The sequence below is a fragment of the Pseudomonas sp. LS-2 genome (assembly GCF_003605735.1).
Taxonomy (GTDB): Bacteria; Pseudomonadota; Gammaproteobacteria; order Pseudomonadales; family Pseudomonadaceae; genus Aquipseudomonas.
Genome location: NZ_QXTJ01000003.1, coordinates 57,286 through 114,956, shown reverse-complemented (window position 1 = coordinate 114,956; position 57,671 = coordinate 57,286). Strand labels below are relative to the sequence as shown.

General features: G+C 59.1%; 47 protein-coding genes, 1 tRNA gene and 2 pseudogenes. 15 read left to right on the top strand and 35 right to left on the bottom strand.

What is annotated here, in order from left to right; all coding sequences use genetic code 11:
* Positions 1 to 750 precede the first annotated feature (750 nt).
* The 7 genes from D3M70_RS02445 to D3M70_RS02415 all read right to left on the bottom strand — a co-directional run bounded on the left by D3M70_RS02445 (position 751) and on the right by D3M70_RS02415 (position 9,121).
* Positions 751 to 942: a hypothetical protein gene (locus D3M70_RS02445; RefSeq protein ID WP_120124068.1), complete on the bottom strand. Its 192-nt coding sequence runs from the start codon at positions 940 to 942 to the stop codon at positions 751 to 753.
* Positions 939 to 2,072 (bottom strand): PepSY domain-containing protein, encoded by a 1,134-nt coding sequence (locus D3M70_RS02440; RefSeq protein ID WP_120124067.1) that lies wholly within the window; start codon positions 2,070 to 2,072, stop codon positions 939 to 941. The genes D3M70_RS02445 and D3M70_RS02440 overlap by 4 nt, the downstream gene beginning before the upstream one ends.
* Before the next feature lie 81 nt (positions 2,073 to 2,153).
* Positions 2,154 to 4,589, bottom strand: a complete 2,436-nt coding sequence (locus tag D3M70_RS02435; RefSeq protein ID WP_120124065.1) for a TonB-dependent siderophore receptor — start codon at positions 4,587 to 4,589, stop codon at positions 2,154 to 2,156.
* A 90-nt stretch (positions 4,590 to 4,679) separates the two neighbouring features.
* Positions 4,680 to 5,693: a FecR family protein gene (locus D3M70_RS02430; protein ID WP_120124063.1), complete on the bottom strand. Its 1,014-nt coding sequence runs from the start codon at positions 5,691 to 5,693 to the stop codon at positions 4,680 to 4,682.
* Complete coding sequence (locus D3M70_RS02425; protein ID WP_120124062.1) at positions 5,690 to 6,208, bottom strand: RNA polymerase sigma factor; 519 nt, start codon at positions 6,206 to 6,208, stop codon at positions 5,690 to 5,692. The genes D3M70_RS02430 and D3M70_RS02425 overlap by 4 nt, the downstream gene beginning before the upstream one ends.
* 248 nt (positions 6,209 to 6,456) lie before the next feature.
* Positions 6,457 to 7,176 (bottom strand): PolC-type DNA polymerase III, encoded by a 720-nt coding sequence (locus D3M70_RS02420; RefSeq protein WP_120124060.1) that lies wholly within the window; start codon positions 7,174 to 7,176, stop codon positions 6,457 to 6,459.
* A 10-nt stretch (positions 7,177 to 7,186) separates the two neighbouring features.
* The gene (locus tag D3M70_RS02415; RefSeq protein WP_120124058.1) at positions 7,187 to 9,121 is read right to left on the bottom strand and encodes a putative nucleotidyltransferase substrate binding domain-containing protein; all 1,935 of its coding nucleotides are present in this window, start codon (positions 9,119 to 9,121) and stop codon (positions 7,187 to 7,189) included.
* Between the two features lie 234 nt (positions 9,122 to 9,355).
* Between D3M70_RS02415 and D3M70_RS02410 the strand changes: the two genes are divergently transcribed.
* Positions 9,356 to 9,802: a response regulator gene (locus D3M70_RS02410; RefSeq protein WP_165869723.1), complete on the top strand. Its 447-nt coding sequence runs from the start codon at positions 9,356 to 9,358 to the stop codon at positions 9,800 to 9,802.
* 175 nt (positions 9,803 to 9,977) lie between these two features.
* Here D3M70_RS02410 and D3M70_RS02405 read toward each other — a convergent pair whose 3' ends face one another.
* Positions 9,978 to 12,155: a malate synthase G gene (locus D3M70_RS02405; protein WP_120124056.1), complete on the bottom strand. Its 2,178-nt coding sequence runs from the start codon at positions 12,153 to 12,155 to the stop codon at positions 9,978 to 9,980.
* A 476-nt stretch (positions 12,156 to 12,631) separates the two neighbouring features.
* Between D3M70_RS02405 and D3M70_RS02395 the strand changes: the two genes are divergently transcribed.
* Positions 12,632 to 13,147 carry a glycine cleavage system protein R gene (locus D3M70_RS02395; protein WP_120124053.1) on the top strand — a complete coding sequence of 172 codons (516 nt, stop codon included), beginning with the start codon at positions 12,632 to 12,634 and terminating at the stop codon, positions 13,145 to 13,147.
* Positions 13,148 to 13,361: 214 nt separating this feature from the next.
* Here D3M70_RS02395 and rarD read toward each other — a convergent pair whose 3' ends face one another.
* The 5 genes from rarD to D3M70_RS02370 form a co-directional block, all read right to left on the bottom strand.
* Positions 13,362 to 14,255 (bottom strand): EamA family transporter RarD, encoded by an 894-nt coding sequence (gene rarD, locus D3M70_RS02390; RefSeq protein ID WP_120124052.1) that lies wholly within the window; start codon positions 14,253 to 14,255, stop codon positions 13,362 to 13,364.
* A 132-nt stretch (positions 14,256 to 14,387) separates the two neighbouring features.
* Positions 14,388 to 15,362, bottom strand: a complete 975-nt coding sequence (locus D3M70_RS02385; protein ID WP_120124050.1) for a serine/threonine protein kinase — start codon at positions 15,360 to 15,362, stop codon at positions 14,388 to 14,390.
* 193 nt (positions 15,363 to 15,555) lie between these two features.
* Complete coding sequence (locus tag D3M70_RS02380; RefSeq protein ID WP_120124048.1) at positions 15,556 to 17,484, bottom strand: PhoX family phosphatase; 1,929 nt, start codon at positions 17,482 to 17,484, stop codon at positions 15,556 to 15,558.
* Positions 17,485 to 17,589: 105 nt separating this feature from the next.
* Positions 17,590 to 18,354 (bottom strand): TOBE domain-containing protein, encoded by a 765-nt coding sequence (locus tag D3M70_RS02375; RefSeq protein WP_120124047.1) that lies wholly within the window; start codon positions 18,352 to 18,354, stop codon positions 17,590 to 17,592.
* A 162-nt stretch (positions 18,355 to 18,516) separates the two neighbouring features.
* Positions 18,517 to 19,251: a ComF family protein gene (locus tag D3M70_RS02370; RefSeq protein WP_120124045.1), complete on the bottom strand. Its 735-nt coding sequence runs from the start codon at positions 19,249 to 19,251 to the stop codon at positions 18,517 to 18,519.
* 109 nt (positions 19,252 to 19,360) lie between these two features.
* On the opposite strand from D3M70_RS02370, the gene bioB reads away from it, so the two are divergent.
* The 5 genes from bioB to bioD all read left to right on the top strand — a co-directional run bounded on the left by bioB (position 19,361) and on the right by bioD (position 24,085).
* A complete protein-coding gene (gene bioB, locus D3M70_RS02365; RefSeq protein ID WP_120124043.1) occupies positions 19,361 to 20,416 on the top strand; it encodes a biotin synthase BioB in 1,056 nt (351 codons plus the stop codon).
* A gap of 144 nt (positions 20,417 to 20,560) precedes the next feature.
* Entirely contained in the window at positions 20,561 to 21,751 is a 1,191-nt protein-coding gene (gene bioF, locus D3M70_RS02360; protein WP_120124042.1) for an 8-amino-7-oxononanoate synthase, read from the top strand.
* Positions 21,744 to 22,475 (top strand): alpha/beta fold hydrolase, encoded by a 732-nt coding sequence (locus tag D3M70_RS02355; RefSeq protein ID WP_120124040.1) that lies wholly within the window; start codon positions 21,744 to 21,746, stop codon positions 22,473 to 22,475. The genes bioF and D3M70_RS02355 overlap by 8 nt, the downstream gene beginning before the upstream one ends.
* Entirely contained in the window at positions 22,468 to 23,316 is an 849-nt protein-coding gene (gene bioC / locus D3M70_RS02350; protein ID WP_120124038.1) for a malonyl-ACP O-methyltransferase BioC, read from the top strand. The genes D3M70_RS02355 and bioC overlap by 8 nt, the downstream gene beginning before the upstream one ends.
* 88 nt (positions 23,317 to 23,404) lie before the next feature.
* Complete coding sequence (gene bioD, locus D3M70_RS02345; RefSeq protein ID WP_120124420.1) at positions 23,405 to 24,085, top strand: dethiobiotin synthase; 681 nt, start codon at positions 23,405 to 23,407, stop codon at positions 24,083 to 24,085.
* A gap of 85 nt (positions 24,086 to 24,170) precedes the next feature.
* Here the strand turns inward: bioD and D3M70_RS02340 are convergent, their stop codons facing one another.
* From D3M70_RS02340 to D3M70_RS02315, 6 genes are all read right to left on the bottom strand, one after another.
* Positions 24,171 to 25,643: an aldehyde dehydrogenase family protein gene (locus D3M70_RS02340; RefSeq protein WP_120124037.1), complete on the bottom strand. Its 1,473-nt coding sequence runs from the start codon at positions 25,641 to 25,643 to the stop codon at positions 24,171 to 24,173.
* Entirely contained in the window at positions 25,636 to 26,454 is an 819-nt protein-coding gene (locus D3M70_RS02335; protein ID WP_120124035.1) for an ABC transporter permease, read from the bottom strand. The genes D3M70_RS02340 and D3M70_RS02335 overlap by 8 nt, the downstream gene beginning before the upstream one ends.
* Before the next feature lies 1 nt (position 26,455).
* Positions 26,456 to 27,388 carry an ABC transporter permease gene (locus D3M70_RS02330; RefSeq protein WP_120124033.1) on the bottom strand — a complete coding sequence of 311 codons (933 nt, stop codon included), beginning with the start codon at positions 27,386 to 27,388 and terminating at the stop codon, positions 26,456 to 26,458.
* Between the two features lie 30 nt (positions 27,389 to 27,418).
* Positions 27,419 to 28,570: a PotD/PotF family extracellular solute-binding protein gene (locus D3M70_RS02325; RefSeq protein ID WP_120124032.1), complete on the bottom strand. Its 1,152-nt coding sequence runs from the start codon at positions 28,568 to 28,570 to the stop codon at positions 27,419 to 27,421.
* 62 nt (positions 28,571 to 28,632) lie between these two features.
* Positions 28,633 to 29,769 (bottom strand): ABC transporter ATP-binding protein, encoded by a 1,137-nt coding sequence (locus D3M70_RS02320; protein ID WP_120124418.1) that lies wholly within the window; start codon positions 29,767 to 29,769, stop codon positions 28,633 to 28,635.
* 238 nt (positions 29,770 to 30,007) lie between these two features.
* On the bottom strand, positions 30,008 to 30,817 hold the full coding sequence (locus D3M70_RS02315; protein ID WP_120124030.1) for a LuxR C-terminal-related transcriptional regulator: 810 nt from the start codon (positions 30,815 to 30,817) through the stop codon (positions 30,008 to 30,010).
* Between the two features lie 307 nt (positions 30,818 to 31,124).
* On the opposite strand from D3M70_RS02315, the gene D3M70_RS02310 reads away from it, so the two are divergent.
* From D3M70_RS02310 to D3M70_RS02295, 4 genes are all read left to right on the top strand, one after another.
* Positions 31,125 to 31,421, top strand: coding sequence for a pyrroloquinoline quinone biosynthesis protein PqqE (locus D3M70_RS02310; RefSeq protein WP_120124028.1), 297 nt, complete (start codon positions 31,125 to 31,127; stop codon positions 31,419 to 31,421).
* A gap of 359 nt (positions 31,422 to 31,780) precedes the next feature.
* The gene (locus D3M70_RS02305) at positions 31,781 to 33,586 is read left to right on the top strand and encodes a phenylacyl-CoA dehydrogenase (protein ID WP_120124026.1); all 1,806 of its coding nucleotides are present in this window, start codon (positions 31,781 to 31,783) and stop codon (positions 33,584 to 33,586) included.
* Positions 33,587 to 33,751: 165 nt separating this feature from the next.
* Positions 33,752 to 35,047: a GGDEF domain-containing protein gene (locus D3M70_RS02300; RefSeq protein WP_120124024.1), complete on the top strand. Its 1,296-nt coding sequence runs from the start codon at positions 33,752 to 33,754 to the stop codon at positions 35,045 to 35,047.
* 223 nt (positions 35,048 to 35,270) lie between these two features.
* Positions 35,271 to 37,049: an acyl-CoA dehydrogenase C-terminal domain-containing protein gene (locus D3M70_RS02295; RefSeq protein WP_120124022.1), complete on the top strand. Its 1,779-nt coding sequence runs from the start codon at positions 35,271 to 35,273 to the stop codon at positions 37,047 to 37,049.
* A gap of 248 nt (positions 37,050 to 37,297) precedes the next feature.
* On the opposite strand, the gene D3M70_RS02290 is transcribed toward D3M70_RS02295, so the two are convergent.
* Positions 37,298 to 38,206, bottom strand: coding sequence for a LysR family transcriptional regulator (locus D3M70_RS02290; RefSeq protein ID WP_120124020.1), 909 nt, complete (start codon positions 38,204 to 38,206; stop codon positions 37,298 to 37,300).
* A gap of 230 nt (positions 38,207 to 38,436) precedes the next feature.
* Between D3M70_RS02290 and D3M70_RS02285 the strand changes: the two genes are divergently transcribed.
* Together D3M70_RS02285 and D3M70_RS02280 are read left to right on the top strand one after the other, a co-directional pair.
* Entirely contained in the window at positions 38,437 to 39,138 is a 702-nt protein-coding gene (locus D3M70_RS02285; protein WP_120124019.1) for an aminotransferase class III-fold pyridoxal phosphate-dependent enzyme, read from the top strand.
* 192 nt (positions 39,139 to 39,330) lie between these two features.
* Entirely contained in the window at positions 39,331 to 39,492 is a 162-nt protein-coding gene (locus D3M70_RS02280; protein ID WP_045484381.1) for a YqaE/Pmp3 family membrane protein, read from the top strand.
* Between the two features lie 104 nt (positions 39,493 to 39,596).
* On the opposite strand, the gene D3M70_RS02275 is transcribed toward D3M70_RS02280, so the two are convergent.
* From D3M70_RS02275 to D3M70_RS02225, 11 genes are all read right to left on the bottom strand, one after another.
* Positions 39,597 to 41,423 (bottom strand): S9 family peptidase, encoded by a 1,827-nt coding sequence (locus tag D3M70_RS02275; protein ID WP_120124017.1) that lies wholly within the window; start codon positions 41,421 to 41,423, stop codon positions 39,597 to 39,599.
* On the bottom strand, positions 41,389 to 42,576 hold the full coding sequence (gene pqqE / locus D3M70_RS02270) for a pyrroloquinoline quinone biosynthesis protein PqqE (RefSeq protein WP_165869722.1): 1,188 nt from the start codon (positions 42,574 to 42,576) through the stop codon (positions 41,389 to 41,391). The genes D3M70_RS02275 and pqqE overlap by 35 nt, the downstream gene beginning before the upstream one ends.
* Positions 42,548 to 42,823 (bottom strand): pyrroloquinoline quinone biosynthesis peptide chaperone PqqD, encoded by a 276-nt coding sequence (gene pqqD, locus D3M70_RS02265; protein ID WP_120124014.1) that lies wholly within the window; start codon positions 42,821 to 42,823, stop codon positions 42,548 to 42,550. Before pqqD ends, pqqE begins: the two co-directional genes overlap by 29 nt.
* Positions 42,820 to 43,575 (bottom strand): pyrroloquinoline-quinone synthase PqqC, encoded by a 756-nt coding sequence (gene pqqC / locus D3M70_RS02260; RefSeq protein ID WP_120124012.1) that lies wholly within the window; start codon positions 43,573 to 43,575, stop codon positions 42,820 to 42,822. The genes pqqD and pqqC overlap by 4 nt, the downstream gene beginning before the upstream one ends.
* A 9-nt stretch (positions 43,576 to 43,584) precedes the next feature.
* Positions 43,585 to 44,496 (bottom strand): pyrroloquinoline quinone biosynthesis protein PqqB, encoded by a 912-nt coding sequence (gene pqqB, locus D3M70_RS02255; protein ID WP_120124010.1) that lies wholly within the window; start codon positions 44,494 to 44,496, stop codon positions 43,585 to 43,587.
* Positions 44,497 to 44,593: 97 nt separating this feature from the next.
* Positions 44,594 to 44,665 carry a pyrroloquinoline quinone precursor peptide PqqA gene (gene pqqA, locus D3M70_RS02250; RefSeq protein WP_008365141.1) on the bottom strand — a complete coding sequence of 24 codons (72 nt, stop codon included), beginning with the start codon at positions 44,663 to 44,665 and terminating at the stop codon, positions 44,594 to 44,596.
* A gap of 156 nt (positions 44,666 to 44,821) precedes the next feature.
* Entirely contained in the window at positions 44,822 to 47,215 is a 2,394-nt protein-coding gene (gene pqqF / locus D3M70_RS02245) for a pyrroloquinoline quinone biosynthesis protein PqqF (RefSeq protein ID WP_120124008.1), read from the bottom strand.
* A gap of 157 nt (positions 47,216 to 47,372) precedes the next feature.
* Positions 47,373 to 48,170: a carbon-nitrogen hydrolase family protein gene (locus tag D3M70_RS02240; RefSeq protein WP_120124006.1), complete on the bottom strand. Its 798-nt coding sequence runs from the start codon at positions 48,168 to 48,170 to the stop codon at positions 47,373 to 47,375.
* 10 nt (positions 48,171 to 48,180) lie between these two features.
* A complete protein-coding gene (locus D3M70_RS02235) occupies positions 48,181 to 49,875 on the bottom strand; it encodes an NAD(P)/FAD-dependent oxidoreductase (RefSeq protein WP_120124004.1) in 1,695 nt (564 codons plus the stop codon).
* A 248-nt stretch (positions 49,876 to 50,123) separates the two neighbouring features.
* A complete protein-coding gene (locus D3M70_RS02230; RefSeq protein WP_120124003.1) occupies positions 50,124 to 50,585 on the bottom strand; it encodes an Lrp/AsnC family transcriptional regulator in 462 nt (153 codons plus the stop codon).
* A 45-nt stretch (positions 50,586 to 50,630) separates the two neighbouring features.
* On the bottom strand, positions 50,631 to 51,398 hold the full coding sequence (locus tag D3M70_RS02225; RefSeq protein ID WP_120124001.1) for a class II aldolase/adducin family protein: 768 nt from the start codon (positions 51,396 to 51,398) through the stop codon (positions 50,631 to 50,633).
* Positions 51,399 to 51,581: 183 nt separating this feature from the next.
* Here D3M70_RS02225 and ppk2 point away from each other — a divergent pair, with 183 nt between their 5' ends.
* A complete protein-coding gene (gene ppk2, locus D3M70_RS02220; RefSeq protein WP_120123998.1) occupies positions 51,582 to 52,505 on the top strand; it encodes a polyphosphate kinase 2 in 924 nt (307 codons plus the stop codon).
* Positions 52,506 to 52,526: 21 nt separating this feature from the next.
* Here ppk2 and D3M70_RS02215 read toward each other — a convergent pair whose 3' ends face one another.
* Positions 52,527 to 53,573 (bottom strand): FUSC family protein, encoded by a 1,047-nt coding sequence (locus D3M70_RS02215; RefSeq protein WP_120123997.1) that lies wholly within the window; start codon positions 53,571 to 53,573, stop codon positions 52,527 to 52,529.
* 120 nt (positions 53,574 to 53,693) lie between these two features.
* On the opposite strand from D3M70_RS02215, the gene D3M70_RS02210 reads away from it, so the two are divergent.
* Positions 53,694 to 54,386 (top strand): CatB-related O-acetyltransferase, encoded by a 693-nt coding sequence (locus D3M70_RS02210; protein WP_120123995.1) that lies wholly within the window; start codon positions 53,694 to 53,696, stop codon positions 54,384 to 54,386.
* A 177-nt stretch (positions 54,387 to 54,563) separates the two neighbouring features.
* Here D3M70_RS02210 and D3M70_RS02205 read toward each other — a convergent pair.
* The 3 genes and pseudogenes from D3M70_RS02205 to D3M70_RS32550 form a co-directional block, all read right to left on the bottom strand.
* Positions 54,564 to 54,640 (bottom strand) — tRNA-Ile (locus D3M70_RS02205).
* A 16-nt stretch (positions 54,641 to 54,656) separates the two neighbouring features.
* Positions 54,657 to 56,050, bottom strand: a pseudogene (locus tag D3M70_RS32555) (putative bifunctional diguanylate cyclase/phosphodiesterase); the annotation flags it as partial.
* A gap of 1 nt (position 56,051) precedes the next feature.
* Positions 56,052 to 57,565 (bottom strand): annotated as a pseudogene (locus tag D3M70_RS32550) (PAS domain S-box protein); the annotation flags it as partial.
* Positions 57,566 to 57,671 lie beyond the last annotated feature (106 nt).

The window sequence follows — 57,671 nt, the reverse complement described above, 5'->3', positions numbered from 1 at the left end:
TGCACGTTTTGTTGTCAATGGGAATACCCATGAATGGCGATTGTATTTCTATATGTAACTCGATTGTCACGATCGGGGCTGGGTTTTGGGTGATCGAGGGCGATTGGAGTCGTGAGGCTCGGCCGGGGAGGACGCAGGCTTGCTGGATTTGAGTATGGCTGGAAAGTCATATGATGACTTGCGTGGCGGACAGTGCTTGTCCCACGCGCGAGGGGAGCGTGGGACAAGCCAGTCAGTTGATGAGGCTGCAGTGCGATTTGCTACTTTGGCTCGTCGTCACGCCACCAGCTGTATATCACAAGGTCTACTCCCAGATAGAAAATGCCAAATAACAGTGTTTCGTAATCCAGGAAGTAAGCATCTCGCACTTCTTCCATTGCAACAGTCCACGAGATGACGTACTTGAAGTAGAAGACTATCAGCGCCAAGCCAGTCAAGCACTGATAGAGTCTTGGTACGGTGATTCGACGTACACCCCAGATTACGAAACACATAATTGCCAGGGACAGACCTGTCCCCATCAGCGACCGCCGTTCACTTTCAGGATCAAGGATGCTGACGAGCGTTGAGGACCGATGCCACCTGACACTTGGGCATCAATACTGACGATGACGTCTCCTGAATGAAAGGTCGGCAATCTGTTTTTGGTCGCCGAGGCGGATGTTGCTCCAGCGATCTTTTCCGCGATGCTCCCTAACGGTGACGCAAGTTTGTTGGATGTAAATCATGTGGCAGCGCGGGTTCGGTGAATCAAACCCGCTTGCGCACCATCAATCCCTTGATGCTAAGCCAAGCCGGAATTGCCATGCCTACCCAAGACAGAACGTCCCAGCCGTCGTCGCCCAACAATGCCGCGAACAGCCCCACGGCGGTGAGCAAGGCGATCCAGGTCGGTTTGGCGAAGGTTCTCCAGAAAGCCGGGTGTCTCTTGTGTCGGGTCATGCCGCTTCCACCGCCTGTCGAACATTCATCGTCGCTGCGGCACGACGACGGACCCACCATAGGTACACGCCGCTGCTCAGAACGATAATGGTGAGCACGTCCAGAACACCCCAGAGAATCTTCATCGGCATGCCGCCGTAATCGCCGAAGTGCAAGGGTTGTGAAAGCAGCAGCGCGTCCATGTACCACGGGCTGCTGACGATGGCGGTCACTTTCAGGCTTTCGGCATCGATCAGCACGGGGGTCAGCAAATGTGAGGTCAGATGCGTGCTGCCCTTCATGAACACCGCATAGTGATGCTCGCTCGAGAAGCGCGATCCCGGGAACGCAATGAAGGATGGCTCTGAACCCGGAACGGTTGTCTGGGCAATGTCCAGCAGATGGGTTGCGGGCGCCCGTTCGGTTAGCGGCGGGGCGTCTTTATAAGGGGCGACCATGGCTGCCAGCGAATCGTTGCGCCACTGCGCGATCACAAGGTCAGCGCAGGCATTGAGCACGCCGGTCAGCCCGACGACGAACGCCCAGGTCAGCGTCACTACGCCGATCAGGTTGTGCAGATCGAGCCAGCGCACGCGGGTCGACTTGTTCGGGCGCACGGTGGCGAAATCCAGGCGGCGCATGAAAGGCGCGTAAAGCACCACGCCGGAAATGATCGCCAACACGAACAGCAGGCCCATGAAGGCAAGCAGCAATTTTCCGGGGAGACCGGCGTACATGTCCACATGCAGGCGCAGCATGATGTTCATGAAACCGCCGTTGGCCGACGGGGTTTCCACGGCTTCGCCCGTGCGCGAATCGAGCATGAAGGTGTGCGTATCGTTAGGGTCGCCGCCTGCAGTCTTGCCCATGAAGGCATACATGCCGTTGGGTTCGTCTTCATCCCAGCCGAAGTACTGCACAACCTCGCCCGGGCGATGTGCCTCGGCGGCTCTCACCAGTTGCTGCAGATCCATGCGGGGCGTGCTGGCGGGCATCTCTTTGAGCTCCGGGGTGTCGCCCAGCAGATGTTCGATCTCGTGATGGAAGACCAGCGGCAAGCCGGTGATCGCGAGCATCAGCAAGAACAAGGTGCAGATCAGACTGCTCCACGTGTGGATGAACGACCAGCGACGGATGGTGTGGCTTTTCATGGTGCAGGTACCGAGTAAGCGAAAGCAAAAAGGGCCGCTGTGAGGGGCGGCCCTTGTTTTCAGCGCTACGAGTTTAAACGATTACCATTTGTAGTCCACGCTTGCGAGCACGCTGCGACGATCGCCGTAGTAGCAATAGAAGCCTTCGCAGGTGGAAATGTATTCCTTGTCGAAGACGTTGTTGGCGTTCACCGACACGCTCACGCCCTTGAGGGAGTTGCTCATGCGGCCCAAGTCGTAATGAACGGCAGCGTCATAGACGGTGTACGGGTTGCTGTGGCCGTAGTTCGGATTGGCCACGAAACCGTAGCTGCCGATAGCGATGTTGTCGGTTTCACCGATGTAACGCGCGCCGAAGCCAACGCCGAAGCCGTCGAGCAGCCCAGTGTGCCAAGTGTAGTCACCCCAGATCGATGCCTGGTTTTCAGGTGTCAGCGGCAGCGGACGATTCTTGTCCAACGGGTCGGTGACTTTGGTCATCTTGCTATTGGCGTAGGTGTAGGACGCCGTCACTTTCAGGTTCTCGGTGACGTTACCCACGGCTTCCAGTTCGAAGCCACGAACCTTGGCTTCACCCAGCGGACGCTGCACCCCCAATGTGTCGCTCAGGACGATGTCTCGACGGGTCAAGTCGTAGGCTGCAGCTGTGAACATGATGTCGCTGCCTGGGGGCTGGTATTTCAGACCCACTTCGTACTGCTTGCCGGTGCCGGGTTTGAACGCAACACCATTGGCGCCGCCTTGCTCGGCCTGGAATGATTCGGCGTAGGAAACGTAAGGTGTGAAGCCCGAATCAAATACATAACTCAGCGCCGCGTTACCGGTGAAGGCGCTGTCTGTGCGGTCGTCGGACTGGCTGGTGTTGTAGAACTCGGACTTGGTCTTGAGCAGATCCTGACGGCCGCCCAGGGTCAGACGCCAGTTATCCAGAGCCAGTTGGTCCTGGACGTAGATGCCGAAGTCGTCGGTCTTCTGGTTGTAGTCCTGAAAAGCGGAGTACGAGACGTTGCTGAAGTCCTGACCATAGATCGGGTTGATGATATTGCTGGTCGGAGCACTGCCGTACTGCCACTTGTAGTTGTGGTTGACGCGCTGATAGTCGGCGCCCAGCAACAAGGTGTGCTTGACCACGCCGGTGTCGAAATCGGCCTGAAAGTTGTTGTCCAGCGCGAACTGGCTGATGTCCTCGTTCACGACGTTAGCGCCGCGCTGAACAGTGCCGTCATCTGCAACGGACCCGTAAAAACCACCGGCGGTAATGCCTTGGAACGACAGATCGCTTTTGGTGTAGCGCAGGTTCTGTTTGAACTGCCAGACATCGTTCAGGCGGGTTTCAAACGCGTAACCGAGCGAGTAATAGGTCTTGTCGTAGAATTCCCAGTCCGGATCACCGAGGTTCTTGTGGTAGCGGATTTCTCCGGCAGGTGAAGGATATTTCGTGCCCTGAATCGGCAAGAACTGGCTGGTGATGCCGGTATCGTCCCGGTTGAACTGGCTGAGGAAGGTCAGCTTGGTGTCCGGGTTGATGTTCCAGGTCAGACTGGGGGCGATGTTGTAGCGCTTGTCGTCGATATGCTCGACCGACGTCCCGCTGTCACGCACCACGCCGCTGACGCGGTATTCGAAGGTATCGGCGTCATCGATCTTGCCGGTGCTATCGAAGCTGATCTGTTTGCGGTTGTAGCTGCCGACCTGGGCCTGGATTTCATGACTGGCTTCGGCTTCTGGGCGACGGCTGACCATATCCAGCAAACCGCCTGGAGGCGTCTGACCGTAAACGGAAGAGGCCGGGCCGCGAAGCAGAGCAACGCGATCCAGGTCCCAGGTTTCCATCTTCGGCATCACGTAGGCGCCCTTTGGCAGCGGCAGGCCATCGAGGAACTGGGTTGGCTCAAAGCCACGCACTTTCAGCCACTCGGCGCGGCTGTCGCTGCCGTAGCTGCTGGCGACAACGCCAGGCATGTAGCGAACGGCGTCGTCGAGGTTCTGTACTGCACGGTCCTGCATCTGCTGGCGAGTCGCAACCGAGATCGAACGCGGCGCTTCAATCAGCGCGGTGTCGGTCTTGGTTCCGGATGCGGTGCGGGTAGCAGCGTACGTCTCGGTCGGACCCCATGCACTTTCAAAACCGTCCTGACGCCCTTGAATGCTGGTCTCAGGCAACGCCATCACACCCTCTGGTGCCGCAATCAGGCTGTAGGTGCCTGCGGAGGTCTGGCTCAGCTGCAAACCGGTGCCGCGCAACGCTTGGGCCATGGCACCCGGCGCATCGAACTGGCCCTGAACCGGCGCCGACGTACGGCCAGCGGCCAGCGACGGATCCAACGACAGTGCAAGGCCAGCCTGGCTGGCGATTTGCGTCAGCGTGGTCGACAGCGGTGCTGCGGGCAGGTCGTAAGCGCGGACGCTGGATGCCTGAGAGGCCGCCATCAGTTGCGTGCTCGCCAGCGGTGCCGCGAGGGCGACAGCGGCGGCCAGCAGGCTCGGTCGCAGAAGGGTTTGAAGCGTGCGGGACATGGGCGGGCTCCTGAGTCGAAGTTGTTCTCAATGCCTATGTGCCGAACGAGATTTGAAAAGTGATAGGGGCGAATCGAAAATAATTTAGATTTACAATTTTGCAGCCTTCGCAGCTTCGCTTTTGTCAGTGGGCTTACCAGCACTGGCGACCACCGTGACCCACCAATGCGTGCGCTGTTCGATCGCAACAGGCAGCGTCGGCGTCAGTGCCTTCAGTGCAAGATCGGTATCGGTCAGCGGGAAGCTGCCGGTGATGCGCAGGTCAGCGACATCCGATGCTACGGCCAGATGGCCTTGACGATATCGGCCGAGTTCGGCGATGACATCCTTGAGTGGCGCGTTGTCTACCACCAGCATGCCGCGCATCCAGGCATCGGCGCCGGGGGCAAGAGCGATCATCGGACCGAGGCTTTGACGCTGAATCAGCATCTGTTGACCTTCGTGCAAGATCATCTCGCTGCCTGCCGCCTGTGGATGCGCCGCGACAGCCGATTGCAGGACGCTCAGCAGCGTGCCGTCATCCTGTCGCTTGACCAGAAACTTCGTACCCAGTGCCCGCATTTGCCCTTCATCGGTTTCGACAATGAAAGGACGCGGGTCCTCGTGGCTGCCGGTTTCCACGAAGATTTCACCTTCCTGAAGAATGACCCGGCGCTGCTTGGCGTCGAATCTCACATCCAGGGCGCTGTGGGTATTAAGGCGAATCAGGGTGTTGTCCGCCAGGCGAATGGTCCGCTGTTCGCCCGTGGCGGTACGTTGGTCGGCCAGCCAGTAATTCAATGACAGATAGTGATCGCCGAGAAGTATTGTCAGCCCCAGCGCCAAAGCGATACCCGCCACACCTCGACCCAGCTTGCGCACCTGTCGACTCACGCCTTCGCGCGAACGCAACAATGCCGAGCGGGCAGGGCCTGTGGTGCCGACAAAGCGTTGATCGAGCATGCCCAGCTGCATCCAGGCTCGGGCATGTTCCTCGCTGGCGGCATACCACTTGGCGAACTCTTCGCGCTCTGCCTCGCTGCCCTGACCGCAGTCCAGACACAACTGCCAGGCAATGGCAGCGTCCAGCACTTGCGAAGAAACGGGGCGGGTCGGGATGCTCATGTCGGCTCGCCGTAAAGGGCGGTGTAGCACTGACGCATTCCCTGAGCCAGGTACTGGCGTACACGAGGCACCGAAACACCGAGTTTTCCAGCGATCTCGGCGTGGCTCATGCCATCCAGACGGTTATACAGAAATGCTGCGCGCGCCTTGCTCGACAGTTTGCCGAGCAGACGGTCGATGGCCTTGAGGTCTTCCAGAATGAGTTGCTGTTCTTCGACGCAGGGCTGTTCGCCTTCGGGAATTAGCATCAGTTCGGTGAGGTAGGCCTGTTCCAATGCGGTGCGACGAAAGTAATCGAACAGCAAGCCTTTGGCTATTTGCACCAGAAACGCACGCGGTTCTCGAGGGGCGGCCAACTGATCACGCCCCAGCAGGCGGATGAAGGTGTCCTGACTCAGATCCTCGGCGCGGTGAGGGCAGGCGACATTACGCTTCAGCCACGCCAGCAGCCAGCTGCGATGGTCGCGGTAGAGCGTTCCGACAAGCTGGTGTTGAGGGCTTTGAAGTGACGACACGAGCGCACCGAAGAGAACAAAGTAACTAACGAGAATTATTCGCGATTGTGTCAGAGCGAATGAATGCTGGCAATTGGTCGTTACCAGAAGGAGCCGAACGGTTTGTGTAGGAATGGTCCTTAAACAATGTGATCTAGAGAGCCACGATTTTTTTTGGTAGCAGCACGGCTTGTCGGCGGTTTGGCCTTCGAAACTGCCTGCGCCGGCAGGCGGGACTGCCAGGTAACTGTTGCCTCGGCGAGGGCCGATCAAAACGAATGCGATTGCTGCCTGCGTCGCCACTTCGCCAGGCACTGTTCCAGACGTGCCGGGCTGTCCATATCCTGGCGCCTTGCGTGGCTGAAGAGGATCAGCGCCAGTTCCGCCGTCACCAGCGCGTCGGCGCTGGCGTGATGCCGCTCTTCGGCGTGCAGCCCGAAAAACCCGGTCCAGTCGTCAAGCCCTGCCTGACGCAGACAGGCCTGAGGAAAGAGCAAGGGCGCGATCTCCGCCACATCCAGAAATGGATGTTGCAGGCGGTAACCCAGGCTTTCCTTCAATGCGCGCCCGATCATGTGTTGATCGAAGGGAGCATGGAACGCCAACAACGGTGAGCTTCCCACAAACTCCATGAAGTCCAGCAGCGCATCGACGGGCTCGCTTCCCGCCGCAATCGCGCTTGGCCCCAGCCCATGAATCAACACACTGGGGCTGAGCTTGTGATCGGGACGCAGCAATGTGCGCTCGAACTGCTGGCCGAGATCGATGGCGCCGTCTTCGATGACCACCGCGCCAATGGACAGTACCTCGTCGCGGTTCATGTTCAGGCCGCTGGTTTCCAGATCCAGGACCACCCAGCGCTGTCGACGCAACGGCTTTTCATCGAAGACAGACGGATTGGGTAGCCCGTCCAGGCGCCGCAACTGCTCGGGTGTCAGGTCCGGCACCTTGTTGCGCCGCGGGGGTTTGAGCCATTGAAACAGGTTCATGTTCTGTCGCTTAAAGTTGATAACGCACGGTGAGGCTCGTTTGCAGGCGCTGCGCCTGGCGGAACGATTCGCGCAGGATTCTGCGATCCAGATGGTTGAGTACATCGGGATCGATGCGGTTGGAATAGGGCAGATTCTGTCGACTCTGCTGCTGATGCTGTTGCATGCGTGTCTGCTGGATGAAGTGATATGCCTCTTCATAGGCTGCGCCATCCAGTGGATCGATCACTTCTCTGGCCACCAGTTGGCGCAGGCGGTCAAGGGTGTTATTGGCCGCCACGCCATTGGCCAGAGCGAGCAGGCGCGCACCATCAACGAAAGGCGTCAGGCCCTGTGTCTTGAGGTCTAGCGTGTCTTTCTCGCTGCCCTTGCGAGCGACCACGAAGTCCTTGAACCTTCCCACGGGCGGGCGCTGGCGCAAGGCGTTGTCGGCCATCATGCGCTGGAACAACGTGTTGTCCGCGACCTGCGCCAGAATGCTCTGACGCAGGTGTTCGCCGCCGCTCTCATCGCCCCACACCACCCTCAAATCGAAATAGATGCTGGAAGACAACAGGTTTTCCGGCGTTGCCTCACGAATGAACGACCCGAAACGCCGCGCCCATTCAATCCGCGACAGGCACAGTTGGGGATTGCTGGCCATGATGCCGCCTTTGCACAGCGCAAAACCGCACAGCGCCAGACCCTGATTGATACGTTCGGCGATCGGCAACAGAAGGCCTCTGATCTCAGCCGCGTGCGCGGCGTCATTCGCCTCGAACAGAATGCCGTTGTCCTGATCGGTATAGAGCGTCTGTTCGCGTCGTCCTTCGCTGCCAAAGCACAGCCAACTGAACGGGATGCCGGGATCGCCTTTTTCCTCTAGCACCAGCTCGATCACACGGCACACCATGTGATCGTTGAGCAGCGTGATGATCTGGGTTATCTGAGTCGATGACGCGCCGTGGGCCAGCATGCGATCCACCAGTTGCACGATGTCGCCGCGCATATTGCTCAGCGAGTCGATGCGAGGTGCGTTGCGGATGGTTCGGGCCAGATGCACCAGATCCACCCGTTGCAGGGAAAACAGATCGCGCTCGGACACCACGCCGCAGACCCTCTGATCCTTGACCAGGCAAACATGGGCGATGTGCCGTTCGGTCATGGCAATGGCCGCATCGAAAGCACTGGCGTCGGGGCTCAGGTAAAACGGGGCCTGAATCATGGTGTGACGGATCGGCTGACCGAAGTCGGCATTCACGTCGGCGACCACCTGACGCAGATCGCGCAGGGTAAAGATCCCCAATGGGGATTTGGCCTCATCGACGATCACGATGCTCCCCACTTGCTGCTCGTCCATCAGCTTCACGGCTTCGCGTAATGGCATGTCGGGCGAGCAGGTCACCGGGTGACGCATCGCCAGTTCGCCGAGGCGAGTGTTCAGCGAATACTGGGTTCCGAGAGTTTCAACCGCCTTCTGCTTTACTTGCTGATTGACCTGTTCGAGCAGACTGCTGACGCCGCGCAGGGCGAAATCGCGAAAGGTGCTGGAAAGTGCGAACAGCTTGATGAACGCCTGCTTGTTCAACTGCAGGCAGAATGTGTCTTCGGCGGCCAGATGCTCGGTGCGGGTGGCACGTTCGCCTAAAAGAGCGGCGAGCGGAAAGCATTCGCCGGTGGTGATTTCGAACGTCGTCTCGGTCCCGCCTTTCGCGGAATGCGGGCGTTCGCCAACGACGCGACCCTGTTTGACGATATAAAAGTGCTCTACTGGCCCATCGCCAGGCTTGATGATGCTCTCATCCGTAGCGTAGAAACGCAGCTGGCACTGTTCTACCAGATAGCCCAGGTGGGCATTCTCCATCTGGTTGAATGGCGGGAATTTTTGCAGGAACTGCATCGTGCCGTGAATGTTCTGCAACACGGCTGTTTTTCCTGCCTGGGTAAAAGCATCCGCTTTGCTCATGACCGGCACCACTTGTTTTTATGGCTCCATGGTCGACCGCTTATCGGGCAGTGCCCATTGGACGTAAGTCTTAGGTGACGGAACAGGCGCGAGGCGACATCGAACAAGCGTGTCATTGTTTCGACGTCTATCGTGTGAAGGCGTAAACGGCCTGGCATGGAGCCGGTAAAGCGTGCAGCGTAGTGAGTCTGTATGCGCTGTCAGAATGGGAGTCGACAGGAAGATGAGACGGGTATGTTCGATCACGACATTTTGAGTGATGAAGAGCGCGAAGCCCTCAATGAGGTGATGCTGGCGCCTCCATCGCAATCGCCACAACGGGTGCTGATCGTCGACGACGACAAGGATGCTCGGGAGATACTGGCCGAAATCCTCAGTCTCAACGACATCAGTTGCATTACGGCAGCGGGTGGCACCAGTGCGATGCACTTGCTACAGACTCGACCGTCCATTGCGTTGCTGATCACCGATCTGCGCATGGCGCCGTGCGATGGGCTTGACCTGATTCGCAAAGTGCGTGATTCAGACCGTGCAGCGCTGCCGATCATTATCGTGTCGGGCGATGCGCATGTCCGCGATGCCATCGATGCGATGCATTTGAGCGTGGTGGACTTTCTGCTCAAGCCGATCAACACCAAGCAGTTGCTGCGGCTGGTGAAGCGGGAATTGGGGATGGGCTGAGTGCATCCTGATTTCATGTAGGAGCGCGCTTGCCCGCGATAGCGGTATGTCTGGAACCAATGGCGTCGGATGTGCCGACGTGATCGCGGGCAAGCGCGCTCCTACAATCAGTTTGCTGGCAACAAAAAAGGCGGTGTGTCAGTCAGACACACCGCCTTTTGCTTGACGGCGCTTTTTACAGACCGTTCTTCGCCTTGAACTCACGACGACGGCGATGCAGCACCGGCTCCGTGTAGCCGTTTGGCTGTTTGGTGCCTTCGATCACCAGTTCGACGGCCGCCTGGAAAGCGATGTTGCTGTCGAAGTCCGGCGCCAGAGGGCGATACAGCGCGTCGTTGGCGTTCTGACGATCCACCACCGGCGCCATGCGCTTGAGGCTTTCCATCACTTGCTGCTCGTTGACCACGCCGTGGCGCAGCCAGTTGGCAATGTGCTGACTGGAAATGCGCAGCGTCGCACGATCTTCCATCAGGCCGACGTCATTGATGTCCGGCACCTTCGAGCAACCGACCCCCTGATCGATCCAGCGCACTACGTAGCCGAGGATGCCCTGGGCATTGTTATCCAGTTCGTTCTGGATTTCCTCAGGCGTCCAGTTCGTGTTCGGCGCGAGTGGAATGGTCAGGATGTCATCGACCGAGGCCGGTGCGCGCTGGGCCAATTCGGCCTGACGGGCGAACACGTCGACCTTGTGGTAATGCAGCGCATGCAATGCAGCGGCAGTCGGCGAAGGCACCCAGGCAGTGTTGGCGCCCGCCAGCGGATGCGCGATTTTCTGTTCGAGCATCGCAGCCATCAGGTCCGGCATCGCCCACATGCCTTTACCGATCTGCGCACGGCCTTGCAGACCGCACTTCAGGCCGATGTCGACGTTGGAGTTTTCATACGCGCCGATCCACTTCTCGCCTTTCATCTGTGCTTTGCGCACGACCGGACCGGCTTCCATGGACGTATGAATTTCGTCTCCGGTGCGGTCCAGGAAGCCGGTGTTGATGAACACCACACGCTCACTGGCCGCTTTGATGCAGGCCTTCAGGTTGATCGTGGTGCGACGCTCCTCGTCCATGATCCCGACCTTCAGCGTGTTGCGCGGCAGGTTCAGGACTTCTTCAATGCGGCCGAACAGCTCGTTGGTGAACGCCACTTCTTCAGGGCCGTGCATCTTCGGTTTGACGATGTACAGCGAGCCGGTACGGCTGTTGGCGCGCGACGTGTTGCCCTTGAGGTTGTGGATCGCTGCCAGGCTGGTCAGCAGGCCGTCAAGAATGCCTTCCGGAACTTCGTTGCCCTGATTGTCGAGAATCGCGTCGATGGTCATCAGGTGACCGACGTTACGCACGAACAACAGCGAGCGACCATGCAAGGTCACCGGCTCGCCTTTTGGTGAGGTGTACACGCGATCCGGATTCATCGTGCGGGTGAAGCTCGTGCCGCCCTTGGAGACTTCCTCCGACAGATCGCCCTTCATCAGGCCCAGCCAGTTGCGGTAGACCACGACTTTATCGTCGGCGTCTACGGCTGCGATGGAGTCTTCGCAGTCCATGATGGTGGTCAGCGCAGCCTCCATCAGTACGTCTTTGACGCCAGCGGCATCGGTCTGGCCGACCGGGCTCGTGGCGTCGATCTGGATTTCGAAGTGCAGGCCGTTGTGCTTGAGCAGGATCGCGGTAGGTGCCGAGGCATCACCCTGGAAGCCGATCAACTGTGCATCGTCACGCAGGCCGGTATTGCTGCCGCCCTTGAGACCGACGATCAGCACGCCATCGACGATTTTGTAACTGGTGGAATCGACGTGAGAGCCTGCGGCCAGTGGCGCGGCTTCGTCGAGAAATGCGCGGGCGAAGGCGATGACCTTGTCGCCGCGCACCTTGTTGTAGCCCCGGCCTTTCTCGGCGCCGCCTTCTTCGCTGATGGCATCGGTGCCGTACAGCGCGTCGTACAGCGAGCCCCAACGGGCGTTCGAGGCGTTCAGGGCGAAACGGGCATTCATCACTGGCACGACCAACTGCGGGCCTGCCATGCGTGCGATTTCTTCATCGACGTTTTGGGTCGTGGCCTGGAAGTCCGCCGCTTCTGGCAGCAGATAACCGATTTCCTGGAGGAAAGCTTTGTATGCGGCGGCGTCGTGTGCCTTGCCGGCATTGGACTGGTGCCAAGCATCGATGCGCGCCTGGAAGTCGTCACGTTTGGCGAGTAGGGCTTTGTTCTTCGGCGCCAGCTCGTGGATGAGCTTGTCGGCACCGTCCCAGAACGCGGCAGCTTCAAGGCCGGTTTCAGGAAGGGCTTCGTTGTTCACGAAATCCAGAAGGACTTTGGCGACCTTAAGGCCACCGACTTGAACGTGTTCAGTCATTGCTTGCCTCACTCTGCTCAGCTATCTGCGCTTGGAGCGCTCTTTTGTTAAAGCCATCGACATCAACCGCTCACCCTTGCCAGATCATGCCATCAAAGGCGGCTGGGCCGGGGTTGGGAGGACCTGAAGGAAAGGCGTTATGCGCTTTGCGGAACAGGTTTCAACGAGCGGCGATGCTAAGTCAGGCATCTTTCCAACGTTATGTAGTGAACGCGGCGGAATACTACATGATGAGTCGCGGCGTGAAAATCAGACTGAATATGTCACCGATCGACTGGATTTTCACAATGGGTCACGTCGGGGTTACGGATGTTCTCAAAAAACTTGTGAATTGTTCCAGAGAATTCTGGAAATGGTACACATATTGTTTCTTCAGGGAGCACTCAAGCGCTTGCCGGGGCCTTGCCTATACTTGACCGACAGCCGCGCAGGCTTGGGAAACCAGCCTGTGGACACGTAAAGAAAAGGAGTCGACCGTGGATCATCTCATCGTCACCGTATTTGCCCCCGATAAACCGGGGCAGGTCGAACAGATCGCATCGTGCATTGCAAAACACGGTGGCAATTGGCTGGAAAGCCGCATGACTCACATGGCGGGGCAGTTTGCGGGGATCTTGCGCATCGGCGTGCCTGCCGATGCCTACACCGACTTGAAGAACGCTTTGGAGGGTTTATCGGTTCATGGCATCCGTGTCCTATTCGCTGAGGTGGGCATTGACTCGGGCCCCCGGAGGCCGATCAACATGGAGCTGGTGGGCAATGACAGGCCGGGGATTGTGCGGGACGTAACGCGCCTGCTGGCCGAGCAAGGTGTAAACGTCGAGAGTCTGGTGACCAATGTCGACCCTGCCCCGATGAGCAGTGAACTGCTCTTTCGCGCCAATGCGGTACTGGGTTTGCCGTTGGAATTAACGCTGGATGCGTTGCAGGCGCGCCTTGAGACGCTGGCGGACGAGTTGATGGTGGAGTTGAAACTCAAAGCGGATGAGTAAGCCGCACAGATCTGCAATGCCGAGTGCAATTCTGCCTGTCTCGGCACGGCTCGCCGGCGGTGGCGGTCCCTAACACCACCACCGGCAAGCCGAACCGATACAGGCCTTACGCGTACTTATCCAGTTTTTCCAACCGTCTGCCTGTGGATAACCTGAGTAAGAACGGCTGCAAGCCACGCCAGTCACGGGTTGCTGGAAGTTGTGCATATTTTGATCAGCGCTCGGCGCGACGCTTCATCGCAAGCCAGCCGTCGATGGTGTAGATGAACAGGCCTATCCAGATAAATACGAAGGTCACCAGCGTCGCCGATGGCATGTGCTCGCCAAACATCAGCACCGCCAGCGACAACACCAGCGTGGGGGCGATGTACTGCAAAAAGCCCAATGTGGCGTAGGGCAGATGCCTTGCAGCCGCGTTGAAACAGACCAGAGGCACCAGCGTCACCGGGCCGGCCATGGCGAGCCAGATGGCTTGGGATGTGCTCCAGAATTCAGGCTGTGCACTGTGGGCCATCGGGTTGAACAGCAGCCAGCCAATCGCAAGCGGGACTAGAATCCAGGTCTCCACGACGAGCCCCGGCAGCGCCGCGACGGGTGCCTGTTTGCGGATAAGCCCGTAGAAACCGAAACTGAACGCCAACGCCAGAGAGATCCACGGCAGACTGCCGACTTGCCAGACCTGCTGCGCCACGCCAATCAACGCCAGAATGACCGCGACCCATTGCAGGGGCCGTAATCTTTCGCGCAGCAGCACCATGCCCAGCATCACATTGATCAGCGGGTTGATGAAGTAACCCAGGCTCGCCTCGACCATGTGGTTGTTGTTGACTGCCCAGACGTAAATCAGCCAGTTAGCGGCGATCAATGTGCCGCTGCCCGCGAGAATTGCCAACCGTCGCGGGTTGTCGCGCAGTTCACGCCACCAGCCCGGATGCTTCCATACCATCAGCAGTAGAGAGCCGGAAATCGCCGACCAGATTGCGCGGTTGACGATGATTTCAAGCGCAGGAACGGAGGAAAGCAACTTGAAGTAGATCGGGAATAATCCCCAGATGATGTAGGCGGTGAGGCCCAGAATGTACCCGCGGCGCGGGTTGGCAGCTTGCATGAGTGGTCCTGTGACTTGTTTTTTTGGGGGAGCTGGTGGCTATTTGTAGAACTAAGCTTGCTCGCGGTAGCGACTGATCAAACGCATCGGCTATTTCCAATCGCGAGCAAGCTCACGCCTGCAACGGGCGGTTTAAAACAGCTTCAACGGTTCCTCATTCAGCGCCGCCAGTTGTTCACGTAGTGCCAGCACCTGATCGCCCCAATACCGCTCGGTGCCGAACCAGGAAAAACTGTGCGGGAACGCCGGGTCATCCCACCGACGTGCGAGCCAGGCGCTGTAATGCAGCAGGCGCAAGGCGCGCAAAGGTTCGATCAATGCCAGTTCACGCGGATCGAAATCGTGGAATTCGTTGTAACCGTCCATCAATTCCGACAGTTGACTCAGGCAATCCTGGCGATCCCCTGCCAACATCATCCAGATGTCCTGCACTGCCGGGCCCATGCGGCAGTCATCTAGGTCGACGATGTGGAAGATTTCATCGCGGGTCATCATGTTGCCGGGGTGGCAGTCGCCATGCATGCGGATGTTGGTATGGGGTGTGGCGGCGTAGGCGTCTTCCACGCGCTTGAGCAGATCCTTGGCGACCGACTCGTAAGCCGGAAGCAGACTGCGGGGAATCACATCGTTTTCCAGCAGATAATTCAGCGAGTCATGCCCGAAGTTCTTCACGCCTAACGCTTCGCGATGCTCGAAGGGGCGAGTCGCGCCCACGGCATGAATGCGCCCGAGTAACTGACCCAGTCGATACAGCTGATCGAGATTGCCCGGCTCTGGCGCGCGGCCGCCACGACGGGGAAACAGTGTGAAGCGAAAGCCCGCGTGTTCGAACAGAGTCTGGCCGTTGTGTACAAGTGGCGCGACTACCGGAATCTCCACTTCGGCAAGCTCGGCGGTGAAGCTGTGTTCCTCGAGAATGGCTTCGGTGGTCCAGCGATTGGGTCGGTAGAACTTGGCGATCAGCGGCTGGCTTTCGTCGATGCCGACCTGATAGACGCGGTTCTCGTAGCTGTTGAGCGCGAGAATCCGGGCGTCGCTGACGAAGCCGATGCTCTCGACGGCGTCCAGTACAAGGTCAGGTGTGAGTGTTGCGAACGGGTGGGCCATGCTTACTCCTGCGCGCGGCAGGCTGCCGCGTCGGGCCAGTCATGGTAACGCAGAGCAAGAGAAATGAGACCAGTGGATTGTCGGGATATGGGGCAGCGGTCCGACGAATCCCTGTCCCAGTCCGGCTTGCCGGCGGTTGTGATCCTGAGAATGTCACCGTCGGCTAGCCGGGCTGCTGCAGAGCATTGAGTAATCAGGCGCCGATCACGCCACCATCTTCCCGAGTAATCACCATCACCGAAGACCTCGGCTTGCCGTTGGGCAAATGCTCGGGAAAGGTCGAGCCGCCTTTCTCACCCGGGTGCTGAATGCCCACGAACAGCGCTTTCTGGTCCGGCGCGAAACTGATGCCGGTGACTTCACAGCCCACCGGTCCAACCATGAATCGACGAATTTCGCCACTGGCCGGATCAGCGCAAAGCATCTGGTTGTTGCCCATTCCGGCGAAATCACCTGCGTTCGAATAGTCGCCATCAGTGAGAATCCACAGCCGTCCAGCCTGGTCGAAACCCAGGCCGTCCGGACTGTTGAACATGTTCTGCGGGGTGATATTGCTCGATCCACCTTGAGGTGTGCCGGCATGCACGCCCGGATTTCCCGCGACCACGAACAGATCCCAGGCGAACGCCATGGACGCTGCGTCGGAGCCCGTTTCCTGCCAGCGCAGAATCTGCCCGTACTGGTTTTTCGCCCGAGGGTTCGGGCCGCCTACTGGCTGGCCGTCCTCGCCGCGCTTGGCATTGTTGGTCAGCGTGCAATACACCTGACCGTCCTTGGGGCTGACCACGATCCATTCCGGCCGGTCCATGCGTGTGGCTTTCACCACACTGGCCGCAAGGCGCGCATGAATCAGCACCTCTGCCTGACTGGCGAAGCCGCTCGAGGCATCGATACCGTTCTTGCCATGCGTCAGCTCGACCCACTTGCCCTGGCCTTTGGGGTGATCCGGATTGCTGTCGCCGTTATCGAACTGCGCGACGTACAGCGTGCCGTGATCGAGAATGTCGCGATTGGCTTTTGGGTGCTTGTGATTGATCTTGTCGCGGCTGATGAACTTGTAGATGAATTCGCCGCGTTCGTCATCGCCCATGTACACCACAACGCGACCGTCTTTGGTCTCGGTGATCGCCGCGTTTTCATGCTTGAAGCGGCCCAGGGCTGTGCGCTTGACCGGCGTGGACTTCGGGTCGAACGGGTCGATTTCCACCACCCAGCCGTGGCGGTTGAATTCATTGGGGTTCTTCGCGAAGTCGAATCGAGGATCGTGCGGGTGCCAGTTCACTTCTTTGCTGGTCGCGACCACGCCGTAACGCTTGGCGGCAGCGTCGAATGACTGTGCGGGATCACTGCTGCCAAAGCAGTCGGTGAAGTTCTCTTCGCAGGTCAGATAAGTCCCCCACGGCGTCTTGCCGTTGGCGCAGTTCTGAAAGGTGCCGAGCACATTCTTGCCGGTCTTGTCGGCCGCTGTCTTGAGCCATTCATGTCCGGCAGCGGGGCCGCTCAGACGAATCGGGGAGTTGCCATGGATGCGTCGGTTGTACTTCGAGCCTTGCACGAACTGCCACTGGCCTGCTGCGCGCTTGACCTCGATAACCGACACGCCTTCGCTGGCTTGGGCTTTGTGCACATCTTCGGCCGATTGCGGGTCTTTGCCGTGAGCGAACAGATAGCGGTAATTGGTGTATTCGTTGTTGATCGCCATCAGCGCACGAGTGGCCCTGTCGGCGTCATCACCAGGGAAGGTGAACAGGCTCATGCCGTCGTTATTGTCGCCGAACTGAAGCTCCTGTGCCTTGGCCGTTCCCTTGCCGGTCGGATCGAAAGCCGGACCATTGGCGTGCAACGGTTGGCCCCAACTGATGAGTACCGAGGATGTATAGCCCGCAGGCAGGCTGATGCCGTCGGCTGTGGCGGAGGGGATGCTATCGAAGCCGAGCAGTGTACCGTTGCCCGCACTGACGCTTGCCGCCATCACGCTGCGGCTAAGCAGATTGCCACCCAGAAACATTGCGGCGCCGCAAAGGGCGCCCGCGCTGATGAAGCCTCGGCGGCTGAGGCCCATTCTGTTCTCTGACACCAGTGTTTCGAGGTCGGTGGACTGATTTTCTTCTAATAGCTTCATCACGGGCTTCCTGCGGTTTTGGCGCAAACCTTATTCAGCCTGGATGACGCTATTGTGTCGTTCCCATGACGGCGGTGGTTCAGTACCGCAGCCGTGACAGGGGAATCAAAGCGGGGTGCCGATCAGCACATTGGACGGCGCAAACTGCACGTTCACGTCGCTGCCGACCTTTAGTTTCAAGGACTTGAGGTGAGCCGGTTCTGCCAGTGCGCACAACGTCTGGCCGCTTGGCAGGTCAAGTTTGACCTCGCTTGGGCCATCTTCTGCGTCGAGAATGTCGCTGATTTTCCCTTCAAGACAATTGTGTCCAGTTGTTGCCGCTTGACCCGGTCCCACCAATTCCAGCCAGCCGGCCTTGATCAGCGCGAACACATCGGCGCCAGCGTCAAGTTCCAGCCGCAACGTACTGTCGTGAGTGATCTGCGCGTGTATCACCAGGCCACCCGCCAACTGCAATCCAATCATGTCGTTGCGGCCTAACGGCGTAATGCTTTGAACCTGACCGTGCAGTTGGTTACGGGCGCTGGTGCGCAACATCAGGCGACTAAGCAGCGCCAGGTCGCTGGTCTCCTCAGGGCTCTCCAGTAGTTGGGTTTGCAGGGCCTGCAAGCGTTGATAAAGCCGCAGCACCCGTTCGCCTTCTTCAGACAGCTTCGCGCCGCCACCACCACGGCCCCCGACGCTGCGCACCACCAGTGGCTTTTGCGCCAGATTGTTCAGCTCGTCGATGGCATCCCACGCCGCTTTGTAGCTCAGTCCTGCGCTTTTCGCTGCACGGGTAATCGAACCTTGCTCGGCAACGTGCTGCAACAGCGCGATGCGATGCGGGCGGCGGACCATGTGTTGAGTGAGCGATGGGGGTAAGGACATGTTTGGCAGTTTTTTGAAGAAATGAGGATGGAGTGTAAGCCAGTTTCCTCGGGTTCCACACGAAGCCCTGTAGCAGTCCGGCTTGCCGGCGGCAGCTTCTGTGGCATCGCTACCGCCGGCAAGCCGGACTGCTACAGGGGTTTATCACTATCCGTTGCATATTCAATCTTCAGGCTTCGGCGTTCTCGCCAGGCAATACACATCCACCTTCCTGGCGCCGGCGCTGATCAGCAACCGCGCGATCATGTCAGCCGTGGAACCCGTGGTCAGCACATCGTCGATCAGTGCGACATGTGTTCCGCTGATACGGTGTGGTTCGATCAGTGCGAACGCATCGCGCAGATTGCGCTTCCTCGCCTTGGCATCCAGACCCTGTTGTGCGGGTGTCTCCTTTACGCGTCTGATCGTTTTTTCATCTACAGGGAGTTGCAGTACGCTTCCCAGCCAACGAGCGAGCATTGCCGCCTGGTTGTAACCGCGTTGGCGCATTCTCTTGTTGCCCAGCGGTACAGGGATCAAAACGTCAGGACGCTGAAGCCCTTCGTCGAAGCGATGTTGCAACGTCTGCCCGAGCAGTTCGGCCAAGAGCCGTCCAATGGGCCATTTGCCCTGATGCTTGAAACGTGTGACCAAAGTGTCGATAGGGAAGTCGTAAAGCCACGGCACGATAACGTCGCCGAACGCCGGGGTACGGCGCAGGCATTGCGCGCAGGTCAGGCCTGACATCGGCATGGGCAAAGCGCAGTGTTCACATTGGTCGATCAGCCACGGCAGTTCGCTTTCACAGGCGATGCAGATCGGGCTGAGTGAATCGGTCTGCTCATCGCATAACAGACAGGTCTGTACGTTTTCTAACCAGATGTAAACCTGATGTCCGTTGTGTGGTTGACAGCGCATGTCACTTCCTTAAATATGCCGAACATCCGTGTTGCGCCTGTGGACTTTCTGGTTTTGCCGATTGAGCTGACCGCCCGGGTGCTCGCCAAAAAACATCAAGGAGCCGCCCATGAGCGCCAGCATCAATGCCAATTTGCGTCACGACTGGAATCTAGCCGAGGTCCGGGCACTGTTCACACAGCCGTTCAATGACCTGCTGTTTCAGGCGCAAACCGTGCACCGCGCTCATTTCGACGCTAACCGCGTTCAAGTCTCTACCCTGCTCTCGATCAAGACAGGCGCCTGTCCTGAAGACTGCAAGTACTGCCCGCAGTCCGGCCACTACAACACCGGCCTGGAGAAAGAAAAGCTGATGCAGGTCCAGCAAGTGCTGGAAGAAGCGGCGCGTGCCAAGGCAATCGGTTCGACCCGTTTCTGCATGGGCGCCGCGTGGAAGCACCCGTCAGCCAAAGACATGCCGTACGTGCTGGAAATGGTCAAAGGCGTCAAGGCCATGGGCCTGGAAACCTGCATGACCCTGGGTAAGCTGGATCAGGATCAGACCAAGGCACTGGCTGACGCGGGTCTTGATTACTACAACCACAACCTCGACACCTCGCCGGACTTCTACACCAGCATCATCACCACCCGTACTTATAGCGAGCGTCTGCAGACCTTGGCGTACGTGCGTGATGCGGGCATGAAGATCTGCTCCGGCGGCATTCTCGGCATGGGCGAGTCGCTGGATGACCGCGCCAATCTGTTGATCCAGCTGGCCAACCTGCCTGAGCACCCGGAGTCGGTGCCGATCAACATGTTGGTGAAAGTCGCGGGTACTCCGCTGGCCAACGCCGAAGATGTCGATCCGTTCGACTTCATCCGCATGCTGGCCGTGGCGCGCATCCTGATGCCGCAGTCCCATGTGCGCCTGTCCGCGGGCCGCGAGGCCATGAATGATCAGATGCAGGCCCTGGCGTTCTTCGCCGGCGCCAACTCGATCTTCTACGGCGACAAACTGCTGACCACCGCCAACCCGCAGGCTGACAAGGACATGCTGCTGTTCTCGCGTCTGGGCATCCAGCCGGAAGCGCGTGAAGAGCATTCCGATGAAGTTCATCAGGCGGCTATCGAGCAGGCGCTGATCGAGCAGAAAAGCAGCGAGATGTTTTACGACGCGGCGGTTTGATCCGTTCAATCCTGACTGCGACCAACTTCTGTAGCAGTCTGGCTTGCCCGCGGTGACGGATTCGGAATCGCGACCGCCGGCAAACCATGCTGCCACAGGAGATTGCGGCTAACGCGCTCCCCTCACCGAACCATCGAGGCCTGCATGTCTTTCGATCTGAGCGCACGTCTCGCTGCCCGTCGTGCCGAACACCTTTACCGTCAGCGTCCGCTGCTTGAAAGCCCGCAGGGCCCTGAAGTCGTGGTCGATGGCAAGCCGCTGCTGGCGTTCTGCAACAACGACTACATGGGCCTGGCCAACCACCCTGATGTCATCACCGCCTGGAAGGCTGGCGCGCAGCGTTGGGGTGTGGGCGGCGGGGCCTCGCATCTGGTCATCGGCCACAGCACCCCGCATCACGAACTGGAAGAAGCCTTGGCCGATCTCACCGGTCGTCCGCGCGCATTGCTGTTTTCAAACGGCTACATGGCCAATCTCGGCGCCGTCACCGCGTTGGTAGGGCAGGGCGATACCGTTCTGGAAGATCGCCTCAATCATGCGTCTTTGCTCGACGCCGGCCTGCTCAGCGGCGCACGTTTTTCCCGCTATCTGCATAACGATGCTGACAGTCTGGCCTCTCGGCTGGAAAAGTCAGTGGGCGATACTCTGGTCGTCACTGACGGCGTGTTCAGCATGGACGGCGACATCGCTGACCTGCCGGCCCTTGCAAAGGTCGCGAAAGCCAAAAACGCCTGGCTGATGGTTGACGACGCCCATGGCTTCGGCCCGCTGGGTTCGAACGGCGCAGGGATCGTCGAGCATTTCGGATTGAGCATGGATGATGTGCCGGTGTTGATCGGCACCCTGGGCAAATCGTTCGGCACCGCCGGGGCGTTCGTCGCAGGCAGCGAAGCGCTGATCGAGACCCTTATTCAGTTTGCCCGGCCTTACATCTACACCACCAGCCAACCACCTGCCTTGGCCTGCGCTACCCTGAAGAGCCTGGAATTGCTGCGCACCGAACACTGGCGTCGCGAGCATTTGCGAGCGTTGATCAAGCAGTTTCGCGATGGCGCGCAAGCCATTGGCCTGGAGCTGATGGACAGCTTCACGCCGATTCAGCCGATTCTCATCGGCGACAGCGGCCGAGCAGTGCGTTTGTCGCAAATGCTGCGCGAACGTGGGTTGATGGTGACTGCGATTCGCCCGCCAACCGTACCCGCTGGCAGCGCGCGTTTGCGCGTGACGTTGTCCGCGGCGCACAGCGAGGCTCAGGTACAGCTATTGTTGGAAGCACTGGAGCAGTGCCATCCGCTGCTGGGCGAGAGCGATTCGTTGGAGTCACAACATGCGTGATCGGTTGATCCTGCTACCGGGCTGGGGCCTTGGCATCTCGCCGCTGGAGCCCTTGGCGGCGGCGTTACGTGGACTGGATGAACACCTGCGGGTCGAGATCGAACCGTTGCCGGATATGGACAACGATGACCTCGGCGACTGGCTCGACGAACTGGATTCGAGCGTGCCGGACAACGTCTGGCTGGGCGGTTGGTCCCTTGGCGGCATGCTGGCCGCTGAGTTGGCGGCCAGACGTGGTGAACGTTGCTGTGGCCTGGCGACATTTGCCAGCAATGTCTGTTTCGTCGCCCGCAGCCAATGGCCGAATGCGATGCCGCAGACTGATTTCGATGCGTTCATCAATGGCTGCAAGGCCGACCCGGATGCAACCCTCAAGCGCTTCAGCCTGCTTTGCGTACAAGGCGCCGAAGAGCCCCGCGCCTTGTCGCGACAACTGAAGGCTGGCGCGCCCCAAGGTACCAGCAACGGCCTGATCGAAGGCCTCAAATTGCTCGAACAGATGGACACTCGTGCCGCACTGCAGGCTTTCAGAGGCCCGCAGTTACATCTGTTTGGCGGTCTTGATGCGTTGGTACCGGCAGAAGCTTCGACCGACCTGCTCAATCTCTTGCCTGACATCGAAGTCGGCGTGATCGAGCAGGCCAGCCACGCATTCATCCTGGAAAACCCCCACGGCGTGGCCGGGGCGGTCCAGGCGTTCCTACATGAGTCCGGTGATGACTGATCTTTCCCACTGTGCGGTGTTGAAGGCCGTGAAACAGCAACAGGCGACAATCCAGAACCCTCTGCCCGACAAACGTCAGGTAGCAGCTTCGTTCTCCAAGGCAGCGGCAAGTTATGACAGCGTTGCTGAGTTGCAGCGCGCGGTGGGCGCCGAGCTGATGTCGCGTCTACCGCAGATGACGCCCTTTCGCTGGCTCGATCTGGGCAGTGGCACCGGTTATTTCAGCCGCGCGCTGGCGCAGACTTTCCCTGACAGCGAAGGCATCGCCCTGGACATTGCCGAAGGCATGTTGCGCCATGCTCGACCTATGGGTGGTGCACAGCACTACGTGGCGGGCGATGCCGAGAACTTGCCGTTGCGCGAGGGCAGCGTCGAGCTGATGTTTTCCAGCCTCGCTGTGCAGTGGTGTTCGGATTTCGCCGCCGTGCTCGGCGAGGCGAATCGAGTGTTGCAGCCCGGCGGCGTATTCGGTTTCGCCAGCCTGTGCGTCGGTACCCTGTATGAGTTGCGGGACAGTTGGCAGGCGGTTGACGGGATGGTGCACGTCAATCGTTTCCGCGAGTTCGAGGACTATCAGACGCTGTGCACCGCCAGCGGTCTGCAAGTGCGCAGCCTGGCTGTACTGCCCCACGTTCTGCATTACCCCGACGTGCGCAGTTTGACCCACGAACTCAAGGCCCTCGGCGCCCACAACATCAATCCGGGACGTCCGGGCGGGTTGACCGGGCGAGCGCGCATTCAGGCGTTGATCGAGGCTTATGAAGGCTATCGTCAGGAAAAAGGCCTGCCGGCGACCTATCAGGTGGTCTACGCCGTGCTGGAAAAACCTGCGATTGTTTAAAAAGTGACCGGTTTTGCGAGCGCCGTTCGTGTGAGCGCTATAGTGAATAGGCAATAGTTTGAAAAATTCTGAACGGATGGTCGCCAAGATGAGTGCTGCGTATTTCATCGCGGGAACCGATACCGATGTTGGCAAGACCACCATTGCCACCGGTCTTTTGTATGCGGCGCGACAATCCGGATTGAGCACGGCGGCGGGCAAGCCTGTCGCCTCCGGCTGCGATGTGAAGCCCAAGGGCCTGCGCAACCCCGATGCGGTGGCGTTGCGCGCCGAGTGTTCCATCGCGTTGACGTATAACGAGGTCAACCCTGTTGCCTTCGAGCCGCCGATTGCCCCGCATCTGGCAGCGCGGGAGGCGGGGGTTGCGCTGACCGTGAGTTCTTTGCTCGAGCCGATGCGCCATATCCTCGCCAAACAAGCCGACTTCACCCTCATCGAGGGCGCGGGCGGCTGGCGCGTGCCGTTGGCGGATCAGGCGAACCTTTCCGATCTGGCGATCGCGTTGAAGCTACCCGTGATTCTAGTGGTGGGGGTGCGGCTGGGTTGCATCAGCCACGCGTTGCTGTCTGCCGAGGCAATTGCCAATGACGGGCTGCAACTGGCGGGCTGGGTGGCGAATATCATCGACCCCAAAACCTCGCGCCTCGAAGAAAACCTGGCGACCCTGGCCGAGCGCCTACCCGCGCCGTGCCTGGGCCGCGTGCCGCATATGAAGAAGGCCACTGCGGAAATGGTTGCCGAGCATCTGCATCTGGAGCTGCTGGACTAGGGCGCTGGGTTCGTCAGATCCAGTGATCGTTCCCACGCTCTGCGTGGGAATGCTTCGTCTGACGCTCTGCGTCAATCAGGTGAAATCATCTGATATACCAACCCCAAGCCTGATCGCTGACGTACTCGGTCACCTGCTTGACCTCCAGATAGTTATCCAGCCCCCACTGGCCCAGCTCCCGGCCAATGCCGCTGTGCTTCATTCCTCCCCAGGGCGCTTCGACGAAGGTGGGTTGTGAGCAGTTCACCCAGATGATTCCGGCGCGCAGCTGATTGGCCACGCGCGTCGCTCGTTGCGGATCGGCGCTCATCACTGCCGCCGCAAGGCCGAAGCGGCTGGCGTTAGCCATCTGCACCGCTTGCTGTTCATCCTTGAAGCGCTTGATGCAGAGCACCGGCCCAAAGACTTCCTCGCACCAGATGACGCTGTTGTGTGCGGGCTCATCGAAAATCGCAGGCTCCATGAAATAGCCCCGCTCCAGATGCGCTGGACGCTTGCCACCGCTGAGCAGCTTCGCGCCGCTGGCCTTGCCCTGATCAACGAAACCCAGCACCTTTTCGTATTGACCGCGGCTTACCAGCGGCCCAAGCAGTACGCCTTCCTCAAGACCTTGGCCGATAGTGATCTTGCGGGTCTCCTCGACCAGCCGTTCAATCAGGCGCGCAGCAATGTTTTCGTGCACCAGCAGGCGGGACGTCGCGCTGCAGACCTGGCCCTGATTCCAGAAAATCCCGAACAGAATCCACTCCACCGCTGCCTCGACATCGGCGTCTTCAAACACGATGAACGCTGATTTTCCGCCCAGCTCCAGGCTGATGTTCTTGATGTCGCTGGCGGCCGCCGCCATGATTTTCGACCCTGTCGGGACGCTGCCGGTGAAGGCCAGTTTGTCGACACCAGGGTGCAGCGTGAGTGGGCTGCCCGCGTCGGCGCCAAGTCCCGTGACAATGTTCAGCACGCCTGCCGGAAGACCGATACGGTCTGCGGCGCCTGCCAGCTCCAGGGCTGTGAGTGGTGTCAGCTCCGAGGGTTTCAATACGGCTGTCGCGCCTGCTGCCAGTGCCGGCGCGACTTTCCAGGCGGCCATCAGGAGCGGATAGTTCCACGGAATGATCTGCCCGGCGACGCCGATCGGCTCCAGGCGAGTGCGGCAACGAAAGCGTTCATCAGGCAGGGTCAATGGCTGATCCTGCCGACCGTCCAGCTCACTAGCCAGGCCCGCGTAATAGCGAAAGCAGGCAATTGCATCACCGATGTCCCACTGCGCTTCAGGCAAGGGTTTTCCGTTGTCACGCACTTCGAGCGTCGACAATTCGTCTTGAGAGCCTTGCAGTTCGTCGGCCAGCGCCTCCAGCCAGACAGCCCGTTCGGCGCCTGTGGTCTGCCCCCAGTTGCTGTCGAACGCCCTTCGCGCAGCACGCACAGCGTGATCGATGTCCTCTTCGGTGCCGGCCGCGACCTGCTGCAGAACCTGCTCGGTCGCCGGATCGATGACGTCCATGTAACCGCCCAGATCGGGGCTGACCCATTCGCCGTTGATGTACAACTGATCACGCATGTGAGGCTCCTGTGCGGCGATTCTGCAGATAGCGGGAGGTGAACAGCAGGGCCAGCGAAGCGCAGATGATCACAGTCGAGACGGCGTTGATTTCCGGCGTTACGCCTCGCCGGATCGACGAAAAGATGTAGATCGGCAGCGTGGTTTCCGGGCCCGCGACGAAGAACGCGATGATGAAATCGTCGAAGCTGAAAGTGAACGCCAGCAGGAAGCCCGCCATGATCGCCGGGGTGATCTGCGGCAGGGTCACCCGCCAGAAGGTCTCCAGTGGCGGGGCGTACAGATCGGCGGAGGCCTCCTGCAACGCTTTGTCCAGAGAATCGACGCGGCTACGCACGATCACCATGACCAACGCCATGGTGAATAACGAATGGGCTGCGACTACGGTGAAAAAACCCATGTTCAGCTTGGGAATGCTCGGCATCAGTTGGGCCAGCAGCGGGTTGATCAGGTCGAACACGCTGATGAAGGCGATCAACGTCGAGATGCCGATGACGATGCCGGGAATGATAATCGCGCAGTAGGTGAGGGCATCGAACGCCAGCCGCACCTTGCTATTGGCGCGCTGCAGGCCAAACACCGCCAGCGTTCCGAACAGCGTTGCCAGCACCGCCGAACAGGTAGCGATCAGCGCGCTGTTGCCCAAGGCTTCCATGATGAAAGGGTTGCTGAAGGCGCGACCGAACCACTGCACCGAGCAGCATTCGAAGGCCAGGCCACTGCGACCGGCGTTGAAGCTGAACAGCATGATCAGGGCAATCGGCAGGTAGAGAAACAGGTAAAGCGAAGTGGAATACGTGCGCAGCCACATATCAGAGCGCTCCTTCGCCGGGCTTGCCGCCGTAGCGGGCCACCAGTTTGAGATAGACGCCGATGATCACTAGCATGATTGCCACCAGCGTCATCGCCAGCGCACTGCCGAATGGCCAGTTGCGCGATTGCAGGAACAGGTCCACTAGCGCATTACCGACGAAGAACACCTTGCCGCCACCGAGCACGGCGGGGATCAGGAATTCGCCCATCAGCAGAATGAACACCAGCATCACCCCGGTAATGATCCCCGGTGCGGAGAGTGGCAGAGTGATCCGTCGGAAGCTTTCGAAGGCGCTGGCGCCCAAATCGGCAGAAGCTTCCAGCAGGCGTTTGTCGAGTTTTTCCAGGCTGACGTAGATCGGAAACACCATCAGTGGCAGGTAGCCGTAGACGATGCCGATCAGCACCGCGTACGGCGTGTTGATCAGGCGCACGTCGTCCAGCCCGACGCTGGCGAGCAGCGCCGGAATGCCTTTGCCGCTGAGGATGAAAATCCAGGCGTAGGTGCGGATCAGGAAGCTGGTCCAGAACGGCACGATCACCAGCGTCAGTAACAGCGAGCGATTCTTGCCGGCCTTGACCGCAAGGAAATACGCCAGCGGATAGGCGGCCAGCAGGCACACCAGCGTCCCCAGCGGCGCGAGCAGCAATGTGTTGCCAAACGCGGCGGCGCGGGAGCCGAGGTTGAGATAGTTGGCCAGCGTCAGGCCCCCGGCGTATCCGCCGACGGCACTGCGTTCGCCAAAGCTGAAGACCAGAATGATCACCAGCGGCATCACCAGAAGCAGCAGGAACCACAGGGTCGACGGCAGCAGCATCAGCAGCGTGATTCGGCGCCCCAGGCTGCGCCGCTTGTCCTGCGCGCGCTGAGTATCAGCGTCAGCCGCGCTGGCCTCGGCGTGCCGCGCGGCTGAGTTAATGACGGCATCCATGTGCGGTTCCTTATTGCTCATAGCGAGAGGTCATGCGGACTTGAAGCGGGCCATCAGTTCGGCGCGCCACGGGCTGGTCAGCGTCGCGGCAGCGCCGAACTCCAGCGGGCTCAACTGCTCGGCGGCCGGGTACATGATCGGGTCGTTGAGCATTGCCGCGGGCAGCAGCGCGTCGACGCGCTTGTCACCGCTCGGGTAGCCATGGCTCAGCACTTCCAGCTTGTTGTGCTGTGGGTCGAGCAGGTAATTGATGAATGCGTAGGCGGCGTCCTTGTGTTCGGCGCTTTTCGGGATCGCGAAGAAGTCGCTCCACAACTCGCCGCCTTCCTTGCCCAAGGCGTAGACCATCGACGGAATATCACGATGCAGTTGCGAGGCATCGCCGGTCCAGGACATGGCGAGAATGGCGTCGCCGCTGCGCATCGATGGCTGAATATCGGAGTTGATCGCGAACAGGTGCGGCTTGACCTCGATCAGCAGCTTCTCGGCGTCGGCCAGTTCTTTCGGATCAAGGGAGTTGAAGCTGTAACCGAAGGATTTCAGCGCGTTACCGATGGCGGTCAGTTGATAGTCGTGGACCATGGTGCGGCCGTCGGCCTGGTCCTTGGCGATGGCCCAGAACTCTTTCCATGAGGTCGGTTTGGCCTTGAGTTTGGCGCCGTCGTAGGCCATGCCGGTGGTGCCCCAGTTTTTCGGCACGGCGTAAACCTTGCCGTCGACCGTGCCTTGGGCCATGAACTTTTCCTGGAACGCTGTCGGGTCGAAGTTGGGAATGCGCGCCAGATCCAGCGGCTCGATCAGCCCCAGTTTCACGTAGGTACTGATGGTGTAGTTGGTCGGTACCAGCACGTCCCAGCCGCTGCCACCGGCCTGAAGTTTGGCGAGCATTTCTTCGTTGGAGCCGAACACGCTCATCGACACGCGAGCGCCGGTGGTCTTGGCGAAGTTATCGAGGTTTTCCTGGCTGTGATAGTTAGGCCAGGTCGCCAGGCCGAGTCGATCACCGATGCTCTTTTCAGCGCCCAACGCACTGGCGCTCGAGCTGCCAGCGAGCAGACCAGGCATGTTGGTGGCGACCACCGCTGCAGCGATGCCAAGGCCTGTGCGCCCAAGGAAGTCCCGGCGAGTGATCGAGCCGTTCTGCCAACTGCGCATCGTCTTGATAAAAGTCTTCTGGTCCATGGCATTCTCCCCGTCTGATAAGTGTTCGATCGTTAGAGTTGCTGTGCTCGCTGCTTGAATCCCTACAAAGCCATGGCCAGGCCGCTGGCGTTGTTCCAGCCCACCTGCACTGCCGCGCCGTGTTCAAAACCTGCGTTGTCGAACGTGCTTTGGGCGCCCGAGCCATGCTGGCGCGGCACGCGCACGCAGACGATCCCGAACGGCTGGGTGCGCACACGGTATTCGGTGATGTTGCCGAGATAGATCCGGTCTTCAACGCAGCCGTCCAGCGTGACATCTCGTCCCTGCAGGCTGCCCTTCGCGGCGATGTCGATCAGCTCGGGGCGCACCGCGATGCAGCCTTCGACATTGGCGCTCAAGGGGGCACCGTTGGGTGTCAGAGGGCTGCTCAGTTCGATGCCTTGCTCTGTGCGCAGCAGTGCTGAATTGCCCTGCACATGGCGCACGGTGCCGTTGAACAGATTTGATTCGCCGATGAAGTCCGCCACATAACGAGTCGCTGGCGCTTCGTAGAGTTGTTCGGGGGAGGCGGTCTGGATGATCGAGCCGCTGTGCATGACGCTGATGCTGTCGCTCATCGACAGCGCCTCTTCCTGATCGTGGGTCACCAGCACGAAGGTGATGCCGACTTCCCGTTGTAGACGCAGCAGTTCGGACTGCATTTCCTTGCGCAACTTGCGATCCAGCGCCGCCAGTGGTTCGTCGAGCAAGAGCACGGTCGGTTTGTTCACCAAGGCTCTGGCCAGTGCCACTCGTTGTTGTTGGCCACCGGACAGCTCGCTGGGCTTGCGGTGGCCAAGCCCGGACAGCCGCACCATCTCCAGCGCTTCGTCGGCGCGACGCTGCTGTTCTTTTTTATCGGGGCGGGGTGTCAGATAACGCAGCCCGTACGCGATGTTCTGCGACACGGTCATGTGTGGAAACAGCGCGTAATGCTGGAAGACCATGTTCACCGGACGCTGATAGGCCGGCACGCCTGCGACATTCTTGCCGCCCAGACGCACCTCGCCGAGCGTCGGCTGATCGAAGCCTGCGATCATGCGCAGCGTCGTGGTCTTGCCGCAGCCGGAGCCGCCGAGGTAAGAGTGAAACGTGCCGCGCTTGACCTGAAAACTCAGGTTGTTGACGGCCTTCAGGTTCCCGTAGTGCTTTTCTACGTTGCAGAACTCGATATCGTTTTCGTGGCGACTGTCGCTCATCATTGGCTCTCGCATTCCGTGCAGGGTTCCCTGCAATGGAGGCCAAACTAACAATCGCGGTTTTGCGCTGTATATATCCCTCGGGGGATAGAGGTCGTTTCTGGATTCGGAATAAAGCGCTGCCCCGCCGCAAATCTTCTGTAGCAGTCCGGCTTGCCGGCGGTAGCAATTTTGATTACGTCATCGTCGGCATGCCGGACTGCTACAGGGAGTGATAATAGTCAGCCAGGGGGCAGGATCAGGCTGAAACGGCGATATCCGGCCCCGTCAGCTCACGTATGAACAGCCCCAGAAGCTCGGCCTGGCTGCCGATGCCGAGCTTGGCGTAGATGTTCTTGCGATGGATTTTCACCGTCCCCGGACTGATCGAAAGTTGTTGCGCAACCGACGCACTGGAATGGCCGCGCAACAGCAGGCGAACGATTTCCTGCTCGCGTCCGGTAAGGATGTGATCGCCGAAATGGTCGAAAGCGGCGTGAACCTTGAAGTCCAGATCCTGAGGCGAGCGAGGTTGTTGCACGCGATGCTGGCGCCACGCCTCGGTAATGACCTGCTCAACGACAGCCTGCGCGCATTCCATCAACTGCAGTTCGTCACGGCTGAATGCGCAGCTGGCGGTCGCACGCATCAGTGACAGCACGGCCATCGCGTCACCGCCCAAGTCGACGAAAAATGCGACTTCTTCCGCCAGGCCCGTTTGCTGGTAATACGCCAGGTAATACTCGCTGAGGTAGAAGTGGTCCGGGGCGAACTGGCGCAGGCGCCACAGCCCTGGCTGCTGCTTGCGTGTACAGGCGAGATAAAACGGATCGAGCAGATAAGGCCCGACCTGATAGTCGTCGACGTAAATCTTGCGTTTGTCAGGGGCGAAGGTGTCGAACAGCGCCAACGGACGGTGGTTGCCCTCATAGACGAACAGGACGAAGTGATCGACCGGCGCAATCTGCTTTAGCCACTGACTCAAACCCGCCAAACGCGCGGCGCCTCCCGCAAGGTCGAGAAGATGAGCGATGCCAGTGGTCCAGTGTTTCAGTTCCTTTGGGCGCATGGAGACGTTCGAGGGCGGGTCCGTGGAGAGGGCAGTTCAGCACAGGATGCAGGATGTGCGCCACTGCACATTTCCAGACCATGGGCGCGGCGAGCAGGGCGCCAACCGGTTATGGTGAGCTCGGAACTGTTTCGCGCTGCACCATTTTCACGCAAGGCGTGTCACCGGTTGCTACGAGTAACGTTCGTCGATGGTGTCGGGCTGCCTCTATTAGGCGGCCCAATGCCATTATGGTTTTTGACGGGCGTTTTCGAGCGTCGTCTGTTTCAATGCTGATTGTTCGCTTTATGAACAGAGGATCGTGGTCATGCAAATTTCACTGAACAACACGTTGTATCCAGGCTTGAGTGCTATTCAGGTCGGGCAGAATCGTGTCGATCAGGCCGCCACTCAATTGGCCAGCCCGGCGACTGAGGTCTCCGGTCGCACACAGTCCTCGGATTTTCAACTGGAGCGTCTGCGTGCGGTCGACCGTCCTCCCGCATCCGATATGGCGACCAATGTCGTCGAATTGACCCAAGGCAAGATCCAGGTTCAGGCGGGTGTCAAAGTCGAAAAGGCCAGCGACGAAATGCTCGGCACGTTGATCGACACCTACGCTTGAGTTCTCCCCCCCTCGTGCGCTTCGGCGCACATCGATGTCGGCTTCTCCCCTCTCTGAATAACGCCCTATCAGCCGTCCGAATCGCGGCGCTCTGACCGCCATTCTCGACACCCCGTCAACTAGACTCAACCCTATCGGCTCAGCAATTTCTGTGTGCTGCGGGTGCGTTCGTTCGTGATTTCAAACGCATCGTCGATGAAAGGTTCATGACGCACTCTTGACAATAATTAGGCGTAAACGTATGTTTCAAACACCTGTTTGACCGCCGGACAACATTAAAGACATCGGTGGAGGGGCCAGTCCCCGCAGTGACCGAACGGTCATCCATTTCCAGGATTCATCAGCAGAGGTTTATCGCTATGCCTGACTACAAGGCCCCCTTGCGTGATATTCGCTTCGTTCGTGACGAACTGCTCGGTTACGAAGCGCACTATCAGAGTCTGCCCGCATGCCAGGACGCCACGCCTGACATGGTCGACGCCATTCTCGAGGAAGGCGCCAAGTTTTGTGAGCAGGTACTGGCACCGCTGAACCGCGTGGGTGATACCGAGGGCTGCACCTGGAGCGAGTCCGGCGTCAAGACCCCGACCGGCTTCAAAGAGGCTTACAAGCAGTTCGTCGAAGGCGGCTGGCCGAGCCTGGCTCACGACGTTGCTCATGGCGGTCAGGGTTTGCCTGAGTCGCTGGGTCTGGCAGTCAGCGAAATGGTCGGCGAAGCCAACTGGTCGTGGGGCATGTACCCAGGCTTGTCCCATGGCGCGATGAACACTATCTCCGAGCACGGCACCCCAGAGCAGCAAGACGCTTACCTGACCAAGCTGGTTTCAGGTGAGTGGACAGGCACCATGTGCCTGACCGAACCTCACTGCGGTACTGACCTGGGCATGCTGCGCACCAAGGCCGAACCTCAGGCCGATGGTTCCTACAAGGTTTCCGGCACCAAGATCTTCATTTCCGCTGGCGAACACGACATGGCCGATAACATCGTCCACATCGTACTGGCCCGTCTGCCGGACGCGCCTGCGGGTACCAAAGGTATCTCGCTGTTCATCGTTCCCAAGTTCCTGCCCGCCGCCGATGGCAGCATTGGCGAGCGCAACGCGGTGAGCTGTGGCTCGCTTGAACACAAGATGGGCATTCACGGCAACGCCACCTGCGTGATGAACTTCGACAGCGCCACCGGTTTCCTGATCGGCCCGCCGAACAAAGGCCTGAACTGCATGTTCACCTTCATGAACACCGCGCGTCTGGGCACCGCTCTGCAAGGTCTGGCTCATGCCGAGATCGGCTTCCAGGGCGGTCTGAAATACGCCCGTGAACGTCTGCAAATGCGTTCGCTGACCGGCCCGAAAGCGCCGGACAAGGCTGCTGACCCGATCATCGTTCACCCGGACGTGCGTCGCATGCTGCTGACCATGAAAGCCTTCGCCGAAGGCACTCGTGCGATGGTGTACTTCACCGCCAAACAGGTCGACATCGTTAAATACAGCGATGACGCAGAAGCCAAGAAGCAAGCCGATGGCCTGCTGGCGTTCATGACCCCAATCGCCAAAGCGTTCATGACCGAAGTCGGTTTCGAATCCGCCAACCATGGCGTGCAGATTTACGGTGGCCACGGCTTCATCGCCGAGTGGGGCATGGAGCAGAACGTTCGCGACAGCCGCATTTCGATGCTGTACGAAGGCACCACCGGCGTTCAGGCCCTCGACCTGCTGGGTCGTAAAGTGCTGATGACTCAAGGCGAGGCGCTGAAGGGCTTTACCAAGATCGTTCACAAGTTCTGCCAGGCGCAGGAAGGCAACGAAGCGGTCAACGAATTCGTTACACCGCTGGCTGCACTGAACAAGGAGTGGGGCGATCTGACAATGAAGGTCGGCATGGCCGCCATGAAGGACCGTGAAGAAGTCGGTGCTGCTTCGGTGGATTACCTGATGTTCTCCGGCTACGTCTGCCTGGCGTACTTCTGGGCTGACATGGCACGTGTCGCAGCTGAGAAACTGGCTGCCGGCACCACCGAAGAGGCGTTCTACACCGCCAAATTGCAGACTGCGCGCTTCTACTTCCAGCGTATCCTGCCGCGCACACGCACTCATGTTGCGGCCATGCTGTCGGGCGCCAACAACCTGATGGACATGAACGAAGAGCACTTCGGTCTGGCTTACTAATTCGAATAAGCGTTTTACCTCAAGCCGCTTGTCCTTCGGGACAGGCGGCTTTTTTGTGGGCGCCTGAAAAGAGTGATCTGCCTCACATTTACTGCTAATCAAATCGGATGTGCGGCCGATAAAGGCACAATGCCATTCGATTTGTAAAAGTAGGAGTCAGTCCTCTTGCTGCGCCCTTCCGCTGCACGTATCAGCCATTTCATACCGTCACTGGCGCTCCTGTTCGCTGGACTCGCGGCTGCGTATGTGAAGGACCTCAATGTGTTCTTCACTTCACTGTTCAACGTGCTCCCCACTTTGGTGCTGCTACTGGGTGGCGCGTATTGCGGCGTTTACAAACGCCAGCGCGAACTGTTTTTGATGATCACGGTTTACATCGCCTACTTTCTGCTCGATACCCAGACCGATTACTACCGCGACAATGGAAAAGTCCGTGAAGACGCCGCCGTCGTTTTTCACCTCTGTTGTCTGTTATTGCCTGTGATGTACGCGCTTTACGCCGCTTGGGAAGAGCGCACGCATCTGTTTCAGGACCTCGTCGCGAGACTGGCCGTCCTTGTTGCAGTCGCAAGCGTGGCGTTGGGGCTGGAGCAAAGCTTCCCGGCAAGTCTGCTGGCCTGGCTCGCCGACATCCGCTGGCCATCGCTGCATGGCGAATGGATGAGCCTGATACAGCTGTCCTACGCCACCTTCCTGATCGCCTTCGCCGTATTGATCACCCAGTACATCCGCAAGCCTCGCCCGCTGCATGCGGCGCAGCTGGTGGGTCTGCTCGGTCTGTTCTGGGCACTGCCGAAAACCTTCATTCTCCCGTTTACGCTGAACATCATGTGCAGTCAGGTGATGCTGATGATTGCCTCGGGGGTCGCTCACGAGGCTTATCAGATGGCATTTCGTGATGAACTGACCGGCTTGCCGGGAAGGCGCGCACTGAACGAGCGCATGCAACGTCTGGGTCGCAATTACGTGCTGGCAATGAGTGACGTCGACCACTTCAAGAAATTCAACGATACCCACGGTCATGACGTCGGTGACCAAGTGCTGCGCCTGGTGGCGAGCAAACTGTCGAAGATCACCAACGGCGGCGGTAGGGCCTATCGCTACGGCGGGGAAGAATTCGCCATTGTGTTCGCGGGCAAGACGCTGGACGAGTGCATGCCGCATCTGGAAGTCATTCGCGAAACCATCGCCAATTACGCAATCCATCTTCGTAATCCGGACAGTCGTCCACAGGACGATCAGCAAGGTCGTCAGCGCCGTGCAGGGAGTCAGGCTTCAACCGTTTCGGTAACGGTCAGTATGGGGGTCGCCGAGCGCCAACCCGAGCATCGCAACCCCGAAGAAGTGCTCAAGGCCGCAGACCAGGCGCTCTATGCTGCTAAAGGCGCTGGTCGAAATTGCGTCATTGCGCACGGTCAGACCCATAAACGCGGCGCTGTGAGAATGGCCGCCGTCAGCTAAACGTCCAGTTCTCATTTGGTTGTAATCACAGCTTTCACTGACCCGTGAAGGCCTCGTTATTGTCATCGTTAATGAGTGACCATAAATAGATAAATGGTCACGACCTGACCCTATGTGTCGCAAATGGTGTTCAGGTACACTCGGATCAACTGACACATAGACGCCGCAGAATGTCTGCGGCGTCTCTTTTCCGGGTTATCTGCTGCTGTTTGCGAGGTTTGCCATGGCTGACTACAAAGCGCCTTTGCGCGATATGCGCTTCGTCCTCAATGAAGTGTTCGAGGTCTCCAGACTCTGGGCGACGCTGCCCGAGCTTTCTGAGGCGGTGGATGCGGAAACCGTCGAAGCGATTCTCGAAGAGGCCGGCAAGGTCACCAGCAGATCCGTCGCCCCCCTGAGCCGCGCGGCCGACGAAGAGGGTTGCCATTGGAAAGATACCGCCGTGACCACGCCGGCAGGCTTTATTCAGGCTTACAGGACTTACGCTGAAGGCGGCTGGGTTGGCGTTGGCGGTAACCCCGAATTCGGTGGTATGGGAATGCCAAAGGCGGTGTCGGCGCAAGTAGAAGAGATGGTCAACTCATCAAGCCTGGCCTTCGGCCTTTACCCGATGCTCACGTCCGGCGCCTGTGTTTCGATCAACACCCACGCCAGCGAAGATTTGAAAGCCATCTATCTGCCAAACATGTATGCCGGTATCTGGGCAGGCTCCATGTGCCTGACCGAAGCCCACGCCGGGACTGACCTGGGCATCATTCGGACCAAGGCGGAACCGCAGGTGGACGGTTCTTACAAAATCAGCGGCACCAAGATATTCATCACCGGCGGTGAGCACGACCTCACCGAAAACATCATTCATCTGGTGTTGGCGAAACTGCCGGACGCGCCAGCTGGCCCGAAAGGCATTTCCTTGTTCCTGGTGCCGAAATTCCTGGTCAATGGCGACGGTAGCCTGGGTGCGCGCAACACGGTTTCCTGTGGCTCCATCGAGCACAAGATGGGGATTCAGGCCTCCGCCACCTGCGTGATGAACTTCGATGGGGCTGAAGGCTATCTGATCGGCGAGCCAAACAAGGGCCTGGCGGCGATGTTCACGATGATGAACTACGAGCGTCTGGGCGTGGGTATTCAAGGGCTGGCTTCGGGCGAGCGTTCCTACCAGAACGCCATCGAGTACGCCCGCGATCGCCTGCAGAGCCGTGCGCCGACTGGCGCGCAGTCCAAAGACACCATCGCTGACCCGATCATCGTCCATCCGGACGTGCGTCGCATGCTGTTGACCATGAAAGCGCTGAACGAAGGCGGACGTGCTTTCTCCACCTATGTCGCAATGCAGCTGGACACCGCCAAGTACAGCGAAGATGCGCAAGTGCGCGAACGCGCCGACGGCCTGGTCGCATTGCTGACGCCAGTCGCCAAGGCTTTTCTGACCGACATGGGCCTGGACACCACTGTTCATGGTCAGCAAGTGTTCGGCGGCCACGGTTACATTCGTGAATGGGGCCAGGAGCAACTGGTCCGCGACGTGCGTATCACCCAGATTTACGAAGGCACCAACGGCATCCAGGCGCTGGACTTGATGGGGCGCAAGGTCGTCGCCACGGGTGGCGCGTATTACAGGCTGTTCTCGGAAGAGGTTCGCCAGTTTATCTCTGCGTCTGACGATTCGTTGGCCGAGTTCACCAAGCCTTTGAGCGCTGCACTGACGACACTGGACGAATTGACTGATTGGGTGCTCGACCGTGCCCGCAGCAATCCGAACGAGATTGGTGCCGCGTCGGTCGAGTATCTGCACGTATTCGGCTACACGGCATACGCCTACATGTGGGCGATGTCGGCCAAAGCTGCGCTGGGTAAAGAAGCCCAGGAAGACTTCTACGTCAGCAAACTCGGCACTGCACGTTTCTATTTCGCGCGTCTTTTGCCGAGAATTCAGTCGCTTGCAGCGTCGGTGAAGGCGGGCAGCGAATCGTTGTACCTGCTAGATGCGTCGCAGTTCTGATGACAGTAGATTTCGTGTAAGCATTTGCTTACACGACGTGCTGACAATCTGGCTCTATCGCTCCAATGGATCCAACATTAATCTACACACATGGACGCCGCGCAGGATGCGCAAACAGACAAAATGGACACGTAGGGACAGCCTGCCAGGATGGTGGGAAGAAATGGAAGTCACAGGGAAACAGTCTGGAAAACCTCGCCTCGGCGGGGTTTTCTTTTATCTGGGCTTTGTAAAACTCGGGTCGCGTCCTATAACCTGGTCAACGATGCCGGTTTCGGGTTATCAACCTCGTCGAGCACCGACCTGAGCAACTCCAGCGTAGCCTGCTGTCTTTGAGCGTCTCGATACACAAGCCCGATCTGCAGCGGCACCCGCGGTTCGCTCAACGGCTTCCACAGCAACTCCTCGTTGTCCTGAATATCCTGCGCGCGCCCTGGCAGCACGGTCGCAAGCCGCATGTGGGTCAAGCTGTCGAGGATGCCCGACATGTTGTTCAGCTCGGCCTGCACGTGAGGGCGACGACCCAGATTGCTCAGCTGCGTCTGCCAGATCTGCCGCACCTGAAACTCCTCACCCAGCAACAGCATCGGCAATTCCGCCGCCTGGCTCATCGAGACCTTCTTGAATTCGCGCAGCGGATGGTTCGCCGGGATGACGAGTTTCAGTTCGTCTTCGTACAGCAGCATGCCGTGCAGCCCCGGCTGACGGGGCGGCAGATAACTGATGCCGATATCCAGCGAGCCATTGAGCAGACGTCGTTCGATTTCCATCGCGCTCAACTCGTAGATTTGTACTACCAGATGCGGCTGAGCCTTGCGCACATGCTCCAGCATTTGCGGAACCAGACTTGAGTGCACCGTTTGCATCACACCGATTGCCAGCGTTCTTTGGGACTGGCCTTTGAAGTTGCGCAGTGCATCCCGCGCTCGCTGCATGCCTTCCAGTAGCGGGATCGCATGGTTGTAAAGGGTATGAGCGGCGAGGGTGGGCAACAGACGTTTACTGCTTCGCTCGAACAGGCTGACGTCGAGGCTGTGTTCCAGCAAACGAATCTGTTGCGACAGTGCCGGTTGCGACAGGGACAGGCGTTCGGCGGCCCTTCCTACGTGTCCTTCTTCATAGACCGCGACGAAATAGCGCAGTTGGCGGAAATCCATAAGTAATTCTTATCGAAATGGCTGGAAAATCGAAATGGTCGTTTGTCCTCTCGGCGCATAGTCTACGCCCAACTCACAAGGGTTACAGGGCGAAAAAACGCAATGAGCAGTGTTCGAGTCGATAGTGCTTACATAGGTAAAGCCAAAAATCTCCGTCAAGGATGGATCAGCGATATCCATAGACTGCGATTTGATCGACACTCCCGCAAGTCATTGGGGAGCATCCGCCCATGAACCTGTTCAGACTCCTGCGCAATACCCAAACGAGTGATGGCGATGTACCTGTCGTCCCTACACTGCTTTCCCCTCTGCAGCGCCTTAGGCAACGTACCGGCAGCGATCAGGCGGGTCTGTTCGTCGATGAGCAGGATGCGTTCACTGCGGCAATGACACTGGCGCGCAAGTGGGGCCAGCGACATCGGCGCGGCAAATGCGGCGTTGTGGTTGCCAGTGGCGGGCGTTTCGATCCGCTGATCGAATCGATGGCGAGCCATTTCAGCTGTGTGCCATTCAATGATCTGGTAGCAATCGATGCGGCAGTGGACTCGAACACCGTCGCTATCGTGCTGGAGCCGATTCAGGGCAGCGCAGTGGTGACGCCCGCTTCGCAAGCCTATGTGAAAGGCGTGGAAAAGCTCTGTCGCGAACTGAATATCCTGCTGATCCTCAACGAAGCGCGGGGCACCGTGGGTCAGCACGGAGGGTTGCTGTGTGAAGACGCCTATGAGGTCTCTGCAGATATCGTAGTGTTGGGCGATCACTCCAATCGCAGCCCGCGCAGTGCGGCATTGCTCGCCCGCGGTCATGCCTGCACAGCACCAATTGCACAACTTCCTGGCTGCGTGCCTGAACCGACCTCAATGCGTCCCTCGCGCATTACTTCTGATCCCAAGCCGCAACGCCACGCCGTTTCGACAGGCCTGATGGCGTGACCCCCCTCTAACACCCCGTACCGTCTTGCGTTTTGTACGCTTCGCCCCACTCCGGAAATTTTTCGAGCGGGGCGTTTTTTATGCGCCAGATGATGGCTCGCTGATAGCCAGGAATTGAACGTCTGCGACGCGGCAGAGTCGATTTAGGTGTGTGGCCCTCATGGGCCATCTTATTGATCAGGAGCTCTACCCATGGACATCATTCGCATCATCATCGCTATCCTGCTGCCACCCCTGGGCGTGTTCCTGCAAGTCGGCTTCGGCGGCGCCTTTTGGCTCAATATTCTGCTGACCCTGCTCGGTTACTTCCCTGGCATTATTCATGCGGTTTACATCATTGCCAGCCGTAAGTAAGCAGCAGAATGTTCGCCTCCCAGGACCTGTAGCCGTCCGGGTTGCCGGCGGTGGCTCCGGTAGAATCGCCACCGCCAGCAGCCGGACTGCTGCAGTTGCAAGACTCAGCTATCCATCACCTTGCGATAAAACGCCCATTCGGTCTCCAGCGCATGGGCCTGATTGGCGGCCTTGCGAAAGCCGTGACGTTCGTCAGGGTAGAAGTGGCCTTCGGCTGGGATACCTTTTTCCAGCAGAGCGTTGAGCATGTCGCGGGTCTGGGCGGGGACGACCACGGCGTCGAGTTCGCCCTGAAAGAAGATCACCGGCACCTTGATCTGATCGGCATGCAGCAACGGCGTGCGTTCGCGATAGCGGACCATGTCGATGTCCGGGTCGCCGATCAGCCAGTCCAGATAATCCGCCTCGAACTTGTGCGTGGCTTCGGCGAGCGCCAGTGGATCGCTGACTCCATACAGACTCGCGCCCGCGCGAAAGACGTCCTTGAAAGCCAGCGCACATAAGGTGGTGTAGCCACCGGCGCTGCCGCCGCGGATGAATGCATTGCTCGGGTCGATCAGGCCCTGACGGCCCAGATAATCCACTACCGCGCAGGCGTCTTCGACGTCCACCGCGCCCCACTCCAGAAACAGCGCCTGTCGATAGGCACGTCCATAGCCGGTGCTGCCCCGATAGTTGAGGTCCGCGACCGCGAAACCACGCTGTGTCCAGTACTGAATGCGGGGGTCCAGGACCGGATAACAGGCGGAAGTCGGGCCACCGTGAATGAAAACCACCAGTGGCGGTTTTTCCTCGATGTTCATGGCCGGGTAGAAATAGCCGTGGGCCTCCCCCGATCCGCTTGGATACCGCAACGTCTGCGGGCGGCTGATGCGTTCGGCGGGCAAGGGTGAAACACCTCCAGCCAGCACCAGAACACTTTTGTCGGCGCGGTTGATCGCGATCACGGCCGAGGGGCAGATGGCCGAAGCGGCGATAGCGTAGATAAAGTCATCGTCGATAGCCAGGCTACGAAAACGACTGTAATCGCCGCTGAAATCTTCCTGAGTGCCGTCAGCCAAGCGTAGGCCTAAAACGCCGACTCCGTCTTCCGACCAAGTCGCCAGATAGCCGCCGTCATTCAACGGCAACCAGCTCGAGCCGCCCAGTTGCCACGGGGCAGGGGCGTGATCGGCTTTGGCGGCGGGCAATGCTTCGAGACCCTCAAGCGTTTCGACCCAAGGCTGCCAGAAGCCAGCGCGATCGGTCAGGCAGTACAAACGGCCTTGATCGTCGAAACGCGGTTGCTGCAATGCCTCCAGTCCCAGGCCTCCCGCCAGACAATGCGCGCGTCCCCAGTTTCCGTCGGGCAACCGCTCCATGCTCATCAGGCGAGTCGATGTCCAAGGCTGATGGGGGCGCCACCACTCGATCCATACCAGACGATCACCGCTGGGGCTCAGGGTTGGTGACGCATAGAAGTCCGCCCCTTCGGCCAGGATTTCACGTCGGCCATCGGCGAGACCGAGAGACACCAGCCGGTGAACATCCTGATCCTCCTCGACCGCCAGAATCTGCCCCCGGACGAATCGGACATCACCGTAGCGCTTGTCGCCTTGAGTCAGGGCCTCAGGGATGCTGGACGCGAAAGGCTGGAGGTAGATCTGTTGATCGGCTTCGTTGACGAATGCCACAGAGTCATCGGTCAGACAGAACGATCCGCCACCGTATTCATATACCCGGCTGCGAACGCTGAAGCCATCAGGGGTCAGGCAAGTAGTGGCGCCGTCGGTCCAGCGCCAGATGCGCGAAGCCGCGTCCTGCGGGCGGAATTCATTCCAGAAAAGGCCGGCGGGACTGACGCTCAGCTCGGCGAAATCGATGCCTGCCGCCACAGCCTGGGCGGCAGAGAACAGATCAGGATTTTGCGATGAGGCGTGAGTTTCGTTCATTGCGGAAAGCCAGTTGCTCAATGGTCTGGCTAGCATACTCGGCTTCGTCGCGGGCTTGGGTGATCAGGCTGTGTTGCGGCGACTTGCTGCACACCGGGTCCGCATTGCTGGCATCGCCCGTGAGCATGAACGCCTGACAGCGACAGCCGCCGAAGTCCTTTTCTTTCTCATCGCAGGAACGGCACGGCTCCGGCATCCATTCGTAACCGCGAAAGCGATTGAAACCGAAGGAGTCATACCAGATGTGCTGCATGCTGTGGTCGCGCACATTGGGAAACTGAATCGGCATCTGCCGGGCGCCGTGGCAGGGGAGGGCGGTGCCGTCTGGAGTGACGGTCAGGAACAAATTGCCCCAGCCGTTCATGCAGGCTTTCGGGCGTTCTTCGTAGTAGTCGGGGGTGACGAAGATCAGTTTGACCGGGTGATTCTCGGCCGCCAGCTTCACGCGATATTCGTTGGTGATGCGTTCGGCGCGCACCAACTGATCCTTGGTCGGCAAAAGACCTACGCGATTCAGGTGCGCCCAACCGTAGAACTGGCAGGTGGCCAATTCGACGAAGTCCGCTTCCAGCGCCACACACAGCTCGATGATCTTGTCGATCTTGTCGATGTTGTGCCGGTGGGTGACGAAATTGAGCACCATCGGGTAGCCGTGCTTCTTCACCGCGCGGGCCATTTCCAGCTTCTGGGCGAAGGCTTTCCTGGAGCCGGCGAGCATGTTGTTCACCTGCTCATCGCTGGCCTGAAAACTGATCTGGATATGGTCCAGGCCGGCTTCCTTGAAGTCGATGATCTTCTGCTCGGTCAGGCCGATCCCTGAGGTGATCAGATTGGTGTAAAACCCCAGTCGGCGGGCCTCGGCGATCAGTTCGGCAAGGTCCTGGCGCACCAGTGGTTCACCCCCGGAAAAGCCGATCTGCGCCGCGCCCATTTGCCGGGCTTCGGCCATGACTTTGAACCACTGCTCGGTGCTCAGCTCCTGGCCCTGTTTGGCGAAATCCAGAGGGTTGGAGCAATACGGACATTGCAGCGGGCAGCGGTACGTCAACTCGGCGAGCAGCCACAGGGGCAGCCCGACCGGGGGCGTGGGCGGAATGTGCACCTTGGACTCGGTTACCGTGGCTTCAGGCAAGTTCGATCCAGTGTTCTGCACGAGCGACCTCCATGAATTGCTCGACATCGGTGCCGAGCTCGGGAACGCCAGGAAATTTTTCGTCAAGTAGCGCGATGATCGCACCTACGCTGCGCTGCCCATCGATCAGGCCACCGATCTCGCTGGCACTCTCGTTGAGCTTGATCATGCCTTCCGGATACAGCAGCACGTGACCCTTCTGCGCCGGCTCGAACTGGAAACGATAACCCCGGCGCCAGCTTGGCACGTATTCGCGATTGAAGCTCATAGGGCAATACCTTTATGCCAGACACGCTGGTCAGTGACGCTGTGATAGGGAGGGCGATTCAGCTCGTAGGCCATGGTCATGGCGTCCAGCATGCTCCACAAGATGTCGAGTTTGAACTGCAGAATATCCAACATGCGCTGCTGGCCTTCCCACGTCGTGTAATGCTCAAGTGTGATCGCCAGTCCATGCTCGACGTCGCGGCGTGCCTGACCCAGACGCGTACGGAAATATTCGTAGCCGGCCGGATCGATCCACGGGTAATGCTGCGGCCAGCTATCGAGGCGCGACTGGTGGATCTGCGGCGCGAACAATTCGGTCAGCGAGCTGCTCGCCGCTTCCTGCCAGTTGGCGCGGCGGGCGAAGTTCACATAGGCATCGACGGCAAATCGTACGCCGGGCAATACCAGTTCCTGCGAACGCAGTTGATCCGGGTCCAGACCAACGGCCTGGCCCAGGCGCAGCCAGGCCTCGATGCCGCCATCTTCGCCGGGCGCACCGTCGTGATCGAGCAAGCGCTGGATCCACTCGCGGCGTATTTCGCGGTCTGGGCAGTTAGCCAGAATCGCGGCATCCTTCAGGGGAATGTTCACCTGATAGTAGAAGCGATTGGCGACCCAGCCCTGAATCTGTTCACGGGTCGCGCGGCCCTCGTACATCGCCACGTGGAACGGGTGATAGATGTGGTAGTACGCGCCCTTGGCACGCAGGGCCTGTTCAAATTCAGCGGGGGACAGCGGCGTCGGGTCGCTCATGTCGGCTCCTTAAAGCTCGATGCTCATGCCATCGAAGGCCACTTCAACGTCTCGGCGAGCCAGTTCGGCGCGCTCGGGCGAATCTTCGTCGAGAATCGGGTTGGTGTTGTTGATGTGAATAAGCACATTGCGCTGTTTTGGCAGTTTTTCCAGCACTTGCAGCATGCCGCCAGGGCCGTTCTGCGCCAGGTGGCCCATTTCGGTGCCGGTGCGGGTACCAACGCCACGGCGTTTCATTTCATCGTCATCCCACATCGTGCCGTCTACCAGCAGACAGTCGGCGCCGCTCATCTTCTCCATGAGGGCATCATCGACCTTGCCCAGGCCTGGCGCATAAAACAGTTTGCCGCCGGTCCTGGTGTCTTCGACCATCAACCCGATGTTGTCGCCGGGATGTGGGTCGAAGCGATGAGGCGAGTACGGCGGTGCTGCGCTGCGTAGTGGAAACGGCGTAAAGCGCAGGTTCGGGCAGGCCGGGATCACGAAGCTGCCTTCCAGCTCGATGCGATTCCAGACCAGACCGCCATTCCAGTGCTTGAGCATGTTGAACAGCGGGAAGCCTGTGGTCAGGTCTTCATGGACCATGTCCGTGCACCAGACCTGATGCGGGCAGCCTTCGCGCAGGCTCAACAGGCCGGTGGTGTGGTCGATCTGGCTGTCCATCAGAATGATGGCGCTGATGCCTGTATCGCGCAGGCCGCGATTGGGCTGCATTGGCGCGAAGCCTTGCAGCTGGGCACGGATATCAGGGGAGGCATTGCACAAAACCCAGTTCACGCCGTCGTCGGACAGGGCAATGGACGACTGAGTGCGAGCGTGCGCCCGCAGGCTGCCGTCGCGAAAGCCTGCGCAGTTGGCGCAGTTGCAGTTCCACTGAGGGAAACCGCCGCCCGCAGCCGAGCCAAGAATCTGGATATGCATGTGTGCTCCGTTCCGAGTGGCCCCGTGCGAGGCCGGATAATTTCAAGCCCTGTAACAAAAAAGCCCCGGCGAACCGAGGCTTCTCACCGCGCAGAAATCAACGGCTTGCGAAGTACATGGTGACTTCAAAGCCGATACGCAGATCAGTGTAAGCAGGTTTAGTCCACATAAAAGACTCCTTCTGGGTTAATGCAACGGTGGGTGAGTACATCTTTAGTACCCCTGCAAGAGGAGACGTTCCAATGCTTAGGGAGCTATGTTACTAAAAATATCGCCTGATCAATGATGAAATATCAGATAAAGCTTTTTGCATTTTCGGCAAGGATCATTCCGCTACAGGCACCGAAGCGCTTGGGCTGGCGCGATTGGACAGACAAAAGATCGAGGTCCGGGATAGCGCTACCCGACTGGCGGCACGTTCCAGGTCGACCTTCTGAAGATGTGCAAACGAATGTTGCAAGCGCTGAGGGTAGTTCGCCGGGTGCCCGGCCAGGTGCGCCTGCCACAACATTTCTGCTGCTTGCTGGCTTTCCATGACCGTAGGATTGAGCTGATTTTCCAAAGCGCTTATCTGCGCGGAAATGTCGGATCGTTCGATCAGAGCTGGAAGCGTCCCGATGAAGGCTTCAACGTGCTCGACCAACTGCACGGCGCTGGCATTCGGTGATTGCACGCCGAATAGCAGCCCGCTCTGCCCGGCGATCTGTCGGAAACCGCTGAAAACAGCGTAGCCCAGTTGCAGTTCGACACGCAGGCGCTGATAGAACGGTGCCTGTACCAGATGTGCGAACAATCGCCAGATAGCTTCGTCTTCGATGAGTGTCGACGGAGCCGGGTAGAACATCAGCACCGCATCTTCGGACGTTTCTGACGCCTCCTCCTGCCAGCGCTTGCCCGGCGCTTGAAGGGGCGGGTGACCGGGTTTGTCATCCGGATCGCCGGGAATCCGAGCCATGGCATGTATGAGTGAGTTTTGCCCGCTTTCCGGCATGCCGGTGGCGAAGCCGATCCAGCGTGCGCTGGCCCAGACGCTTTGCAGATCGTCGGTTTCCAAGGTGGCGCTGCTGTTCAAATACTGATCAGCAAGCGCCTTGAGCAATTGGCGAATCGGCATAGGTGCGGGTTCGTGGCTCGGCTGCCCATAACGGGATAACGCCTGCTCGTCGGGCTGACTCAACTGGCGCAACGCCTGTTGCAGTACGGCAGGCAGAGGTTCGGTCAGCCCGCTCAATTTCAACTGCCAGAAGTTTCCGTATGCGTTGAACGTCATCGCCACCCCCGCTTGCTGTGCATCGTCAGTCAGGGCTTTCAGGCTGTCGTTGAGCATAAGCGCGAGCTTTGGCTGCGGCGTCGATAGCGTCCAGCGCAAATAGACAGTGGCTTCCCCGTTGGCGGGCAGGGCGTTGCTGAACGTGAATGCCGGCAGCGGCTGCACGTGCGTGACGGGCTCAGAACTTGGACGCAGGAAAGGATTGGGCTCGGGCAGGCGCCATTCGATGTTCGTTGGCGGGTGCGCTGAAATGCCGGGGACCGGCCGCAACAGTGTTTGCGGGATGAGTCTATCCAGCAAGGCATCCAGAGCGCGGAGGGCCGACGCAGGCATGCCGGGTTCGTTGATTGTCTCTGCGCTGAAGTGTCTGGCAAGAGCCAATGCGCCGCTCACGGCAAGGCGTCGTTGTTCGAGTAAGGTGTATTCGGTGAGCAGGTGGCGATAACGGGTTTTGAAGAAGGCCAGCCAGTCGAAGACAAACGCCGCAACCTGCGCCGCGTGGTCGTCCGGGACTATCGCGATATCGAGCAGAGCCTGCCCGGCAAACTCGTACAGAACCTTCATTTTGAGCGACCCGATCAAACCTCGGTCACGCAACTCCGCCACAAGCCCGCCTGACTGTGCGTTATTGATCCAGGTGCAGAGGAACGCAGCGGCCTGCTCGTGTCCCTCGGGCAATTCTTCACACGCAAATATCAGGTGGCTCTGATGCGGGGTATTTTCTGTGGGTGGTTCGACACGATTGTCTATCAGCGGAGGAGGCTTGACCTGATCCGCCCGAGAACCCGCGGCGAAATAGCCGCCAAAGTGAGTGGCCAAAGCCTGCAGCTCATCCAGCGATTGCGGCCCGGCAAGGCTCAGGGTCATTTGCCCAGCCTGATAGAACTGTCGGTAAAAATCCTGCAGCGCCAGCTGAAACGCCGGACGTGGGACCGGGAGGCTGAAGCGATTGCCTGCGTGAAACCAGCGAAGCGGATGCAGCGGAGAGATCGGCTGCAGACGTTTCAGTTGATCCCGTGACGCTGCGTCTCGCGCCCAGGCAATGAATTCGGCGTGCAGGACTTCTCGTTCACGCAGCTGATCGGCCATCGACATGCGCGGATGAGCAAGCATTTCGCACAGCCGGTCCAACCCCCCGGCAAAGACTGGCAGCGCAAGTTCGAAGAAAAAGTCAGTGATGCGTTCTCGGGTGCTGGCGTTGACCTGCCCGCCATGCCGTTGAACGTAGGTCATGAGGTTCTGCTCGGCGGGAAAACGTTCGGTGCCGAGAAAGAAAAGGTGTTCAAGAAAGTGCGCCAGTCCCGGCCACTGTTCGGGAACATCGTGACTGCCCGCCGCCACTCGCAACGCCGCCGCGCAACGTTTCAGGCGCGGCGCCGAATACAGCACCACCCTCAAGCCATTGAGTAGCGTGAGTGAACGATGGTTGGATGAATCGGGCACAGGCATGACGAATTCCGCAGACGCTCGGGAAGTGACTGCTCATGCTAGCGGATAACAGGTGGATTCGTGATATTTGCAAACGCTGCTCTGAGCCGTCCGGCTTGCAGATCGTAGATATCATGATGCCGCCGCCGGCAAGCTGGACTGCTACAGGTTCAACGGTTTACTTCACCAGCCCTGCGTAAAACCCCGGCCGGCGATCCTTGAAATACGTATTGATCGCCTGCGATTCGCTCATCGTCCGTCGGTCCAGATCAGCGATCACCAGCGCTTCGTCCTGTCCTGTCAAGCCGACCTGTTTGCCATCCGGCGCGCAGATGCTGCTCAGTCCGCAGTAGTGAATGTCGCCCTCGCTGCCGCAGTAGTTGGCGTACACCAGGTAGCACTGGTTCTCGAAAGCTCGCGCCCGCACCGTGACTTCAGCGACGAAATCATAGGGCTCCATATTGGCGGTCGGTACCAGAATCAGATCGACGCCGTCCAATGCCAGGCGCCGAGTGTTCTCGGGAAACTCCACGTCATAACAGATCAAAAAGCCCAGCTTCCAGCCCTCAAATGCCACGACAGGAAAATGCTCTTCTCCTGCGCTGAACATCGACTTGTCCAGATCTCCATACAGATGCGTCTTACGGTAATTGCAGAGGCGTGAACCTTGAGCATCAATCAGCTGCACCGCGTTGTAGACCTGATCGTCTGCGCCAAGCTCGGGATAGCCATACAGAATCGCCACACCCGTTGCCTGAGTAATGGCGGCAATGGCGTGGGCTGCCGGGCCATCGCTCCGTTGCGCCAGTGAGCGCGCTGCCTGGGCGCCGATGTTGTAGCCACTGAGAAACATCTCCGGGCACACCAGGAGCACCACCCCTTGCGCCGCCGCTTCAATCGCTTGTGTATTGAGACGTTGCAGGTTGCCGGTGATATCCAGCGGCAGCGGTGGGCATTGATACAGGGCGACGCGCATGAAAGGCTCCTTATTCCGGCAAAACGATAGGGCCGATTTCGTGGAACACGTCACCCGGGCCCGGGTTCTCGGCGTGCGTCTTGCCGCCGAAGTGGGTCATGATCCCCCAAACCGCGTTGAGCGAAGTCTGTACCGCGCCTTCGACCCAGGCCGGCGTCCATGACACGTCGTCGCCCGCGATGAAAATGCCGCGCTGGTCGTCAGGCATATCCTTCTGCATGAAATGTGCGTACATCCGCTGGTTGTAACGGTAGTGGCCTGGCAGCGCGCCTTTGAAAGCGCCGAGGAAGTGCGGGTCCGCTTCCCACGACACTGTGATTGGATCTCCGATGATGCGTGCGGCAATGTCGACCTTCGGATAAATCTTTTTCAGTGCGCCCAAGGCCAGGCTGACGCGTTTTTCTACCGGGTGCGGCAGCATTTTCAGCGCGTCGCTCATCCATGAGTACGACAGACAAATCACCCCCGGCTTATCGACGCCGTTGGAATAGGTGCCGTTATCGAACAGGTAGGTGCCGCGCGTCAGGCGGTCGGTGAGGGTCATGCTCATCAGGTCGCGGCCGGTTTCCGGATCTTTGTCCTTCCAGAACGGCCGGTCGACCATGACGAAGGTTTTCGATGACTGCATGTAGCGCGTGCGGTCCAGCGCCATCCACATCTTCTGTGAGAACAGCGACTCTTCGCATTCGATCTGTGTGGTGAGCAGCCAGCTCTGGCAGGTCGCCAGAACAGCGTCGTAGTGACGGGTATCGCCCCAGTTGTCAGTGACCGCGAACGTGCCATCGGCAGCGCGAGCAATTCGTTTGACCCCCGTGCGCGGTGCACCATGGTGCAGGGTCGAAAGGCTGGTGCCTTCAGGCCAGTGTGCGCAACGCTCCGGCGCGTGACGCCAGATGCCTAGCGGCACCTGTTCCACGCCGCCGACGATCAGGTGCTGGTGATCGTCGCAGTTGGTCATGACCACGCGGAAGATTTCCAGCATCGAGTTGGGAAAGTCCGAATCCCAACCACCGGTGCCAAACCCCACCTGGCCGAACACTTCGCGGTGATAGAACGACAGTTTGGCGAAGGCTTTGGAGGTGGCGACGAAATCGTAGAATGTGCGGTCGTCCCATAGCGGCACCAGTTTGTCCCACAGTGCTTTGAGGCGCGGTACGTCCCGATCGCGGATGGCTTGCTGAATGTCGGCGAACTGCGCGCCGTCTTCCAGCGCGTCGGCCCAGGCGTCAGCCACTTCCTGAAAGAGCGCAGGCAGGTCCGACAGTTTCTGTGCGTAGTGGGTGGTGCCTTCCAGATCGATCACGGTGCTGCCGGAGGCGGCGGTCAGTGGATTCGGGAACGGTCTGGACTCCAGCCCCAGTTTGTCGACGTAGTGATAGAACGCCGTGGACGAGACCGGGAAACGCATCCCGCCCAACTCGGCGATGATGCCTTCAGCGCCCTCGAACTGCTGGGAGCGCAAACGGCCGCCCATCTTCGAGGCTTCATAGACGACAGGCTTGAGGCCCAGCTTCATCAGCTCGTAGGCCGCGACCAGACCGGCAATGCCTGCGCCCACAATGGCCACTTCCTTGCCGTGGTTTTCGCTCGGGATACTGCCGAGGCCGGCGGGATGCTCGATCCAGTCGTCGAAGGCGAACGGGAAGTCCGGGCCGAAAATCGTGATCGGTTTTTTACCGTCGGCGGGGTGGCGATTGTTCTTCATGGCTGGCCTTGTTCGACTGTGGCGCGAAAGTGAACAAGTCTAGATAACAGTTGGGACGTTAATAAGACGCAGAGTGTCGTCGTAATGCAGAGTTTTCAGGCAAAGTGACGAACTGTTACGTCATTCTGGCCTTTAACCCGTTTTCAGCATCGCCTTGTGCTGTAGGGGGCCGGCTTGTCGGCGGTGCGATTCTGGATACGTCACCGCGAGCAAGCCGGGCTGTTATCGGGCGTCACGCAAGGGATCAATCAAACCGGCTGCCCACGATCTATCTTGCTGCTGAGGATGATCGAGGTCGTGGTTTTCTCCACACCGTCGACGCTTCCAATCAGATCCAGCAGTTGGTCCAGTTGCTCCGGTGAATCGGTGCGCAGCCAGGCTACATAATCGAATTCGCCGCTGACCGCACACAGCTGTTGAACCTGAGCCAGAGCGGTCAGGCGGCGCAGTACTTCCTTGCCAGAGCGCGGCTGCACGGTTATCCCGACGTAGGCCTGCAATCCGCCGTCCACCAGACGTTGGCTCAGACGAACGCCGTAGCCGGTGATGATCCTGGTTTTTTCCAGCCGCGCAAGACGAGACGTGACTGTCGTGCGGGCGATACCCAGTTGGCGAGCCAGATTGGCGACGGGCTCGCGAGCATTGATCTGCAAGGCTGCGATCAACTGGCGGTCGATGTCATCCAGGGTGGGAGGGCGAGTGTCGGGCAAGGGCGAGTCTCCGTCGGTAGGTGGGCATATTACCTGCATCCCGCCTCAGTTTTTGTAGTCTGGCGCCACACGATCCAACAACCGCAGCAACGCCGCCCAAGCGAAATTCACGGCGTCAGGGTCGCTCAGTTCGCCTTGCGCAACCTCCTGCCCCGGTTCGTTGAACTGTTTTTCAGTGCGACGGCACACCTCGTCCGGTGGATAACGCAAAGCGCCACCTGCCTGCGCCGCAATCTGAATCTCACAGGCTTTTTCCAGGTAGTACATGCGCAGGAATGCCTGTTTCACACTGTCGCCGACGGTCAGCAGACCGTGGTTGCGCAAGATCATCACCGAGTTGTCGCCCAGATCCTTTACCAGACGCTGCTGTTCGCTGAAGTCCAGCGCGATGCCTTCGTAATCGTGGTAGCCAACACGACCATAAAATTCCAGGGAGATTTGATTGACCGGCAGCAGCCCGGCTTCCTGGGCCGCCACGGCACATCCGGCCTTTGTGTGGGTGTGCAGAACGCATTGCGCATCTTCCCGGGCGCCGTGAATTGCACTGTGAATCACGAAACCTGCAGGGTTGACCGGGTAATGCGACGCCTCCACTTTATTGCCGTCAAGGTCGATTTTCACCAGATTGGAAGCGGTGATTTCCTCGAAGAACAGCCCGTAAGGGTTGATCAGAAAGTGGTGATCGGGTCCGGGAATGCGCAGAGAAATGTGCGTCGAGATCAGGTCGGTCATCTTGTAGTGCGCGATCAGTCGATAACAAGCGGCCAGTTCCTGTCTGAGCTGCCATTCCTGCGGGCTGTAGGCGTGTGTCATTGTTCCTCCGGTCGATCTCGGTTGGTCGTTGCCGGCTCAGCGTGCCAGCCGTGACTGCGGTCGTCGAGAGCTTCTTGCTATGTAGGACTTTTCCCTGCTGTCATCGCTTTGTCATTCATCTGTCACTCCCTGCGTGTCTAAATCGGCTCCCTGACCCTCTGAATCCACGCCGGGAGCCCCGCCATGACCGATAGCCAGCATCTGGACTTGTCCGAAACCGCCCGCTATATCCACGCCGACATCCTCGACAGCTTCGATGAGGAGCTGGAAATGGAGTATGACGACGCGCGTCTGGATGGCTTGCTTGCCGATCTGGGTGAAGAAGTGCCCAAGGGGATCGACCGGCGCGTGTACTTCCGCGAGTTGCTGCGTCTGCAGGGAGAACTGGTCAAGTTGCAGGACTGGGTCGTCAGTCAGAAGCTCAAGGTCGTGGTGTTGTTCGAAGGGCGTGACGCAGCAGGCAAGGGGGGTGCCATCAAACGCATCACTCAGCGCCTGAATCCGCGTGTTTGCCGTGTCGCAGCATTGACTGCACCCAGTGAGCGCGAGCGCACCCAATGGTATTTCCAACGCTACGTTTCTCACCTGCCAGCAGCAGGGGAAATGGTCTTGTTCGACCGCAGTTGGTACAACCGCGCAGGCGTGGAGCGGGTCATGGGTTTTTGCGATAACGAAGAATACGAAGAGTTCTTCCGCACCGTGCCCGAGTTCGAGAAAATGCTCGTTCGCTCGGGCATCATCCTCATCAAGTACTGGTTCTCGATCACCGACGACGAACAATATCGGCGCTTTCTGATGCGCATTCACGATCCGTTGAAACAGTGGAAGCTGTCGCCGATGGACCTTGAGTCACGCCGCCGCTGGGAAGACTACACCCGCGCCAAGGAAGAGATGCTCACCCGCTCTCACACGGATGTGGCGCCGTGGTGGATCGTCGAGGCCGATGACAAGAAACGCGCACGTTTGAACTGCATTCACCACTTGCTGCAGCAGATTCCTCGTGGTGATGTCGAGTCGCCGCAAGTGGTGCTGCCGGAGCGAGAGTACAACGCCAATTACCTGCGCGCGCCGGTGCCCCGCGACATGGTGGTGCCTTCGGTTTATTAAGGCATCAGAGGATGGCGAAGATCAGATTTTCCACTTCTTCGCCGTCTTTGCCAGCCGTTGCTGCAAGCCTTCGATGTTCAGCGCCAGTTGCTGGTTCATCAACTGATAGCCCAGCACCTCCGCGGACGCGGCTGGCGCTTGCGGGCCGACTGCCAGGGATTCGGTCGGACGCTCCAGGCGCTCTGTAGCGCCACTTTGCAGGGCCCTGGCCATGCCGATCAGCATGCGCCGAATCCGACGCTGCTCAGCGTTCATGCCTACACTCCCCATGTCCGCCGGCCGGAGATTGGACAGGATTTCCAACGTGCTCAGGCACATGCGGAAATGACTCTGAATAGCGTCCAGCTCCACCAGGGATATTTTCACTTCCTTTGATACCGACGGCATCAGTGACCGCAGTTGCAGCATCGTTGCGTTCAGTCGCGCAGTCAGTTTCAGATGTTCATCGGCGGCGATCGATTGCCCGCGACTGATGCGTTCATAGACTTTGGCGCAGTCGCGTAAGCCAATGGCCAGGTTGTAGCGCCAGGAATAAACGGCGTACAGGGGCAGGGCAAATGAGAACGCCAACGCCAAGGCGATCCCGATCAGAATATCCACTGTGCGCCAGAGCCCGTCAGTAATCGGGTTATCACCATGTCCCGCGACGATAAACAGCGTGATCGCCGACAAAAGCGCCGTATAGCCACCCTTGCCGATGGCGTGATAGGCGAAGAAGCCACAGATCAACGACATGATCAGATAGGTCAGCAGTGGCATGCCCAGGTAGCTTTCCTGCGCCACTACCGCGAGCCCCAGCGCCGCACCAATCAGCGTTCCATATGCCCGCTCCACCGACTTCTTACCGATGTTGCCATGATGCTGCAGACCCCCAATCACGATCAGCATCGTCACCGATGCCCATTCACCGTGGGGCAGGTGCATCCCGGTGGTCAGTAGAATGGACACGAGCAGACCGACGACGATCCGCCCGGCGTGAATGTAGCGCGCATGGCGATAACGGCGGTACGGGTCCAGCAATGGGCGAAGGACGCGACGGAGCCAGAAAGGTAGGGAAGGCGTATTCATGGGGTAACAGACCCTGTCGGTGGCAGATTTATCCAGCAGTGTGGCAAACGTATGGTGGCATGGCTTCTGATAGGCTTGCGGCCTGACGAGTCCCGACGCGTGGCGACGAGGTAATACTTTTTGCAATACCTGAAAGATCTCTACTGGAAGCGCTGGATCAGAAAGCGCGGCGCGAAGCTCGCAGGTGGCCTGGAATCCCTCGGCAAACGTTGCGAACTGCTCATCGAGGATCACGTCGAACTGGGACATCTCGAGCTGCGTGCGCGTCACGTCGAAATCGGCGCGCACACCTACATTCGCAGCGGTACCCACCTCTCCCTGGTCTCGTCCATCGGCCGATTCTGCTCCATCGCCTCGAACGTCTTCATCGGGCAGGAAAAATATACTCATCCCAGCGACTGGGTGAGCTCTCATCCCTTCCAGTACACCCATTCGCCACTGACCTATGACGCGCATACCGACATGGCCGTTATCGGCCACGATGTGTGGATCGGCCACAGCGCGATGATCATGGAGGGCGTGACGGTCGGCACCGGCGCCATCATCGCCACCCGCGCGGTCGTCACTCAGGATGTTCCGCCATACGCAATCGTTGCCGGCTTTCCAGCCAAAGTCGTGCGTTTCCGACACTCGCCTGAAATCATCGAACGCTTGTTGGCGAGTCGTTGGTGGGAAAGACCTGTTGCCGAGCTCAAAGCATTGCCAATGGATCACCCCGAGCTGTTTTTACAGAGATTGGAGGCCGATGGCGCGGGGACGAAAGCGCGTTACGGAAAACTGAAAATCAGCCGTGGGGGCTGCTCGGAGCTGTGATGCTCTAATGTCACCGAGCTCCCTGGCCCGCTCCCGCTTCCTTCAGTCTACTGAGGACACGAGGGAGTTCCTGGCGATTTCCTGATTGACGATACGGTCATCATTTATCAGGGTAACCAAGCATCTGGAATAAATGGTTCGGGCATAGAAAAGCCGCGCAATGCGCGGCTTTGGAGTTGGTGGGCCCACACGGACTCGAACCGTGGACCAAAGGATTATGAGTCCTCTGCTCTAACCAACTGAGCTATAGGCCCTCAGTCTGGCCGCGGATTATAACGACGGTTTCCGCGCTGTGCTATCCGAAAAGTCTGAAACGGTGATACGAAGAAAGGTGGCGCAAAATTCTTCGGGTGGCAGGGGCAGGCTGACGATGTAGCCCTGAATCTGCTCGCAACCTTCGTCGGCGAGAAATTGCTGCTGTTCGAGGTTCTCCACGCCCTCGGCGATCACGGTCAGTTGCATGCTCCGGCCAAGGGCGATGATGGCGCGGACGATGGCGGCATCGTGAGGATCGTCAGGCAGGCCTCGCACGAATGACTGGTCGATCTTGAGGATGTCCAATGGCAGGCGCTTGAGGTAGCTCAGCGACGAGTAGCCCGTACCGAAGTCATCGATCGCCAGTTGCACGCCGAGGTTTTTCAAGCGGTGGAGCACTGAAAGTGCTTCTTCGGTCTGGGACATGATGAAGTTTTCGGTGATTTCCAGTTGCAGGCAGCCAGGCTGTAGCCGGTATTCCGTAAGCAATTGTTCGATGCGATTCACAAGGTTAGGTTGGCGGAGTTGAGCACCCGCCAGGTTCACCGATAGCGATCCGAATATGTCGTAGGTCTGATTCCACTGGTGCAGTTGCTGGCAGGCCCGCTCCAGCACCCATTCACCGATCTGCAGGATCATGCCGTTCTCTTCGGCAAGTGGAATGAAACGTTCTGGAGGGACATCTCCGAATGTTGGGTGGGACCAGCGGATCAGTGCCTCGGCGCCGACCAATCGTTGCGTCAGCAGGCTGACTTTAGGTTGGTAGGAAAGCGTGAACTCATTGCGCTCGATTGCCCTGCGCAGCTCGTGCTCCAGCGCGATTCGTTCGCTGGCCTGGGCAGTCAGGTCGCGAGTGTAGCTTTCAACGCGGTTGCGACCTTTGGCCTTTGAGCGATACATCGCTGCATCGGCGTTCTTGATCAGCGTGGCGACGTCGCCACCGTCGGTAGGAAACAATGCGGCACCAATACTCGTGCTGATAAAGAACTCATGTTCGCCTGCCTGGAAAGGGGCCGAGAAACTGTTCAGCAATTTGGTTGCAATGGATTCGGCGTCACCGGCGGTTTGCAAGCCGGGCAGTAGAATGATGAATTCGTCCCCACCCAAGCGCGCAACCGTATCGATGTCACGCAAACTTTCCTTCAGGCGATGAGCGATGCTTTTGAGCAGCAGATCCCCAACCGGATGGCCGAGACTATCGTTGATATGTTTGAAGCGATCCAGGTCGAGGAACAGCACCGCACCCAAGCTTTGCGCCTCCTTACTGTGGGTCAGTGCGGCATGCAGACGACTTTCGAAAAGCGTGCGGTTTGGCAGACCGGTCAGCGGGTCGTGGTGTGCTTGATAGTCCAGGCGGGCCTGGGCCTGTTTGAGGCTGGAGATGTCGGCAAATACAGCCACGAAATGGGNTAGATCTCGCCATTCTTGCGCCGGTTGCTGATTTCGCCCTGCCAATGGCCCTCTGCGGTCAGTTGGTACCACATGGCTGCGTAGAACGCGCTGTCGTGAAGCCCGGAAGCTATCAGGCGAGGGGTTTCGCCAATGGCTTCGCCCTCGCTGTAGCCGGTGATTTCGCTGAAGGCGCGGTTGACTGCATTAATGCGTTGGCGAGTGTCGGTGATCAGCACGCCTTCCGCCGTGCTCTCGAAGACCGTGGCCGCCAGCTGTAGTTTTTCCTGCATCTGATGGCGCTCTGTAATGTCCCGAGCAATGGTCAGCATGCAATCTTCGCCACCAATGGGTAGCGGTCTTGATGAAATTTCGCACAGACGAATCTGCCCGTCCCTACGACGGATATGGCTCGTGAAATCTTTGACGAATCCATCCCGGCTGAGCTGCTCCAGTAATTGCTGCCGTTCATTCAGATCGACCCAGATCCCCAGATCCAGTGTGGTGCGGTCGAGGGAGAGCGAGCTGTGATAGCCGGTGATCCGACTGAATCCATCGTTGATCTCGACTAGCAACCCATCGCTTTGTCGCGAGATGAGCAAGCCATCTGGCGACGAATGGAAGGCTTTGGCGAATTTTTCCTCTGAGAGTTGCAGTTGCTGCTGCGCTTCCTTGAGCGGGGTAATGTCGCGCACGACCGCGACAACGGCAGGCGTGGAGTCAAGATCGAAAGGTTCGGCAGACAGTAGGCCCGTGAAGGTTCGACCATTGCTGCGCCGAAACGGCATCTCCAGATTGCGGATACTGCCTTTCTGCAGGCGTTGCAGCAGGCTCGGACCGATGTCCGGGATGCCCCAGATGTTCAGCTCGCTCGGGGTTCGGCCAATGACGTCATTGGCGTTCAGACCGATCTGTTCGACGAACGCCTGGTTCGCTTCCAGGAAACAGCCGTCGGACAGCCTTGCGATGACCAGAATGTCCGGGCATTGAGCGAACACCGAGGCGAACTTGCCTTCGGAGCGGCGCAAGGCTTCCTCGGTCTGCTTTGCCTCGCTGATGTCGATCATCAGGCCGCGCATCACCGGCTCGTGGCCGTAAGTGATCAAGCTGACGATGTCCCGCACCCAGACAATCCGGCCGTCAGCGCTGATGACACGGTAGTCAAGGCTGTGGTCATTGCCCAAGGCGGTTTCTCTGGCGCAGAGGCCGTCTGCGTATTCCAGATCCGAAGGGTGCACGATGCTGCGCCAAAAGCCCGGCCTGCGCCATTGATGGAGCGGGTAGCCGAGCAGGCTTTCAGCGTGCGGGGAAACGTAGTTGTAAGAATAATCGTGGGTGTTGGCCTCCCACGCGATGGCCGAGAGGCTTTCGATCATGCCGCGATAGTGGTATTCGCTGCTGCGAAGCTCTTGTTCCAATGCTACGCGGCGAGAGATTTCCGAACTGAGGCGCCGATTGATCCTGACCACGACGGCAAGAATCGTGGACAGCAATAGCAATCCCGGAAGCCCATAGAGCAGAAAGTCCTTCCAGAACTGGACGGACTCAGAGCCAGGCAAGGCCGCCCTTGGGCCGCGCGCATCGGACTCTGGCTCTTGGGTGTAAGCAAAAGTCTGATGCAGACTGCCGTCGACGTTCGCT

Coding starts and splice junctions, on each gene's coding strand:
- D3M70_RS02445 (WP_120124068.1), bottom strand. CDS start 942: ATGACCCGACACAAGAGACACCCGGCTTTCTGGAGAACCTTCGCCAAA.
- D3M70_RS02440 (WP_120124067.1), bottom strand. CDS start 2,072: ATGAAAAGCCACACCATCCGTCGCTGGTCGTTCATCCACACGTGGAGC.
- D3M70_RS02435 (WP_120124065.1), bottom strand. CDS start 4,589: ATGTCCCGCACGCTTCAAACCCTTCTGCGACCGAGCCTGCTGGCCGCC.
- D3M70_RS02430 (WP_120124063.1), bottom strand. CDS start 5,693: ATGAGCATCCCGACCCGCCCCGTTTCTTCGCAAGTGCTGGACGCTGCC.
- D3M70_RS02420 (WP_120124060.1), bottom strand. CDS start 7,176: ATGAACCTGTTTCAATGGCTCAAACCCCCGCGGCGCAACAAGGTGCCG.
- D3M70_RS02415 (WP_120124058.1), bottom strand. CDS start 9,121: ATGAGCAAAGCGGATGCTTTTACCCAGGCAGGAAAAACAGCCGTGTTG.
- D3M70_RS02410 (WP_165869723.1), top strand. CDS start 9,356: ATGTTCGATCACGACATTTTGAGTGATGAAGAGCGCGAAGCCCTCAAT.
- D3M70_RS02405 (WP_120124056.1), bottom strand. CDS start 12,155: ATGACTGAACACGTTCAAGTCGGTGGCCTTAAGGTCGCCAAAGTCCTT.
- rarD (WP_120124052.1), bottom strand. CDS start 14,255: ATGCAAGCTGCCAACCCGCGCCGCGGGTACATTCTGGGCCTCACCGCC.
- D3M70_RS02385 (WP_120124050.1), bottom strand. CDS start 15,362: ATGGCCCACCCGTTCGCAACACTCACACCTGACCTTGTACTGGACGCC.
- D3M70_RS02380 (WP_120124048.1), bottom strand. CDS start 17,484: ATGAAGCTATTAGAAGAAAATCAGTCCACCGACCTCGAAACACTGGTG.
- D3M70_RS02375 (WP_120124047.1), bottom strand. CDS start 18,354: ATGTCCTTACCCCCATCGCTCACTCAACACATGGTCCGCCGCCCGCAT.
- D3M70_RS02370 (WP_120124045.1), bottom strand. CDS start 19,251: ATGCGCTGTCAACCACACAACGGACATCAGGTTTACATCTGGTTAGAA.
- bioB (WP_120124043.1), top strand. CDS start 19,361: ATGAGCGCCAGCATCAATGCCAATTTGCGTCACGACTGGAATCTAGCC.
- bioF (WP_120124042.1), top strand. CDS start 20,561: ATGTCTTTCGATCTGAGCGCACGTCTCGCTGCCCGTCGTGCCGAACAC.
- D3M70_RS02355 (WP_120124040.1), top strand. CDS start 21,744: ATGCGTGATCGGTTGATCCTGCTACCGGGCTGGGGCCTTGGCATCTCG.
- bioC (WP_120124038.1), top strand. CDS start 22,468: ATGACTGATCTTTCCCACTGTGCGGTGTTGAAGGCCGTGAAACAGCAA.
- bioD (WP_120124420.1), top strand. CDS start 23,405: ATGAGTGCTGCGTATTTCATCGCGGGAACCGATACCGATGTTGGCAAG.
- D3M70_RS02340 (WP_120124037.1), bottom strand. CDS start 25,643: ATGCGTGATCAGTTGTACATCAACGGCGAATGGGTCAGCCCCGATCTG.
- D3M70_RS02335 (WP_120124035.1), bottom strand. CDS start 26,454: ATGTGGCTGCGCACGTATTCCACTTCGCTTTACCTGTTTCTCTACCTG.
- D3M70_RS02330 (WP_120124033.1), bottom strand. CDS start 27,388: ATGGATGCCGTCATTAACTCAGCCGCGCGGCACGCCGAGGCCAGCGCG.
- D3M70_RS02325 (WP_120124032.1), bottom strand. CDS start 28,570: ATGGACCAGAAGACTTTTATCAAGACGATGCGCAGTTGGCAGAACGGC.
- D3M70_RS02320 (WP_120124418.1), bottom strand. CDS start 29,769: ATGAGCGACAGTCGCCACGAAAACGATATCGAGTTCTGCAACGTAGAA.
- D3M70_RS02315 (WP_120124030.1), bottom strand. CDS start 30,817: ATGCGCCCAAAGGAACTGAAACACTGGACCACTGGCATCGCTCATCTT.
- D3M70_RS02310 (WP_120124028.1), top strand. CDS start 31,125: ATGCAAATTTCACTGAACAACACGTTGTATCCAGGCTTGAGTGCTATT.
- D3M70_RS02305 (WP_120124026.1), top strand. CDS start 31,781: ATGCCTGACTACAAGGCCCCCTTGCGTGATATTCGCTTCGTTCGTGAC.
- D3M70_RS02295 (WP_120124022.1), top strand. CDS start 35,271: ATGGCTGACTACAAAGCGCCTTTGCGCGATATGCGCTTCGTCCTCAAT.
- D3M70_RS02290 (WP_120124020.1), bottom strand. CDS start 38,206: ATGGATTTCCGCCAACTGCGCTATTTCGTCGCGGTCTATGAAGAAGGA.
- D3M70_RS02285 (WP_120124019.1), top strand. CDS start 38,437: ATGAACCTGTTCAGACTCCTGCGCAATACCCAAACGAGTGATGGCGAT.
- D3M70_RS02280 (WP_045484381.1), top strand. CDS start 39,331: ATGGACATCATTCGCATCATCATCGCTATCCTGCTGCCACCCCTGGGC.
- D3M70_RS02275 (WP_120124017.1), bottom strand. CDS start 41,423: ATGAACGAAACTCACGCCTCATCGCAAAATCCTGATCTGTTCTCTGCC.
- pqqD (WP_120124014.1), bottom strand. CDS start 42,823: ATGAGCTTCAATCGCGAATACGTGCCAAGCTGGCGCCGGGGTTATCGT.
- pqqC (WP_120124012.1), bottom strand. CDS start 43,575: ATGAGCGACCCGACGCCGCTGTCCCCCGCTGAATTTGAACAGGCCCTG.
- pqqB (WP_120124010.1), bottom strand. CDS start 44,496: ATGCATATCCAGATTCTTGGCTCGGCTGCGGGCGGCGGTTTCCCTCAG.
- pqqF (WP_120124008.1), bottom strand. CDS start 47,215: ATGCCTGTGCCCGATTCATCCAACCATCGTTCACTCACGCTACTCAAT.
- D3M70_RS02240 (WP_120124006.1), bottom strand. CDS start 48,170: ATGCGCGTCGCCCTGTATCAATGCCCACCGCTGCCGCTGGATATCACC.
- D3M70_RS02235 (WP_120124004.1), bottom strand. CDS start 49,875: ATGAAGAACAATCGCCACCCCGCCGACGGTAAAAAACCGATCACGATT.
- D3M70_RS02225 (WP_120124001.1), bottom strand. CDS start 51,398: ATGACACACGCCTACAGCCCGCAGGAATGGCAGCTCAGACAGGAACTG.
- ppk2 (WP_120123998.1), top strand. CDS start 51,582: ATGACCGATAGCCAGCATCTGGACTTGTCCGAAACCGCCCGCTATATC.
- D3M70_RS02215 (WP_120123997.1), bottom strand. CDS start 53,573: ATGAATACGCCTTCCCTACCTTTCTGGCTCCGTCGCGTCCTTCGCCCA.